At 74.1% G+C, this 57,671-nt stretch carries 42 protein-coding genes and 4 pseudogenes (1 of these 46 running past the window's edge); 26 read left to right on the top strand and 20 right to left on the bottom strand.

Going from position 1 to position 57,671, the window contains the following annotated elements; translation table 11 throughout:
* From HCK00_RS25570 to HCK00_RS25560, 3 genes are all read right to left on the bottom strand, one after another.
* Nucleotides 1-341, bottom strand: the start of a protein-coding gene (locus tag HCK00_RS25570) for an ECF subfamily RNA polymerase sigma factor, BldN family (protein ID WP_168104408.1). It extends 454 nt beyond the left edge of the window; the window shows 341 of its 795 coding nt (coding positions 1-341); the start codon lies at nt 339-341; its stop codon lies off the left edge, out of view.
* Nucleotides 342-681: 340 nt separating this feature from the next.
* Entirely contained in the window at nt 682-1,611 is a 930-nt protein-coding gene (locus HCK00_RS25565) for an HAD family hydrolase (protein WP_168104407.1), read from the bottom strand.
* 151 nt (nt 1,612-1,762) lie between these two features.
* The gene (locus HCK00_RS25560; protein WP_168104406.1) at nt 1,763-2,041 is read right to left on the bottom strand and encodes a glutaredoxin family protein; all 279 of its coding nucleotides are present in this window, start codon (nt 2,039-2,041) and stop codon (nt 1,763-1,765) included.
* Between the two features lie 575 nt (nt 2,042-2,616).
* On the opposite strand from HCK00_RS25560, the gene HCK00_RS25555 reads away from it, so the two are divergent.
* From HCK00_RS25555 to HCK00_RS25530, 6 genes are all read left to right on the top strand, one after another.
* Nucleotides 2,617-3,381 (top strand): redox-sensing transcriptional repressor Rex, encoded by a 765-nt coding sequence (locus HCK00_RS25555; RefSeq protein ID WP_168104405.1) that lies wholly within the window; start codon nt 2,617-2,619, stop codon nt 3,379-3,381.
* The gene (locus HCK00_RS25550; protein WP_168104404.1) at nt 3,378-4,847 is read left to right on the top strand and encodes a glutamyl-tRNA reductase; all 1,470 of its coding nucleotides are present in this window, start codon (nt 3,378-3,380) and stop codon (nt 4,845-4,847) included. Before HCK00_RS25555 ends, HCK00_RS25550 begins: the two co-directional genes overlap by 4 nt.
* Before the next feature lie 74 nt (nt 4,848-4,921).
* Entirely contained in the window at nt 4,922-5,962 is a 1,041-nt protein-coding gene (gene hemC / locus HCK00_RS25545; RefSeq protein WP_375782012.1) for a hydroxymethylbilane synthase, read from the top strand.
* A complete protein-coding gene (locus HCK00_RS25540; RefSeq protein WP_168104403.1) occupies nt 5,959-7,635 on the top strand; it encodes a bifunctional uroporphyrinogen-III C-methyltransferase/uroporphyrinogen-III synthase in 1,677 nt (558 codons plus the stop codon). Before hemC ends, HCK00_RS25540 begins: the two co-directional genes overlap by 4 nt.
* A 143-nt stretch (nt 7,636-7,778) precedes the next feature.
* A complete protein-coding gene (gene hemB, locus HCK00_RS25535; protein WP_375782011.1) occupies nt 7,779-8,774 on the top strand; it encodes a porphobilinogen synthase in 996 nt (331 codons plus the stop codon).
* A gap of 895 nt (nt 8,775-9,669) precedes the next feature.
* Nucleotides 9,670-10,140 carry a GNAT family N-acetyltransferase gene (locus HCK00_RS25530; RefSeq protein ID WP_168104401.1) on the top strand — a complete coding sequence of 157 codons (471 nt, stop codon included), beginning with the start codon at nt 9,670-9,672 and terminating at the stop codon, nt 10,138-10,140.
* A 689-nt stretch (nt 10,141-10,829) separates the two neighbouring features.
* Here HCK00_RS25530 and HCK00_RS25525 read toward each other — a convergent pair.
* Together HCK00_RS25525 and argS are read right to left on the bottom strand one after the other, a co-directional pair.
* Nucleotides 10,830-11,969: a pyridoxal-phosphate-dependent aminotransferase family protein gene (locus tag HCK00_RS25525; protein ID WP_168104400.1), complete on the bottom strand. Its 1,140-nt coding sequence runs from the start codon at nt 11,967-11,969 to the stop codon at nt 10,830-10,832.
* A gap of 392 nt (nt 11,970-12,361) precedes the next feature.
* Entirely contained in the window at nt 12,362-14,185 is a 1,824-nt protein-coding gene (argS, locus tag HCK00_RS25520; RefSeq protein WP_168104399.1) for an arginine--tRNA ligase, read from the bottom strand.
* Between the two features lie 401 nt (nt 14,186-14,586).
* Between argS and lysS the strand changes: the two genes are divergently transcribed.
* On the top strand, nt 14,587-16,386 hold the full coding sequence (gene lysS / locus HCK00_RS25515; RefSeq protein ID WP_168104422.1) for a lysine--tRNA ligase: 1,800 nt from the start codon (nt 14,587-14,589) through the stop codon (nt 16,384-16,386).
* Nucleotides 16,387-16,545: 159 nt separating this feature from the next.
* Here the strand turns inward: lysS and HCK00_RS25510 are convergent, their stop codons facing one another.
* The 4 genes from HCK00_RS25510 to HCK00_RS25495 form a co-directional block, all read right to left on the bottom strand.
* On the bottom strand, nt 16,546-17,904 hold the full coding sequence (locus HCK00_RS25510; protein ID WP_168104398.1) for a DUF2637 domain-containing protein: 1,359 nt from the start codon (nt 17,902-17,904) through the stop codon (nt 16,546-16,548).
* Nucleotides 17,905-18,343: 439 nt separating this feature from the next.
* The gene (locus HCK00_RS25505; RefSeq protein ID WP_168104397.1) at nt 18,344-19,057 is read right to left on the bottom strand and encodes a DUF3558 domain-containing protein; all 714 of its coding nucleotides are present in this window, start codon (nt 19,055-19,057) and stop codon (nt 18,344-18,346) included.
* Nucleotides 19,058-19,146: 89 nt separating this feature from the next.
* Entirely contained in the window at nt 19,147-20,181 is a 1,035-nt protein-coding gene (locus HCK00_RS25500) for a hypothetical protein (protein WP_168104396.1), read from the bottom strand.
* A gap of 225 nt (nt 20,182-20,406) precedes the next feature.
* Nucleotides 20,407-21,165, bottom strand: coding sequence for an SDR family NAD(P)-dependent oxidoreductase (locus HCK00_RS25495; protein ID WP_168104395.1), 759 nt, complete (start codon nt 21,163-21,165; stop codon nt 20,407-20,409).
* Nucleotides 21,166-21,560: 395 nt separating this feature from the next.
* Between HCK00_RS25495 and HCK00_RS25490 the strand changes: the two genes are divergently transcribed.
* Entirely contained in the window at nt 21,561-22,031 is a 471-nt protein-coding gene (locus HCK00_RS25490; protein ID WP_168104394.1) for a cation:proton antiporter regulatory subunit, read from the top strand.
* Between the two features lie 4 nt (nt 22,032-22,035).
* Nucleotides 22,036-23,211, top strand: a pseudogene (locus HCK00_RS25485) (cation:proton antiporter); the annotation flags it as partial.
* Between the two features lie 891 nt (nt 23,212-24,102).
* Here HCK00_RS25485 and HCK00_RS25480 read toward each other — a convergent pair.
* The gene (locus HCK00_RS25480; RefSeq protein ID WP_311765486.1) at nt 24,103-24,384 is read right to left on the bottom strand and encodes a CsbD family protein; all 282 of its coding nucleotides are present in this window, start codon (nt 24,382-24,384) and stop codon (nt 24,103-24,105) included.
* Between the two features lie 241 nt (nt 24,385-24,625).
* Entirely contained in the window at nt 24,626-25,207 is a 582-nt protein-coding gene (locus HCK00_RS25475) for a hypothetical protein (RefSeq protein ID WP_168104421.1), read from the bottom strand.
* 320 nt (nt 25,208-25,527) lie between these two features.
* On the opposite strand from HCK00_RS25475, the gene hemL reads away from it, so the two are divergent.
* The 6 genes and pseudogenes from hemL (at nt 25,528) to ccsB (ending at nt 32,699) form a co-directional block, all read left to right on the top strand.
* On the top strand, nt 25,528-26,847 hold the full coding sequence (gene hemL, locus HCK00_RS25470; protein ID WP_168104393.1) for a glutamate-1-semialdehyde 2,1-aminomutase: 1,320 nt from the start codon (nt 25,528-25,530) through the stop codon (nt 26,845-26,847).
* Nucleotides 26,848-27,158: 311 nt separating this feature from the next.
* Nucleotides 27,159-27,803: a histidine phosphatase family protein gene (locus HCK00_RS25465; RefSeq protein ID WP_168104392.1), complete on the top strand. Its 645-nt coding sequence runs from the start codon at nt 27,159-27,161 to the stop codon at nt 27,801-27,803.
* Between the two features lie 167 nt (nt 27,804-27,970).
* Complete coding sequence (locus tag HCK00_RS25460; RefSeq protein WP_168104391.1) at nt 27,971-28,588, top strand: TlpA family protein disulfide reductase; 618 nt, start codon at nt 27,971-27,973, stop codon at nt 28,586-28,588.
* A 5-nt stretch (nt 28,589-28,593) separates the two neighbouring features.
* Complete coding sequence (locus tag HCK00_RS25455; RefSeq protein WP_311765485.1) at nt 28,594-29,382, top strand: cytochrome c biogenesis CcdA family protein; 789 nt, start codon at nt 28,594-28,596, stop codon at nt 29,380-29,382.
* A 3-nt stretch (nt 29,383-29,385) separates the two neighbouring features.
* A pseudogene (resB, locus tag HCK00_RS25450) lies at nt 29,386-31,143 on the top strand (cytochrome c biogenesis protein ResB); the annotation flags it as partial.
* Nucleotides 31,144-31,580: 437 nt separating this feature from the next.
* Entirely contained in the window at nt 31,581-32,699 is a 1,119-nt protein-coding gene (ccsB, locus tag HCK00_RS25445) for a c-type cytochrome biogenesis protein CcsB (RefSeq protein WP_311765489.1), read from the top strand.
* A 604-nt stretch (nt 32,700-33,303) separates the two neighbouring features.
* Here the strand turns inward: ccsB and HCK00_RS28595 are convergent.
* Nucleotides 33,304-33,600: pseudogene (locus HCK00_RS28595) on the bottom strand (PLDc N-terminal domain-containing protein); the annotation flags it as partial.
* A gap of 89 nt (nt 33,601-33,689) precedes the next feature.
* On the opposite strand from HCK00_RS28595, the gene HCK00_RS25435 reads away from it, so the two are divergent.
* Both HCK00_RS25435 and mqnP read left to right on the top strand, forming a co-directional pair.
* The gene (locus HCK00_RS25435; RefSeq protein ID WP_168104389.1) at nt 33,690-35,141 is read left to right on the top strand and encodes a menaquinone biosynthesis decarboxylase; all 1,452 of its coding nucleotides are present in this window, start codon (nt 33,690-33,692) and stop codon (nt 35,139-35,141) included.
* A gap of 248 nt (nt 35,142-35,389) precedes the next feature.
* A complete protein-coding gene (mqnP, locus tag HCK00_RS25430; protein ID WP_311765488.1) occupies nt 35,390-36,253 on the top strand; it encodes a menaquinone biosynthesis prenyltransferase MqnP in 864 nt (287 codons plus the stop codon).
* 144 nt (nt 36,254-36,397) lie between these two features.
* Here mqnP and HCK00_RS25425 read toward each other — a convergent pair whose 3' ends face one another.
* A complete protein-coding gene (locus tag HCK00_RS25425; protein WP_168104388.1) occupies nt 36,398-37,042 on the bottom strand; it encodes a rhomboid family intramembrane serine protease in 645 nt (214 codons plus the stop codon).
* Nucleotides 37,043-37,433: 391 nt separating this feature from the next.
* On the opposite strand from HCK00_RS25425, the gene HCK00_RS25420 reads away from it, so the two are divergent.
* From HCK00_RS25420 to HCK00_RS25385, 8 genes are all read left to right on the top strand, one after another.
* Nucleotides 37,434-38,078, top strand: coding sequence for a UbiX family flavin prenyltransferase (locus HCK00_RS25420; protein WP_446459023.1), 645 nt, complete (start codon nt 37,434-37,436; stop codon nt 38,076-38,078).
* A 274-nt stretch (nt 38,079-38,352) separates the two neighbouring features.
* Complete coding sequence (locus HCK00_RS25415) at nt 38,353-38,805, top strand: Lrp/AsnC family transcriptional regulator (protein WP_168104417.1); 453 nt, start codon at nt 38,353-38,355, stop codon at nt 38,803-38,805.
* Nucleotides 38,806-38,966: 161 nt separating this feature from the next.
* Nucleotides 38,967-40,145 carry an aminofutalosine synthase MqnE gene (gene mqnE / locus HCK00_RS25410; RefSeq protein ID WP_168104386.1) on the top strand — a complete coding sequence of 393 codons (1,179 nt, stop codon included), beginning with the start codon at nt 38,967-38,969 and terminating at the stop codon, nt 40,143-40,145.
* Between the two features lie 299 nt (nt 40,146-40,444).
* Nucleotides 40,445-40,969: a GNAT family N-acetyltransferase gene (locus HCK00_RS25405; protein ID WP_168104385.1), complete on the top strand. Its 525-nt coding sequence runs from the start codon at nt 40,445-40,447 to the stop codon at nt 40,967-40,969.
* Between the two features lie 307 nt (nt 40,970-41,276).
* Complete coding sequence (locus HCK00_RS28045; protein ID WP_168104384.1) at nt 41,277-41,591, top strand: DUF4229 domain-containing protein; 315 nt, start codon at nt 41,277-41,279, stop codon at nt 41,589-41,591.
* Nucleotides 41,592-42,269: 678 nt separating this feature from the next.
* A complete protein-coding gene (locus HCK00_RS25395) occupies nt 42,270-43,724 on the top strand; it encodes a dicarboxylate/amino acid:cation symporter (RefSeq protein WP_168104383.1) in 1,455 nt (484 codons plus the stop codon).
* A 307-nt stretch (nt 43,725-44,031) separates the two neighbouring features.
* The gene (locus HCK00_RS25390; RefSeq protein ID WP_168104382.1) at nt 44,032-44,532 is read left to right on the top strand and encodes a P-loop nucleotide/nucleoside kinase family protein; all 501 of its coding nucleotides are present in this window, start codon (nt 44,032-44,034) and stop codon (nt 44,530-44,532) included.
* A 114-nt stretch (nt 44,533-44,646) separates the two neighbouring features.
* A complete protein-coding gene (locus HCK00_RS25385) occupies nt 44,647-45,408 on the top strand; it encodes a TetR/AcrR family transcriptional regulator (RefSeq protein ID WP_375782010.1) in 762 nt (253 codons plus the stop codon).
* Between the two features lie 410 nt (nt 45,409-45,818).
* Here the strand turns inward: HCK00_RS25385 and HCK00_RS25380 are convergent, their stop codons facing one another.
* The 7 genes from HCK00_RS25380 to HCK00_RS25350 all read right to left on the bottom strand — a co-directional run bounded on the left by HCK00_RS25380 (nt 45,819) and on the right by HCK00_RS25350 (nt 56,776).
* On the bottom strand, nt 45,819-46,775 hold the full coding sequence (locus HCK00_RS25380; RefSeq protein WP_168104381.1) for an ABC transporter substrate-binding protein: 957 nt from the start codon (nt 46,773-46,775) through the stop codon (nt 45,819-45,821).
* Nucleotides 46,776-46,919: 144 nt separating this feature from the next.
* On the bottom strand, nt 46,920-49,019 hold the full coding sequence (locus HCK00_RS25375) for an ABC transporter permease (RefSeq protein ID WP_168104380.1): 2,100 nt from the start codon (nt 49,017-49,019) through the stop codon (nt 46,920-46,922).
* A complete protein-coding gene (locus HCK00_RS25370) occupies nt 49,016-50,131 on the bottom strand; it encodes a quaternary amine ABC transporter ATP-binding protein (RefSeq protein WP_168104379.1) in 1,116 nt (371 codons plus the stop codon). Before HCK00_RS25370 ends, HCK00_RS25375 begins: the two co-directional genes overlap by 4 nt.
* A gap of 153 nt (nt 50,132-50,284) precedes the next feature.
* Nucleotides 50,285-51,874, bottom strand: a complete 1,590-nt coding sequence (locus HCK00_RS25365; protein WP_168104378.1) for a GMC family oxidoreductase — start codon at nt 51,872-51,874, stop codon at nt 50,285-50,287.
* Between the two features lie 163 nt (nt 51,875-52,037).
* Nucleotides 52,038-53,552 carry an aldehyde dehydrogenase family protein gene (locus HCK00_RS25360; protein WP_168104377.1) on the bottom strand — a complete coding sequence of 505 codons (1,515 nt, stop codon included), beginning with the start codon at nt 53,550-53,552 and terminating at the stop codon, nt 52,038-52,040.
* 626 nt (nt 53,553-54,178) lie between these two features.
* Nucleotides 54,179-55,015: a MaoC family dehydratase gene (locus HCK00_RS25355; protein WP_168104415.1), complete on the bottom strand. Its 837-nt coding sequence runs from the start codon at nt 55,013-55,015 to the stop codon at nt 54,179-54,181.
* Nucleotides 55,016-55,138: 123 nt separating this feature from the next.
* On the bottom strand, nt 55,139-56,776 hold the full coding sequence (locus HCK00_RS25350; RefSeq protein WP_168104414.1) for a 3-oxoacyl-ACP reductase: 1,638 nt from the start codon (nt 56,774-56,776) through the stop codon (nt 55,139-55,141).
* Between the two features lie 105 nt (nt 56,777-56,881).
* Between HCK00_RS25350 and HCK00_RS25345 the strand changes: the two are divergent.
* A pseudogene (locus HCK00_RS25345) lies at nt 56,882-57,347 on the top strand (acetyl-CoA C-acetyltransferase); the annotation flags it as partial.
* Nucleotides 57,348-57,671 lie beyond the last annotated feature (324 nt).

Genomic DNA, 57,671 nt, shown 5'->3' with positions numbered 1-57,671 from the left:
TACACGGTGTCGGCGTACTGGTCGTAGAGGCGCCCGAACGCCTCGGCCTCGCCGTCCTGGGCGCGCTCGACGAGGTCCATCATGCGGCGGCTGTCGCGGTCGGCGGCGGGACGGCGGGCGGTGGAGGCGCGGCTGCCGCCCGGGCCCGCCGAGCCGGAGGTGAGCGGGACCCTGCGGCTGACCGCGGCGGGGATGCCCGTGGCGGGAGCGGGTACGGCTGAGGCGGGGACGGCGAGGGCCGGCAGCAGACGGGGGGTGGGGACGAGGTCGCGCAGCTGGTCGAGAACCGCGGCGCGGAGCTTGGCCAGGCCCGAGGCGTCAACCCCGACATGTGGGTACACGGGACTCCCAGAGGCAGAGCTTCCATCACGTGCAGTGCGGAACCGTTCACCCGTCGCATGGGGCGTGGGGATCATGGGAACCGGTATGCGTCAGAGGAGAATAACGCTTCGTGCAGAGCGCGCTACGCCGAGTTGCCCAATTCGGCGATTAGTTCCCGTGCGTTATGGATTGCTGATCGGTCGGACGGTGAACGCGGTACGTAACCTGACCGTTTTGCCGCACCTTGTGTTCGCTTCCGGTCGGGGATGGGCCCGGCCGCCGGGCTCGGGAACGGGAATTCGAGCGCGGTGCGTGACCGCCGGGCCGTGGCGGGTGGCCCGTGGCGGTGGTGGCAGGTGGCTACCGGCGCCTGCGGTGCAGTGCCGCGGCCGCCGCCGCGCCCCCCGCCAGCGCCCCGACCCCCGCCGCGGCCGGGATGCCGACCTTCGCCGCCTTGCGCGCCGTACGGTAGTCGCGCAGGTGCCAGTCGCGCGAGCGGGCGTGCTTGCGCAGCTTGGTGTCCGGGTTGATGGCGTACGGGTGTCCGACGATCGACAGCATCGGGATGTCGTTGTGCGAGTCGCTGTACGCGGCGCAGCGGGTCAGATCCAGGTTCTCCGCCAGTGCCAGGGCCCGTACGGCCTCCGCCTTCGCGGGGCCGTGCAGGGGTTCGCCCACCAGCCGCCCGGTGTAGACACCGTCCACCGATTCGGCCACGGTGCCCAGGGCGCCCGTGAGTCCGAGCCGGCGCGCGATGATCGTCGCCGCCTCCACCGGGGCGGCCGTGACCAGCCACACCTTCTGGCCGGCGTCGAGGTGGGCCTGCGCCAGCGCGCGCGTGCCCGGCCAGATGCGGCCGGCCATGTACTCGTCGTAGATCTCCTCGCCCATCTCCATGAGTTCATGGACGTGGTGGCCCCGGACGATGGAGAGGGCGCTCTGCCGGGCGTCCTCCATGTGGGCCGGGTCCTCGACGCCGGCCAGCCGGAACCACGTCTGCTGCCAGGCGAAACGGGCCAGCTCCCGCTTGCTGAAGAACTTCCGCTTGTACAGCCCGCGGCCGAAGTGGAACAGGGCCGCGCCCTGCATGACCGTGTTGTCCAGGTCGAAGAACGCCGCCGCGCGCACGTCGCCGACGACGGGGAACTCCGGTTGCGCCGGGGGCGCCTCGGGGGCGGTCCCGATCTCCAGCGATGTCTTGCGGGCAGCCTCCGCCGACGCTTCGCCGGCGAGCACGCTGCGGGCCGTGGCGGAGCGTCTGCGGTGGTGGAGCCATCCCAGAGCGGCCATGGGCCCGAGCATAACCACTGATCAGTCCGCGCCGGAGACGGTCCGGTTGCGGCGGGTGAACACGGGCCGAAGGGTGAGGCGGCCCGGCGGTGGCGCCACGGCGGCAGGGGGAGCGCCGGGGCGCCGGGGTCCACCCCCCACCCGGCGCCCGTCAGCCGCCGAGCGCCTTGCGCAGACGGGCCGGGTCCACCCGCCAGAAGTCGTGCTGCGCGCCGTCGACCAGGACGACCGGGATCTGCTCCCGGTAGAGCCGGTGCAACTCCTCGTCCCGGGTGATGTCCTTCTCCTCCCAGGAGGAGCCGAGGTCCGCGCAGACGGTGCGGATCACTTCCCGGGCGTCGTCACAGAGGTGGCAGCCGGGCTTTCCGATCAGGGTCACGACGCGGTCGGCCGGGCCGGGGCGGGCGGAGCGGCGCAGGAGTGGGCTCATGGTGTGCATTGTGCAGCGCCACGCCGTCCCGGCGCAGAGGGGCGGGGGAGGGCGAGGGGGCCGAGGGGGCTAGGGAGGGGTGCGCGCGGCCTGGAACGCGTCCTGCGGCGGGCGGCGCGGGAGCCTCTCCCCGGTCGGCCGGCTCCGCCGGGTCTGCCGGGTCCGCCGGGACTGGGGAGCTCCCGGGCCCGGGAGCTCTGGAAGCTCTGGAAGCTCTGGAAGCTCTGGAAGGTGTGGGAGGAGGGGAGTCTTTCCCGGTGTGATGTCGGCGTCGGTGCGACGGCTGGGAACCAGCCATCGTCTCCACTACCATCGAGGGGCGTTCTGGTGCGCTCGGGGGCGGAGTGACGAGGAGTGGTGAGCCGGTGCCCCCGTGGCTGGTCAGAGGTCGCGCCGGGGCGATCCCGGCTTCCGGTTCCCTCGTGGCCGGAATTCATCGCGTGAGCCCGATCACTTTGCGCGGACAAATAGGACACCATCTTTGTGCACGCGTTCACAAAGACATAGCCTGCAAGGGACGGGGCGGTCCGCGGAGACGAGGCCGCCCACAGCCCCGCTCTACCCGCAGGAGCACCGTGGCAACTGGCCGAACGCACCGACCGGCGACCCGCAGCCGAGGGATTCCCGAGGCCACCGTCGCCCGGCTTCCGTTGTATCTGCGCGCCTTGACGGCTCTGTCGGAGCGTTCCGTCCCCACCGTCTCGTCCGAGGAACTCGCGGCCGCGGCCGGGGTGAACTCCGCCAAGCTCCGCAAGGACTTCTCCTACCTCGGCTCCTACGGCACCCGTGGGGTCGGCTACGACGTCGAGTACCTCGTCTACCAGATCTCCCGTGAGCTGGGGCTCACCCAGGACTGGCCGGTTGTGATCGTCGGTATCGGCAACCTCGGCGCCGCGCTCGCCAACTACGGCGGTTTCGCCTCCCGCGGCTTCCGCGTCGCCGCGCTGATCGACGCCGACCCGGCCATGGCGGGCAAGCCGGTGGCGGGGCTGCCGGTGAAGCACACCGACGAACTCGAGGCGATCATCGAGGAGAACGGGGTCTCGATCGGCGTCATCGCCACGCCCGCCGGCGCCGCCCAGCAGGTGTGCGACCGGCTCGTCGCCGCCGGTGTCACCTCGATCCTCAACTTCGCGCCCACCGTCCTCTCCGTCCCCGACGGGGTGGACGTGCGCAAGGTCGACCTCTCCATAGAGCTGCAGATCCTCGCCTTCCACGAGCAGCGCAAGGCGGGCGAGGAGTCACCGGCGGCGCCGGCGGCCCCCGCGCGGGCCGTGCGTGGCGGCTCCGGTGGAGGGAAGGGACCCGACGGGGACGTCCCCGCCGTGATGCCGGCATGAGTCTGCTCGTCGTCGGGTTGAGTCACCGCAGCGCGCCGGTCAGCGTGCTGGAGCGGGCCGCGCTGGCCCCGGAGGCGCGGGGCAAGCTGCTCCAGGACGCGCTCACCGCGGAGCCGGCCGCCGAGGCCGTGGTGCTCGCCACCTGCAACCGCCTGGAGCTCTACGCCGACGTGGACAAGTTCCACGCCGGGGTCGCCGAGCTGTCCACCCAGCTCGCCCTGCACAGCGGCGTCGGGCTGGAGGAGCTGACGCCCTACCTCTACGTCCACTACGAGGACCGCGCCGTCCACCACCTCTTCTCGGTGGCCTGCGGCCTGGACTCGATGGTGGTCGGCGAGGGGCAGATCCTCGGCCAGATCAAGGACGCGCTCGCCCTCGGCCAGGAACTGCACACCGCGGGGCGGCTGCTCAACGACCTCTTCCAGCAGGCCCTGCGGGTCGGCAAGCGCGCCCACAGCGAGACGGGCATCGACCGGGCCGGGCAGTCGCTGGTCACCTTCGGCCTCGGCCGGCTCGCCGCCGGTGAGGGGTTCGCCGAGGTCACCGAGTGGGCCGCCGGGAAGCGGGCGCTCGTCGTCGGCGCCGGGTCCATGTCCTCGCTGGCGGCGGCCACCCTGGCGCGGGCCGGGGTCCGCGAGATCGCGGTGGCCAACCGCACCCGGGAGCGGGCGGAGCGGCTCGCCCTCGCCCTGAGTGGCGAGCGGACGTCCCCGGACGGCGGCGGGCGGGACGCGGTGACCGGAGAAGGCGCCGGAGCCGGCGACGGCCCGGTGGCGCGCGCCGTCGCCATGGAGGACATCCCCTCCGAGCTGGCCCGGGCGGAGGTCGTCGTCTCCTGTACCGGCGCCACCGGTCTCGTCCTCACCGCCGGTGACCTGCGGTCCGCCCTCGACGCGCGCGTTGCCGCCGAGGCGACCGGCACCGCCACAGACGCCACCGCCACCGCCACCGCCACTGCCGCTGCCGGTCTGCGGCTGCTGGACCTGGCCATGCCCCGGGACGTCGATCCCGCCGCGCACCGGGTGCCGGGCGTACGGCTGGTGGACATCGAGACCCTCGCCGAGGCGGCCGCCGACGCGCCGATGGCCGCCGACGTCGACCGGGTGCGCGGCATCGTCTCCGAGGAGGTCGCCGCCTTCGGCGCCGCGCAGCGTGCCGCGCACATCACCCCGACCGTCGTGGCCCTGCGCACCATGGCCGCCGACGTGGTCGCCGGCGAGCTCGCCCGGCTCAACGGGCGGCTGCCCGACCTCGACGACAAGCAGCGCGCCGAGATCACCCAGACGGTGCGCCGCGTCGTCGACAAGCTGCTGCACGCGCCCACCGTGCGGGTGAAGCAGCTCGCGGGGGAGCCCGGCGGCGCGGGGTACGCCGACGCGCTGCGGGAACTGTTCGACCTGGACCCCGACGCGGTGGCCGCCGTCAGCAGAGCCGACGGCGGCGGCCCCGGAAGGGGGCGGACATGAACGACAGAGGCACCACCATGAGCACCACCGGAGCCACCCGTCCCGGACCGGGCGTCACCGCCCACCGCACGGGACTGCCCGCGGCACCGCCCGTCGGCGCCCCGGACGCCGCGGCCGGGCTCGCCGGACGCGGACCGCTCCGCCTCGGCACCCGGCGCAGCAAGCTCGCCATGGCGCAGTCCGGGAAGGTGGCGGACGCCGTGCGCGCCCTCACCGGCCGTCCCGTGGAACTGGTGGAGATCACCACCTACGGCGACATCTCCCGCGAGCACCTCGCGCGGATCGGCGGCACCGGCGTCTTCGTCTCCGCCCTCCGTGACGCGCTGCTCGCCGGTGAGATCGACCTCGCCGTCCACTCGCTCAAGGACCTGCCGACCACCCAGCCGGAGGGCCTGGTCATAGCGGCCGTGCCCGAACGCGAGGACCCGCGCGACGCGCTCGTCGCCCGCGACGGCCGGACCTTCGCGGAGCTCGCCGCCCTCGCGCCGGCCGGCCGTCCGGCCGCGCGGATCGGCACCGGCTCGCCGCGCCGCATGGCGCAGCTCAACGCCTGGGCCGCCGCGCTGGGCGGAGCGGTCGAGACCGTGCCGATCCGGGGCAACGTCGACACCCGCATCGGTTACGTACGCTCCGGCGAGCTCGACGCGGTCGTCCTCGCCGCCGCCGGCCTGCACCGGGTCGGCCGCATCGGCGAGGCGACGGAGAAGCTGCCCGTCGACGCCGTACTGCCCGCCCCCGGCCAGGGGGCACTGGCCGTCGAGTGTGTGGCCGCGCACCGTGTGCACGGCACCGCCCTCGCGGCCCGGCTCGCCGAACTCGACGACCCGCGCACGCGGGTCGCCGTGACCGCCGAGCGATCCCTGCTCGCCGCCCTGGAGGCCGGCTGCAGCGCACCCGTGGGAGCGCTGGCCGACCTGTTGGCCGACGGGCAGACTGTCACCGAGATGCGCCTGCGCGGCGTCGTCGGCACGACCGACGGCACCGCGCTGGTGCAGCTGTCCACCACCGGTCCCGTACCCTCGTCGCCCGACGGCGCGGCGGCCTTCGGCCGCGAACTCGCCGCCGAGATGCTCGCCAAGGGTGCGGCCGGTCTTATGGGGGAGCGAGCACTTTGAGCCCCACCGCAGTAAATCTCCGTTCCGCGCCGCAGCCGGCTGTCGGTCACGTCACCTTCCTCGGTGCCGGGCCCGGCGATCCGGGGCTGCTGACGCTGCGCGCCGTGGAGGCGCTCACCCAGGCGGATGTGCTGGTCGCAGACCCCCGGGTGCTCGACGTGGTGGTCACGCACACGCGCGCAGGGGTGGACATCCCACAGCTCGCGCCTGACGGCACGTCGGACCAAGGGGCCAACTCCCCTGCGGGGAAGGCCCTTCAGGATGCCGCCAATCTTGTCATGGCGGCCGCGCGGGGCGGCAAGCGGGTCGTCCGCGCGCTCTCCGGCGATCCGGGCCTGGACTGTGACGCCGCCGACGAGATGCTGGCGTGCGCCGCCGCGGGCATCGTCTTCGAGGTGGTGCCGGGGGTGGCGACCGCCGTGGGCGTGCCCGCCTACGCCGGGCTGCCGCTGCGGACCGCCGAAGGCACCGACGTCCGCTTCATCGACGCGGCCACGGCCTCCGAGCGCTCGTGGACGGAGGTCGGCTCCAGCGACGCCACCGCCGTCGTCTCCACCACTCTGGAGTCGGTCGCGGCCGCCGCGGCCGAGCTGATCTCCGGCGGGCGGAAGCCGGACACCCCGATGGCCGTCACGGTCGCCGGCACCACGACCCGGCAGCGCACCTGGACCGCCACCCTCGGCTCCATCGGCCAGGTGCTGAAGGCCGCCAAGGTGCTCCCGTCGGCGGACGGGGGCCAGCCGGTCATAGCGGTTGTCGGCGAGCACAGCACGGACGCGCGGCGCGGTCCCCTGTCCTGGTTCGAGTCCAAGCCGCTCTTCGGCTGGAAGGTGCTCGTGCCGCGGACCAAGGAGCAGGCCGCGTCCCTCTCGGACCAGCTCCGCTCCTACGGCGCGGTGCCCAGCGAGGTGCCGACCATCGCCGTCGAGCCGCCGCGCACCCCGCAGCAGATGGAGCGCGCGGTGAAGGGCCTGGTCACCGGCCGGTACGAGTGGATCGCCTTCACCTCCGTCAACGCCGTGAAGGCCGTCCGGGAGAAGTTCGAGGAGTACGGGCTCGACGCCCGCGCCTTCGCCGGGATCAAGGTCGCCGCCGTGGGCGAGCAGACCGCGAGAGCCCTGGTGGAGTTCGGGGTCAAGCCCGACCTGGTGCCCAGCGGCGAGCAGTCGGCCGCCGGCCTGCTGGAGGACTGGCCGCCCTACGACCCGGTGTTCGACCCGATCGACCGCGTCTTCCTGCCGCGCGCCGACATCGCCACCGAGACCCTGGTGGCCGGGCTGATCGAACTGGGCTGGGAGGTGGACGACGTCACGGCCTACCGGACCGTGCGCGCCTCGCCGCCGCCGGCCACGACCCGTGAGGCGATCAAGGGCGGCGGTTTCGACGCCGTCCTGTTCACCTCGTCCAGCACCGTGCGCAACCTCGTCGGTATCGCGGGCAAGCCGCACAACGTCACCGTCATCGCCTGTATCGGCCCGGCCACCGCCAAGACGGCGGAGGAGCACGGGCTGCGGGTGGACGTCCTCTCGCCCGAGCCGTCGGTGACCCGGCTCGCCGAGGCGCTGGCCGACTTCGGCGCCAAGCGCCGGACCGCGGCCGTCGAGGCGGGCGAGCCCGTCACCCGGCCGAGTGAACGCCGGCCCGGATCGCGCAGGAGGCGTGCCACGTCATGAGGTTCGGGAGGAAGAACGCGACCGGCGGTGCCGGGGCCGCGGCAAAGGCCGACGGCGGGAGCGGAGCGGCCGACGGTGCCGGCGGGGCCGGCGAGGACGCGCGGACGCCGTCCGGGCCGCGGGCTCCCGGCCGGCCGGGGGCCGTGCCGGCCCCGCCGAACGGTCCGGTGATCCGGCCGCGGCGGCTGCGGACCACCCCCGCGATGCGCCGCATGGTCGCCGAACACCGGCTGCACCCGGCGGACCTGATCCTCCCCGCCTTCGTGCGGGAGGGGATCACCGAACCGGTGCCGGTCTCCTCCATGCCGGGCGTCGTCCAGCACACCCGCGACACCCTGCGGAAGGCCGCCGCCGACGCGGCCGAGGCGGGTGTCGGCGGCATCATGCTGTTCGGGGTGCCGCTGGAGAAGGACGCCCGGGGGACGGCCGGAACGGACCCGGACGGCATCCTCCAGGTGGCCATCCGGGACGTGAAGGCCGAGGTCGGCGACGACCTGGTGGTCATGTCCGACCTCTGCCTGGACGAGTTCACGGACCACGGCCACTGCGGGGTCCTGGACGCCCGGGGCCGGGTCGACAACGACGCGACGCTGGAGCGCTACGCCGAGATGGCGCGCGTGCAGGCGGTGGCGGGCGTGGACGTCGTCGGGCCGAGCGGGATGATGGACGGCCAGGTCCGGGTGGTCCGGGACGCGCTGGACGGCGCCGGCCACCAGGACGTGTCGATCCTCGCCTACACGGCGAAGTACGCCTCGGCCTTCTTCGGTCCGTTCCGGGAGGCCGTGGACTCCTCGCTGAAGGGCGACCGGAAGACGTACCAGCAGGACCCGGCCAACGGCCGGGAGTCGCTGCGCGAGCTGGCGCTGGACCTCGCCGAGGGCGCGGACATGGTGATGGTCAAACCCGCGCTGCCGTATCTGGACGTGCTGCGCCAGGTGGCCGACGCGGTGGACGTCCCGGTCGCCGCGTACCAGGTGTCGGGCGAGTACGCGATGGTCGAGGCGGCGGCCGCCAACGGCTGGATCGAGCGGGACCGCACCATTCTGGAGACCCTGACCGGGGCCAAGCGGGCCGGGGCGAACCTGGTGCTGACGTACTGGGCGGACGAGGTCGCACGGCGACTGAACCGGGGGGAGTGAGGCCGGGGCGGGGGGGCCGGGTGCTCCCGTCTCGGTACCCACCTGGGTGTGACCGGCCGGAAGTGAGCCGCAGGGGCGGGAGCTCCTGCGGCTTTGCTGTGTCCGGGACTCGGGGGGCTGTGGTCGTGGGCGGGGGGCGTGGGTCGGCAGTCGTGGGTCGGTGGGTGGCCATGGGCGGGTGGTGGGTCGGCGTGTGGCGTTGGGCCGGCGGGTGGTCGTGGGTCGGTGGTCGTGATCTTTTGCCCGGGTTCGATGCCGGTGCCGGTGCCGGTGGCGGTAGCGGCCGGTGCCGGTCCGGTGCCGCTTTCCGGGAGGGCCGGGTGGGCGGCGCGGTGGTGGTTTCGGGTGCGTCGCGGGCCGCCCGGCCCTTTGGGAGCTGAGGTCACGGCGCCGGGGCCGGGGGTTCGCGGTGCTTTTCGCCACTCGGGGTCGGGCGTGCCCGGTGGGCGAGTTCGACAAGACGGAGTGGCCGGGGTGGGTGGGGGCGCGCGGGGCACACGCGTGCGTGGTCTTCTCCGGCTGTCCCGCCGTCGTGGCGGGCTGTCCGTGGTCGCGGTGACTGCGGGGAGTCGGATGGTGCACGATTGGACGCCTGCGGGCGGTTCATCGGCATGGCCGGATCGGGGGGTCGTGGTGGCGTGGTCGTACCCGTCCCGGTGCCGGGCGAGCCTTCGGGCGTGAGGGGGATCTTGTGGGTCGGGGCGTGGGGGGTCGTGGGCCAGGAGGCCGGGAGGCGGAGCTGAGGCGTCGCGGAGAATGCCGACCGGACGGCGCGTCCCACCCCGCGTCCGGCGTCAGGCGCCCACGGGGCACGGAGAGCGGCTCGGGTGGTGGGGGGCGTTCGGATCCCCGCGTCCGGTCGAGGGACGATGACGGTGACGATGTGCGCAGGTGCGTGCAGGTTCTCGGGGAAGTCCATCAATGTGACGGTTACCCGGTGAACTGGCCGGACCGGCCCGCTGAGTGGCTGTCGCGCGCTTCCGAGGTCGGGGCCTGGGTCGCTGAGCTGGACGGCGTTCTCGTCGGTCACGTCAGCTTGTCCCGCAACGGTGAACAAGATCGGGCGCCCGGTCTGTGGAGTGAGCGGAACGGGACGGACAAGGCGCTGGCCGCTGTGGTCAGCCGACTGTTCGTCGCCCCGTCGGCCAGGGGGCACGGCATCGGCGCACTGCTGATCGGCCGGGCCGTGGAGGAGGCACAACGCCGTGGTCTGCATCCGGTGCTGGACGTCGTGGCCTCCGACGCCGCCGCGGCAGCACTCTACGAGCGGCTGGGCTGGGAACTGCTGGCCACGGTCGAGCAACGGTGGGGTCCCTCTCAGCGCGTGACCCTTCGTTGTTATGCGGCGGCGGTCGTGACGGGTTGATGCCGCGTTCGACTGCCGTCGAGCCTGCGGTTGCCCCGGCTCGTACTGCGGCCCGGCCGCCGCCAGAGGCGCGCTGATTCCGCGGGATGCGTGCCCGGTCGGCCTCGTCCGGGATGGAGCGGCGAAGGCCGCGCCGCGGCAGGTACGACGGTTGGTTCGGGAAGCCTGTGGCATGTGCCCTGGAGGCCGTGCCTGCGTGACCCGCCGCGACTGGGCGCCGTCCCGCGCAGTCCTGCTGGGAGGCTGTCGTTCGCCCAGGCGGCGCACGGACAGAGGGAGGCGGTCCTGTTGCCGATGGCCATGGGGATGCGCCGCCGAGGGCCGGGAAATGTCTGTTCCTTGCCCGGCTTCTCGTTCGGGGGGTTCACCCGTTCGGCTCTGCCGTGCTCACGCAGTGTGAGGGAGATAACCCGGCAACCCGCGACCCACCCGCACCACCACCGCGCCGCCCACCCGGCATCACCCACGACCCCGCCCACCGGGCCCCTCGCCGGTGTCGTCGGCGGCTCACCTGCACCTGATCGTTGACGGCAGCACGGCAGCACGACACGAAGGCAGGGCCGAGGCTGTGGACCGGGCCCGCGCAGCGAGGGAGCAGGAGCATTCCTGGGCAGGCCGGGAGCGGCCTCTCCTGGTTCCGGGAGCGACTCCGGAGCGGCCTCGCCTGCTCTCGCAGCGGCCCGGGTCCGCTACTCCGCCGGTCCGGACCAGGCCGATTCGGCCGCCGTCGAGGCCGCGTCGAGGTCGGCGCGGACGCCTGCCGCGTTCAGCGCTTCGGCCAGGGCGGTGAGCACCCGGACGACGGTGCCCGGCGTGGCGTCCGGACCGTAGTGGTTGACCCGGATCATCTCGCGGCCCAGGGCTCCGCCGCCCGCCGCCAGCGGGAGGGCCCGGGAGTTGGGGGGAGCGGCGGCCAGGGCGGCCGTCACGAGCTCGCGGGCGTCGAGGGAGTCGGGGGCCCGGAGGGTGGTGGCGACGGGGGCCGCGTCGCGCGCGTCGGTGACGTACGGGCGCAGGCCCTCCCCGCCCTGCCCGGTCAGGGCCTCGGCGCCGGCGCGCATGGCCGCCGCGGTGGCGCGGTGGCGGGCGATGGAGCTGTCGAGCCCGCCGTTCTCCTCGATACGGCGGACGCACGCCTCCAGGGCGAGCATCTCCAACTGCGCCGGCGCGTGCGGCAGCGCGGTGCGACCGGTGTCGATCCAGCGCTCCTTCCAGTCCAGCAGGGAGAGGTAGGAGCGGCGGGGCGCGTTCGGGTTCGTCCGGATCCGCTCCCAGGCGCGTTCGCTCACCGAGACGGCGGAGACCCCGGCCGGGCCGCCCATGGCCTTCTGGGCGCCGATCACACAGAGATCCACCCCCCACCGGTCGGTCTCCAGTGGCTCGGCGGCGACGGAGGCCACGGCGTCCAGCATCAGCAGGGCCCCGTGCTCGCGGACGACGGCGCCGATGGGGCCCACGGGGTTGGTGTTGCCGGTGGCGGCCTCGGCGTGCACCAGGGAGACGAGTTCCGTCTCGGGGTGCTCCGCGAGCGCGCGCCGCACGGCCTCCGCGGAGGCGGAGGTGTGGTACGGAACCTCGATGTCGATCACGTTCGCACCGGAGTCGCGCAGCCAGCCGCCGAACGTCTGTCCGTAGGGTCCGGTGATCACGTTGAGAGCGGTCGAACCCGGGCGTGCCGCGCCGCGGATGCAGCCCTCCAGCGGCAGCAGCGCCTCCCCCTGCATGACGATCACGTCGGCGTCCGTCCGCAGGACGGCGCCGATCCGCCGTTCGATGGAGGCGAAGTGTTCGGCGGAGAGCGGTGCGAGGTCGAGGAGGGGGTGGGACATGAGGGCTCGCTCACTCTCTCGTTCGTGGCAGGTGGCAGGTGGCAGGTGGCAGGTGGCGGGCGGAAGGGCGGAGGGGCGCGGTGCCGGAAGCCGCCGGGAAGGCGGCCTCGTCCGTGAGCTCGAACGCCGCGCGGTGACGTGGCGTCGGCTCATGCGATCGGATGCACGCGGGTCGGTGGTGGGCTCGGTCTGCTCGGCGGGCTCGGCGGACGCGATACGGACCGGCGGGGCCGCGGCGGTAAGGGGAGCGTACCTCCGTGATCGGCCCCCGTCCGGGCAGTGCGGCCCGTGGCCCCGCGGCCCATGGTCTGCGGCTGGTCTGCGCCCATGGCCCGCGCCCATGGCCGCGGTGCGGGAGGACGGCCGTGCCGGCCCGGCCTCCCGCACCGGGCTCAGAGGCGTTCGGGGGTGCGGATGCCCAGCAGCGCCATGCCCTGGCCGAGGGTGCGGGCCGTCAGGTCGCAGAAGAACAGCCGGTTCTCGGTGACCTCCGCCGAGTTCCCGGGCTTCAGTACCGGGCACTGGTCGTAGAACGCCGTGTAGGCCGTGGCGAGCTGGTAGAGGTACGCGGCCAGCTTGTGCGGCTCGTGGGTCTCGGCGACCGAGGCCAGGGTCTCGGCGAAGGCGTCCAGGTGCAGGCCCAGCGTCCGCTCGGCGGCGGAGAGCGGCAGCTCCGCGTGGGGCCGGGGCACCGCCGAGCCCGCCTTGCGCAGGATGGACTGGATCCGGGCGTAGGCGTACTGGAGGTAGACGCTGGTGTCGCCGTTGAGGGAGACCATCCGGTCCAGGTCGAAGACGTAGTCCCGCGCCATGGAGTTGGAGAGGTCCGCGTACTTCACCGCCCCGATGCCGACCTGGGCGGCGCGCTCGGCGACCTCCTCCGCGGTCAGCTCGGGAGCCTTCTCGGTGACGACGGTGGCCGCCCGCTCCACGGCCTCGTCCAGCAGGTCCACCAGGCGCACCGTCTCACCCTCGCGGGTCTTGAACGGCTTGCCGTCCTTGCCGAGGACCGTGCCGAAGGCGAGCTGCCGGGCGGCGCCCTCGGGCAGCCAGCCGGCCCGCCGGGCGGTCTCGAACACCATCTTGAAGTGGAGCGCCTGCCGGGCGTCCACGACGTAGAGCAGGGTGTCGGCCTTGAGGGTGCCGACGCGGTCGCGGATGGCGGCGAGGTCGGTCGCCGCGTAGCCGAAACCACCGTTGGATTTCTGCACGATCAGCGGGACCGGCTTGCCCTCGGGCCCCTTCACGTCGTCGAAGAAGACGCAGAGCGCGCCCTCGGAGCGGACGGCCACGCCGGCCGCCTCCAGCTCCTCGCAGACCCGCCGGAGGTCGTCGTTGTAGGCGCTCTCGCCGACCACGTCCTCGTCGCGGATCTCCACGTCCAGCTTGGCGTAGACACCCTGGAAGTAGATCTTCGACTCGTCGACGATCTTGTGCCAGAGGGCCAGCGTCTCCTCGTCACCCGACTGGAGGTCGACCACGCGGCGCCGCGCCCGGTCCTTGAACTCCTCGTCCGAGTCGAACAGCGCCCGGGACGCCTTGTAGAGCCGGTTGAGCCGGGCCATGGCCGCCTCGCCCTCGGCTGTGGCGCCCTCGGTGGTGTCCCCGGTGGTGCCCCCGGTGGTGCCGGCGGTGTCCGAGGCGTGGTCCAGCTCCTGCGGGTGCTCGATGAGGTACTGGATCAGCATGCCGAACTGGGTGCCCCAGTCGCCGATGTGGTGGCGCCGGATCACCGTCTCACCGAGGTGGTCCAGAATCTTCACCACGGCGTCACCGATCACCGTGGAGCGGAGGTGACCGACGTGCATCTCCTTGGCGACGTTCGGCTGGGAGTAGTCGATGACGGTGGTGCCCGGGCGCTCCGCGAAGGGCACGCCGAGCCGCCCGTCGGCCGCGCGCAGCGCCAGCGTCGAAGTGATCGCGGAGTCGGCCACGGTGATGTTGAGGAAGCCGGGTCCGGAGACCTTGATCGCGCGGATCACCGGATCGGGGTCGGCGTCGCCGGAGGTGGGGATGTGGTCCGCCACCGACGCGGCCAGCTCACGCGGATTGCCCTTCAGCCGCTTGGCCAGCGCCAGCATGCCGTTGGCCTGGAAGTCCGCCCGGTCGCTCCGTCGCAGCAGCGGATCGGCGTCGCCGGCCTCCGGCAGGGCGGCGGCGAGGGCGTCCGCGAGACGCTGGTGGACGGTGGCGGAAAGGGAAGGGACCGGGGCCATGGGGAGCTCGCGCCTTCTTTCGCGGTGGGGTGCGGTGCCGTCCGCCGCGGTGCCGGGCGGACCGGGTGTCCGGTCAGTATCCCACGGCACCGTGGTGGGGGCCGGAGCGTTTCCGGGTCTGGGACAATGGCGGGGCCGCACCTCCGGACGGGAACGCGGTGCGGCCGCGGGCCGGGAAGAACGCGCGGGGCAGCGGTACGTGGCGGCGTGGCAGGAGGCGGCGCGGACCGACGTGCCCCGACGGCGCGGAGGACCGCCCCGCGGCGGGCGGCAGGAGAACACCGCGGGCCGACCGCGGAGTGACGTGGCCGGGCACCGCGCGGTGGCGCGGACGGAAGCAGAGGACAGCGCGCGGCAGCGCGAGGGAAACGCGCGGCAGCGCAGAAAGAGGGGACGTGCCGATCGTGGCTGAGAGCACCGAGGCCGACTGGGTCTCCCGTTTCGCGGACGAGGTCATCGCCGAGGCGGAGCGCCGTGCCCCCGGCAAACCGATCGTCTGCGCGTCCGGGCTGAGCCCGTCCGGCCCGATCCACCTGGGCAATCTGCGGGAGGTCATGACCCCGCACCTGGTCGCCGACGAGATCCGGCGGCGCGGGTACGACTGCGTGCACCTGCTCTCCTGGGACGACTACGACCGGTTCCGCAAGGTGCCGGCCGGGATCGACCCGTCCTGGTCGGAGCACATCGGCAAGCCGCTCACCAGCGTGCCCGCGCCGCCCGGCAGCGAGTACACCAGCTGGGCGGAGCACTTCAAGGCGCCGATGGTGGCCGCGCTGGAGCAGCTCGGCATCGAGGTGCACCCGGTCAGCCAGACGCTCCAGTACACCTCGGGTGCCTACCGCGAGCAGATCCTCTTCGCCATGCGCGAGCGTGCGCGGATCGACGCCGTACTGGGCCGTTACCGCACCAAGGGCAAGCCCGCGAAGGCCGCCGCGCAGCAGACGCAGGCCGAGCAGCAGCAGCTGGAACAGCAGAAGCAGCAGAAGCCGCAGAAGCAGCAGAAGGGGGCCAAGCCGGCGGACGCGGCCGATGTCGCGGCGGCCGAGGCGGCCGCCGAGGGCTCCGGCGCGGCGGGCGAGGACGACGGCTCGGGCGCGGGCGCCGGCTACTTCCCGTACAAGCCGTACTGCTCCTTCTGCGACCGGGACTTCACCACGGTCACGTCCTACGACGACGCGACCACGGAGCTGGCCTACCGCTGCGTGTGCGGCCACTCCGAGACGGTGCGCCTCTCCGAGCACAACCGGGGCAAGCTGGTCTGGAAGGTGGACTGGCCGATGCGCTGGGCGTACGAGGGCGTGGTGTTCGAGCCGTCCGGGGTGGACCACTCCACGCCGGGCTCCTCGTTCACCGTCGGCGGCCAGCTGGTGCGGGAGATCTTCGGGGCCGAGTCGCCCATCGGGCCGATGTACGCCTTCGTGGGCATCAGCGGGATGGCGAAGATGTCCAGCTCGAAGGGCGGGGTGCCGACGCCGGAGGACGCCCTGCAGATCATGGAGGCGCCGCTGCTGCGCTGGCTGTACGCGCGCCGCAAGCCGAACCAGTCCTTCAAGATCGCGTTCGACCAGGAGATCCAGCGGCTCTACGACGAGTGGGACGCCCTGGGGCGGCGGATCGCGGACGGTTCGGCACAGCCGGCGGACGCCGCCGCGTACCGGCGGGCCGTCTCCACCGCCGCCGCCGAGTTGCCGCGCACGCCGCGGCCGTTGCCGTACCGCACGCTGGCCTCGGTCGTCGACGTCACCACGGGGCACAGCGAGCAGACCCTGCGCATCCTGCGCGACCTGGACCCGGAGAACCCGATCCGCTCGCTGGACGAGGTGCGGCCCCGGCTGGACCGCGCCGAGTGCTGGATCCGCACGCAGGTCCCGGCGGAGCAGCGCACCCGGGTCCGGGAGGAGCCGGACGGCGAGCTGCTGGCCTCCCTCGGCGAGACCGAGCGCGAGTCGCTGCGGCTGCTGCTGGACGGGCTGGACGACCACTGGTCGCTGGACGGGCTGACGACGCTGGTCTACGGCGTGCCGAAGATCCAGGCGGGTCTGCCCGCGGACGCCAAGCCGACGCCGGAGCTGAAGACGGCACAGCGGACGTTCTTCGCCCTGCTGTACCGGCTGCTCGTGGGCGGTGACACCGGGCCCCGGCTGCCGACGCTGCTGCTGGCGGTGGGCGCGGACCGGGTGCGGAAGCTGCTGGCGGGCTGAGCGACCGGCCTCCGGCCGAGGGGGCGCCCCGCTCCGGGGCGCCCCCTCGGGCTTTCCGGGGGTGGGCCCGCGGGGCGCGCGCTCTGCCGGTGGGGCAGCCCTTCCGGGACGGTGGGCCCGCTCCGGGGGCCCGGCCGGCCTCGGGGTTCCCGGGGAGTTCTACGCGATGTGGTCCTCGAACAGCTCGGTTTCGAAGCGTGCCGTGAACCGCTTCATGTACTGGTCCACCTCGCGGCTGTCCAGGCGCAGCCCGTGGGCCGCCTCGACGTTCGCGGCGAAGGCGCGCGCCGTCGGCATGCCCTCGCCCGCTATCGAGCCGCGGAAGGTGTGGTACAGCTCGTCGTCGGTGGGCATGGCGTCCTGCACCCCCTGGCCCAGCGGCCGGGTGCCGCCGGCCCCGTTCGGCACCTGGAACCGGGAGGCGGGCTCCTGGCCCCCGGCCGGCGCGTCCGTCCCGCCCGGCACCGTCCCACCCGGCCCCGTCCCGCCCGGCACCGCGCCGGTGGGCACCGCCGGGGCCTGGCCCCCGGCCGGTGCCGGCCCGGGGCCGGCCGCGCGCTGCTGCGGCACGGGGGCCGGCTGGGGCTGCTCCTCCTGCCGGGAGCGGTGGGGCTGCGGGGGAAGCTGCGGGAGGATGTGCCCGGCCGGTTCCGTGGGGTACCCGGCCGCGTCGTGGGTGGGGCCGCCCTGCTCCTGGTGGGGCAGGGGCTCCTCCGCCGGGCGCTCGTGGCCCGGCTCCTGACCGGTGGCCGTGGCCGGTGCGCCGGGCCGGGCCGTCGTGGGACGGGCTGTGGCGGATTCCAGCTCCGGGGGCGCGGGGTCGGCCGGAAGCAGCCGGGGTTCGATGCCCGCGGCCGCCAGTCCGGCCGGGGCGGTCTCGGCCAGCGGGACGCCGTAGCGGGCGAGCCGGAGCGGCATCACGGCCTCGACGGGTGCCTTGCGGCGCCAGGCGCGGCCGTAGCGGGCGCGCAGCCTGGCCTGGTAGACGAGGCGGTCCTGTTCGAGGCGGATGACCTCGTCGTAGGAGCGCAGCTCCCACAGTTTCATCCGGCGCCACAGCCGGAAGGTGGAGGGGAAGGCCAGCAGCCAGCGGGAGAGGCGGACGCCCTCCATGTGCTTGTCGGCGGTGATGTCGGCGATCCGGCCGATCGCGTGACGGGCCGCCTCGACGGAGACCACGAAGAGGACCGGGATGACGGCGTGCATCCCCACGCCCAGCGGGTCCGGCCAGGCGGCGGCGCCGTTGAAGGCGATGGTGGCGGCGGTGAGCAGCCACGCGGTCTGCCGGAGCAGGGGGAAGGGGATGCGGATCCAGGTCAGCAGCAGGTCGAGGGCGAGCAGGACGACGATGCCCGCGTCGATCCCGATCGGGAAGACCACGGAGAACGCTCCGAAACCTTTCTGCTCCGCCAGGTCGCGCACCGCGGCGTAGGAACCGGCGAAGCCGATCGCCGCGATGAGGACGGCGCCGGCGACGACCACCCCGATCAAGATGCGGTGTGTGCGTGTCAGCTGCATGGCGGCCACCCGCGCTCCCCTTCCGGCTGCTGTGTCGTCGAGAACTGTGGTGCCGAGGACTCCGTCGTCGAGGACCGGGCCCGTCGGGAACGGGGCGCCGGCCGGGACCGGGGCACCGGCCCGGTGTCGCCGGCGTCTCCACCACCGGCGTCGCCTCGGCCGGCGGCACCGTGGGCGCGGCGACTTCGGAGGTCCGGTGGCTTCGGGTCGACAACTCGGGGGGACAGCCTGGCACATGTGTGCGAGCGGCGAGGAGCCCGGACCCGTCCTGGGCCCGGGCTCCGGGGTGGTGATCGGCCGTCGAGGAGGCGGCTGGGAGCGGCTGGGAGCGGCCCTGGGCCGCCGGCGGCAGGCACCGGGACGGCCGTACCCGGGCCGGCCGGCGCGGGCGGGACCACAGCCCGGGCGGGCCGTGGCCCCGGCGCCCGGGCCGTCGCCCTCAGCTCGCGTCGCTGCCGGCGCCGCCCTTTCCGCCGTTGGCCTCGGCGACGGCCGCGACCGCCTCCTTGGCGGCCTTCTCGGCGTCCTTGAGCAGGTCCTCCGCCTTGGGCGGCTTGGCATCCTCGTAGCCGGCGCCGTTGTAGTTGAGGGTGATGACGACGTTCTCCGTGCGGGTCACCACGGTCTGGTTGCGGTAGCCGTCACCGTCCTTGGTGACGGAGTACCGGACGGTGGCGGCCTGGTCGCCGATGCCCGAGGGGCCGGCGTCCTTCACGTCCTTGCCGCCCTTGACGGACTTCGCCTCGGAGACCTGCTTGGTGAAGTACTCCTGGGCGCGCGACTCGGCGTCGCCGAGCGTCGCGTCCGAGTCGAAGCGCTGGAGCGAGACGTCCAGCCAGCGGTACTGGAAGCCGTCGAGCCCGTGCCAGGAGCAGCTTCCGCGCGCCTCGACATCGCTCGACTTGCCGGCGGTGCCGGACTTGCTGTCCGCCTTGGGGACCAGGTCGCCGATGGTGTCCTTGCCGAGCACGGAGCAGGGCTTCGGCAGGCCGGAGAACTTCGCGGGCGCCACCGTCGGCGCCGCGCTGCTCTCCCCCGGCGCCGGGGACGCCTTCCCGTCGGCCTGGTCACCGGAGTCGGAGGAGCAGCCGGCCACGAACATCACGGGTATGACGGCTGCTGCGGCGAGAAGTCGCGTGGCTGTTCGGTACATGGTTCCTTCGCTCTGCTGTCATCCGGGGAGGCGCTGGTGCCACCCGTACGCCGCACCACCGTACGGGGTGACGGCGGACGGGTGGCGGTTCATGCGTCGAAGGTCTCGGAGAGCTCCCGGGCCAGCCGCTGGGCCCGGCTCTGCAACTCCTCGCTGCCGGGGATGTCCGAACGGATCGTGGACCACCGGTCGTAGACGATGGTCACCAGGACGTTCGACGCCCGGAAGACGATGGTGATGTCACGGTGGACGCCCGAGTCGGCCGTGACGAGGTGGTCGTCGATGTAAGCGACATCACCCAGCCCGTCGAGGGGACGGGGGGCGAGAAGGGGCTCGTCGGAGTCCTCGGGGGAGGGGGTGGAGCTCTCGGCCCCGTCGTCGCCCCCGCCCTCCTCGCCTGCTTCCTCGCTTCCCTTGCTGCTCTCGCCGTCCTCGGAGTCCTCGGCGTCCTTGCCGGTGCCACCCGGCTTCCCGGTCTCGCCGGTCTTGTCCCCGCCGGCGTCCCCCTTGCCGGCGTCCGGTTCGCTGCCGCCGGCCTTGCCGTCCGCGGAGTCCCGGTCGTTCTTGCCGTCGGCGTTCTCGGCGTTCTCGGCGTTCTCGGCGTTCTCCGCCTCGGACGCGGAGGCCGAGGCGGACGGTTTGCCGTCGTCCGGCTTCTCGTCGGCCGGGGCCGGGATCCCCGCGGCGGACGCCTTCTTGTCGTAGAGCTGCTGGGCGCGGTCGTCGTCGCTGAGGGCCCGGTCGTAGGAGACGACCCGTTCGAGGTCGATCTCCAGGTTGTGGGAGCCGTCGGGCAGTCCGGCGGTCCAGCGGCAGCCCGCGCGGCGGCCGGTGTCGAAGGTGACGGACGGGTGGCCTGCGTAGGCCGTCTCGCGTTTGCCGTCGTCCAGCGCCTCCAGGCCGGGCAGCAGGGCCCGGAGCGTGCCGCGGTCCACGACGCCGCAGGCCTCGGGGAGGGTGCGGTACTTGCCGGGCCGGGCCGTGGGGCCGGCGGTGGGCGCGTTCTCCTGGGCGTCGCCGCCACCCTCGTCGCCGGAGGAGCCGGTGCAGCCGGCGGCGCCGGCGACCAGGCCCATGAGCAGCGCGACCGCCGCGGCGTTCGTTCGGTACGCCCTTCGCTGCACGGTGCCCGGCTCCCTTCGGGGGGTGGATGCCGCCGTTCGGCGGACGGAAGACCATGTGTACCGCACGTGCCGCCGCACCGCCGGGTTGGTGCCGGTTGTGTGACGGATGTCCGGTGGTGTGGGTGTGGTGACGGCGCGGTGGGGGCGTCCGGCCGCGGGGGCGGTCCGCGAAGGCGGCCTGCGGGCGGGGCCGGCGGGGCGGTCCGGCGGCGTGGCCGGCCCGGCTCAGCGGGGCTCGCGGTGCACCTTGGTGTTGGACGCCTGGGCGCGGGGGCGGACGACGAGCAGGTCGATGTTGACGTGCGAGGGGCGGGTGACGGCCCAGGCGACGGTGTCCGCCACGTCCTCCGCCGTGAGCGGGTCGGCGACGCCCGCGTAGACGGCGTCCGCTCGCTCCTGGTCGCCGCGGAACCGGGTCAGCGAGAACTCGTCCGTGCGCACCATGCCGGGCGCCACCTCCACGACCCGGACGGGGGCGCCGCAGAGCTCCAGCCGCAGCGTCTCGGTGAGGGCGTGCGCGCCGTGCTTGGCGGCGACGTAGCCACCGCCGCCCTCGTAGGTGCCGAGGCCGGCGGTGGAGGAGAGCACGACGACCGTGCCGTCCCCCGATCCCTTGAGGGCGGGCAGCAGGGCCTGGGTCACGTGGAGCACCCCGAGGACGTTGACCTCGTACATCGCCCGCCAGTCGGCGGGGTCCCCCTCCGCGACGGGGTCGAGGCCGAAGGCCCCGCCCGCGTTGTTGACCAGCACGTCGCAGCGGTCCAGGGAGGCGGCGAAGGCGTCGACGGCCTGCCGGTCGGTGACGTCCAGCGGGTGCGCGACGGCCTCCCGGCCGGCCGCCGTCAGCTCGGCGGCGAGCGCCTCGACGCGCTCGGCCCGGCGCGCGGTGAGGACCACCCGGTAACCGGCCTCGGCCAGCTTCCGGGCGGTGGCCGCGCCGATTCCGCTGCTGGCGCCGGTGACGACGGCGGTGCGGGTGCTCATGGTGCCTCCGTTGCGGGCTGGTTGGCGTTACGCGCTCTGCGGGCCTCGCCGACCGCTGTGGGGGCCACCGGCCGGGCGTGATCGTCCGCTCGAAGGATATGCCCCCGCCGATCGGATCAGCGGAGGGTCCGACCGGGGGACCGGCGCCTGACATGTGCGGACATCGGCGGGCGGTGAGGGGAACGGAGCGGTCACCGCGGCGGCGGGGCCGGGGCACCGCCGTCCGGCGCGGTTCAGGGCCCCTCGCCGTGCGGTCCGGCCGGCGCGTGTATGGCAGGGTTTGATGGGGACACGGCAGGGTGCCGCGTCCGCCGCCAACGGCGGGAACAGCGCAGACAGCGACTCCGGGAGAGCCGCGACGTCAGAAGGAGGGGGTCGGCGTGGGGGCTCCACGGATGAGCACGACACCACTGCCCGGCATCGGTGTCCAGTACGAACTGACCACACGGGAGCGCCGGCGGCTGTCGGTCGTCGCGCACCGCGACGGCACGCGCAGCCTCAACGCGTACCGCTCCGACGACCCCGACGCCTGCGCGCTGTCCCTGCACCTCACCGGGGCGGAGGCGGCCCTGCTGGCCGACACGCTGACGCCGCACGACCACAACCCCAGCCTCCTCCACACCACGGACCTCGGCCTGGTCGCCGAGCGCGTCCCGCTGGGCGCCACCTCGCACTGGAACGGCCGGGTGCTGGGCGACACCTGCCTGCGCACGGAGACGGGCGCCTCGGTCGTCGCGGTGCTGCGCCGGGCCGAGGCGATCCCCTCGCCGAGCCCCGCCTTCCGGCTGGCCGGGGGCGACACGCTCATCGTCATCGGCACCCGCGAAGGCGTCGACGCCGCCGCCGCGATCCTCGAACGGGAATGACCGGATGCACGAAGCGATATTCCTGATCGAACTCGGCGGCATCGTCCTGGCCCTCGGCCTCCTCGGCCGCTTCGCCGGCCGCTACGGTTTCTCGCCGATCCCGCTCTACCTCCTCGCCGGGCTGGCCTTCGGCCAGGGCGGCCTGCTGCCGCTGGGCGCCAGCGAGGAGTTCGTCGCCCAGGCGTCGGAGATCGGCGTCGTCCTGCTGCTGCTGATGCTCGGGCTGGAGTACAGCGCCACCGACCTGGTGAGCAACCTCCGCAAGCAGTACCCGGCCGGGATCGTCGACTGCGCCCTCAACGCGCTGCCCGGGGCGGCCGCGGCGCTGCTGCTGGGCTGGGGGCCGGTCGCGGCGGTGGTGCTGGCCGGTGTCACCTGGATCTCGTCCTCCGGTGTCATCGCCAAGGTGCTGGGCGACCTGGGGCGGGTCGGCAACCGGGAGACGCCGGTGATCCTCTCCATCCTGGTGCTGGAGGACCTGGCGATGGCGGTGTACCTGCCCGTCCTCACGGCGCTGGTCGCCGGGCTCTCCATCGCCGCGGGCAGTGTGACGCTGGGCATCGCGCTCGGGGTGGCGGGGCTCGTGCTCTTCGTCGCCGTGCGCTACGGCCGCCACATCTCGCGGTTCGTCTCCACGGACGACCCGGAGAAGCTGCTGCTGGTCGTGCTGGGCCTGACGCTGCTGGTGGCGGGGATCGCCCAGCAACTGCAGGTCTCGGCGGCGGTCGGCGCGTTCCTGGTCGGCATCGCGCTCTCCGGGGAGGTGGCGGAGGGGGCGCACAACGTGCTGGTGCCGCTCCGGGACCTCTTCGCCGCGGTCTTCTTCGTCTTCTTCGGGCTGCACACCGACCCCTCGACCATACCGCCGGTGATCTTCCCGGCACTGGTGCTGGCGGTGGTCACCGCCCTCACCAAGATCGCGACGGGGTACTGGGCGGCGAAGCGGGCGCGCATCGGCGAGAAGGGCCGCTGGCGCGCCGGCGGTGCCCTGGTGGCACGCGGCGAGTTCTCCATCGTCATCGCCGGGCTGGCGATCGGCGCCGGTGTCGAACCGCAGCTCGGCGCGCTGGCCACGGCCTACGTGCTGCTGCTCGTCATCCTCGGCCCGCTGACCGCCCGCTACACCGAACCCGTCGCGATGCGGCTGCGCCACGTCCTCGCGCGCACGGCGCCGCCCCCGGCGGGGAGCGGCGGCCCGGGGACCGGCAGCGGCACCGGCACGGACGGCGGCCCGGCCGCCGGGACGGGCGGTGACACCGGGACGGGCAACGGGGCTCGCGGCGCCGGGACGGGCGACGGGGCCGGTACGGGCAGTGTCAGCGGTACGGGCAACGGGGCCCGCGGCGCCGGGACGGCCGGCGGTATCGGGACGAGCGGGGCCGGGACGAGCGGGGCCGGGAGTGCCGGTGCGGGCAACGGCGCCGGTAACGGGTCCGCTTCGGGGGCCGCCGGTGACGGTGGCGGTGGCGGTGGTGGCGGTGGTGATGCCGGAACGGACAGTTCGGCGGCCGCGCGCACCAACCCCGGAGCCTGACGCCCGGAGCCCGGAGCCCGGAGCCCGGAGCCCGGAGCCTGGCGCCCGGAGTCTGGCGCCCGGAGTCTGGCGCCCGGAGTCTGGCGCGCTGACGCGCGCCTCCGCCCCGGACCCACGGTCGGGTTCGGGGCGGAGGCGCGTCAGCGCTCGGAGGTCAGCGCGCGGAGCGGGTGGCCCGCGGTGGCCCGGCAGGTCGCACGGCTCACACCCCACGGTCCACACCACCCCGGCCTGGGGCCCGGGGCCGCCTCGGGCGGCCGGAGGTTCGGCCGGCCTTCCGTTGTCGCGGTCCCTGGCGTCCCGGGTCCTGGTTTCCGGACCACTCGGGACCCTTCCGGACCCCCCTCGGGATCCTTCCGGACCCCTTCGGCTTTGCCGGGCCGGCCCCCGCTCCTGGCACCGGCCGGGTCCGGGCCGACGGCCTCGCGGGCCGGCCGCAGCCGCCGGACGTCGTCCTCGGTGTCCGCCCCGGCTGCACGCACCGGAGGATCCGGGCCCCGGAAACGCACGGAAACGCACGGGAAGGTCCGTGGGGCGTCAGCCGGTCTCGTGCCCGGATCCGCCGTCGCCCCCGGACCGGCCCTCGCCCGCACCGCCGCCCCCACCGGCGCCCGGTCCCGAGCCCTTGCCCTTGTCCCGGTGGCGCAGGGAGTCCGCGACGCCCTTGGCGCGCTGCGTGGCGCTCTTCATGGCGTCCTCGCCCTTGCTCCGGAGCTGGTCGGTCCGGCCCTCGGCGGCCAGCCGCTCGTCGCCGGTCGCCTTCCCGGCCATCTCCTTCGCCTTGCCCTTGCCCTTGTTCAGCGAGCTCTCGCCGCCCATGGCGGTCCTCCCTCGGGTCTCGTATGTCCCTTTCGAACATACCCAGGGTGGACAATTCGGGCCATTCGGCCGTGCGTGTGGAGGTGCCGGCCGAGTCCCGGGGGTGATCCCGGGTGGGTGTCAGGGGCCTGTCAGGCGTACCGGGGCGGAGGGGTCGAGGGGCCGAACCCGAGGGCGGGACCCGTGGACCGCGCCTCCGCCGCCGGGCGCCGGGGCTCGCGCCCGGGTGACGCCGGAACGCTCAGGGCCACACCAGGCAGTAGGGCTGGTGCCCCGCGTGGTGGAGGCGCTCGGAGAAGTCCTGCCACTCGTGGAGGAGCTGGTAGACGGTGAAGGCGTCGCGCGGGCCGCCGCGGTCGGGGACCGTGGACCAGATGAAGGCCGCGGCGCCGACCGCCTCCTCGCCGATCCCGCGCAGCGGGTCGACGGCCGTGACCGGCAGTTTGACGACGGCGTAGTCGGGGTGGAGGACGACCAGCTCCAGCGGCGGGACCTTGTGCAGCGGCATGCCCTCGATGCCGGTGAGGACCATGGCGGCCATCGTCTCCGGCTTGATCTTCGTGAACATGCCCCCCATGCCCAGCTCGTCACCGCCGAGTTCCTCGGGGCGCATGGAGACGGGGACGCGGGCGGCGGTCGCACCGTCGGGCGCACCGAAGTATTTGTAGGTCACCCCCACCCGGCCACTCCTGATCCCCCTCGGTTTCTCCGGCACGCCCTCTCCCCGGTGCCGGCCCTTGCCCCGACGGGCCGCACGGGGGGAGCGGGCGCGCTCGGGGTCCAGGTCGTCGGTCCCCTCGCCCGGTCCGCCACCGCGATGCATAGTCTCCACCCGAACAGTCGCGGCCAGGGCCGCGCAACCCGATCATCGTCTCAGAGACCTCCCCCGGGACCGGCGGGTGAAACGCCCGGCTGTGCACGATCCTGCGGGGCTCTGAGACCATGGCTTGCGTGACTTAACTTCCAGCAGGTCCAGTCTCGCAGACGTACGGACGGCCGGTCTCCTCGTCTCAACGGTGGGAGGAACGGTCACCGCGCCCGGTCCCGGCGCGGGCGCCGGCGGCGTGCCCGCCGTGCCGCCGTACGGCCGCTCGTCCGGGCCCCCGCGCTGCCCCCGTTCCCTCCCCGCAGGTCAGGATCACAGTGTCTTTCCCGTATGAAGCCCCGCTCTCCCAGGCGCTCTTCGACCGTGCGGCCGCCGTGACCCCCGGTGGCGTGAACTCCCCGGTCCGCGCGTTCGGCGCCGTGGGTGGAACGCCCCGGTTCATGGTGTCCGGTACCGGCCCGTATCTCACCGACGCCGACGGCCGCGAGTACGTCGACCTCGTCTGCTCCTGGGGGCCGATGATCCTCGGCCATTCCCACCCGGCCGTCCTGGAGGCCGTCCGGGCGGCGGTGGAGCGCGGTACCTCCTTCGGCACGCCGGGCGAGGGCGAGGTCGAGCTGGCCGAGGAGATCGTGGCGCGTGTGGCGCCGGTGGAGCAGGTGCGGCTGGTCTCCTCCGGCACCGAGGCGACGATGTCGGCGATCCGGCTGGCGCGGGGCTTCACCGGGCGGGCCAAGGTGGTCAAGTTCGCCGGCTGCTACCACGGGCACGTGGACGCCCTGCTGGCCTCGGCCGGCTCCGGGGTGGCGACGTTCGGGCTGCCCGACACCCCCGGGGTCACGGGCGCCCAGGCCGGCGAGACGGTCGTGCTGCCGTACAACGACCTGGAGGCCGTCCGCGCCGCCTTCGCCGCCCACCCCGGTGAGATCGCCTGTGTGATCACCGAGGCCTCGCCGGGCAACATGGGCGTCGTCCCGCCGCTGCCCGGTTTCAACGAGGGGCTCGCCGCCCTCTGCCGGGAGCACGGCGCGCTCTACGTCTCCGACGAGGTCATGACCGGCTTCCGGGTCTCCCGGGCCGGCTGGTACGGGATCGACGGGGTGCGCCCGGACCTGATGACCTTCGGCAAGGTCATGGGCGGCGGCTTCCCGGCGGCGGCCTTCGGCGGCCGGGCCGACGTCATGGCGGCGCTCGCCCCGGCGGGCCCCGTCTACCAGGCGGGCACGCTCTCCGGGAACCCCGTCGCCACCGCGGCCGGCGTCGCCCAGCTCCGCCAGCTCGGCGCCGCCGCGTACGAGGCGGTGGACGCGGTCTCCGCCGAGGTGCGCGAGCTGGTCACCGAGGCGCTGGCGAAGGAGGGCGTGGCGCACCGGGTGCAGACGGCGGGCAACATGTTCTCCGTCTTCTTCACCGAGGCGCCGGTGACCGACTACGCGGGCGCGAAGGCCCAGGAGGCGTACCGCTTCACGGCCTTCTTCCACGCGATGCTGGAGCGGGGGGTCTACCTGCCGCCGTCCGCGTTCGAGTCGTGGTTCGTCTCCAGCGCCCACGATGCCGCGGCGGTGGAGCGGATCGCGGCGGCCCTGCCCGCGGCGGCCCAGGCGGCCGCCGCCGCGACCCCGGAGGCCGGGGCGTGACGGCCGGGGAGGGCGCGAGAGGACACGGTCCCGGCACGGGGGACGAGGGAGATCCGGGCCGCGGCAGCGGGGCGCGCGGGGCGAACGGCACGAACGGCGCGGGGGACGAGAGGACGGCGGGTATGGCGGCGGGCGGCACTGCGGCGGGCGGTCCGGCGGGTCCGGCGGGTCCGGGGGACGGTGAGGACCACGGCCCCGGGTGGGACGGTGGGTCCGGCGGGTCCGGCGGGTCCGGCGGGTCCGGCGGGTCCGGTGGGTCCGGCGGGTCCGGTGGATCCGGTGGGGACGACGCGATCACCGTCGTCCATCTGATGCGCCACGGCGAGGTGGAGAACCCCGGCGGCGTGCTCTACGGCCGCCGGGCCGGCTACCACCTCTCCGAACTCGGCCGGAAGATGGCCGACCGGGTCGCGGAGCACCTGGCGCACCGCGACCTCACCCATGTCGTCGCCTCCCCGCTGGAGCGGGCCCAGGAGACGGCGGCCCCCGTGGCGCGGTCGCACGCGCTGGAGGTCGCCACCGACGAGCGGCTGATCGAGGCCGCCAACGTCTTCGAGGGCAAGACCTTCGGGGTCGGCGACGGCGCGCTGCGCCGCCCCGGGAACTGGCGCCATCTGACCAACCCCTTCCGGCCGTCCTGGGGCGAGCCCTACGCCGAGCAGGTGGCCCGGATGCAGGCCGCGCTGTTCGCGGCCCGGGACGCCGCGCGCGGCCACGAGGCGCTGGCCGTCAGCCACCAGCTCCCCATCTGGGTCGTGCGCAGCTTCGTGGAGAAGCGGAGGCTGTGGCACGACCCGCGGAAGCGGCAGTGCACCCTGGCCAGCCTCACCACCTTCACCTTCCAGGGTGACCGGATCGTGTCGGTGGGCTACACCGAGCCGGCCCGGGACCTCGTGCCGCCGCATCTGCTCGCGGGCGCCAAGCCGGTCAAGGGCGCCAAGGGGTTCGGGGCCTGAGCGGCGCCTGATCACACGGCCGCCGGGCGGATCCCCGCGCGGGACCCGGCGGCCACCGGCCGGGCGCGGAGCCGTCCGCGCGCCCGGCCCGGCCGCGCCCAGGGCGGGGAAGGGGCCCGGGAGGGGGGCCGGGAAGATCCCCGAATCGGTCATGCGAAACTTTTCACATGAGTGGATGCGACACCCGCCGGGACCGCGCGCCCCGCCGCCGCGCCACCGCCCTCACGGCAGCCGTGGCCGCCGGACTGGTGCTGCTCTCGGGCTGCGGAGGCGGCGAGAGCACCGGCGGCTCGGGCAACACCGGCTTCGTGGCCGGGGACGGTGGCGTCGACCGGGCGGCGAAGGGCGACCGGCGGCCCGCGCCCGACCTCTCCGGCGAGACCGTGGACGGCGAGCGGGCCGCGCTCGCGGACTACGCGGGCAAGGTCGTCGTCGTCAACGTCTGGGGCTCCTGGTGCGCCCCCTGCCGGGCGGAGATGCCGCACCTGGTGAAGGTGGCGGACGACACCCGCGACCGGGGCGTGGAGTTCCTCGGGATCAACACCCGGGACCCGAACATCACCCCGGCACGGAAGTTCGAGAAGGAGTTCGAGGTGCCGTATCCGAGTCTCTACGACCCGGCCGGCAAGCTGATGCTCCGCTTCCCCAAGGGCAGCCTCAACCCCAAGGCCATCCCGTCCACGCTCGTCATCGACCGGGACGGGAAGATCGCCGCCCGCGCGCTGAAGCCGCTGGGTGAGGACGAGTTGCGCGAGATGATCGAACCGCTGATCGCGGAGAAGTGATCGCCGTGTTCCCTCCAGCCGATGTCGCCGAGGTCGCCGGTCTGGCCGCCGGGACGCTCGACCGGACCGTGCTGAGCGGGGCGCTGCTGCTCGCCCTGCCCATCGCCGTCCTCGCGGGGCTGGTCTCCTTCTTCTCGCCGTGCGTCCTCCCGCTGGTGCCGGGTTACCTCAGCTATGTCACCGGGGTCAGCGGCACCGACCTGGCGGAGGCGCGCCGGGGCCGCATGGCGGCCGGGGCCGCGCTCTTCGTCGCGGGCTTCACCGCCGTCTTCACCTCCTACGGCGCCCTCTTCGGCAACTTCGGCTTCGTCCTGGAGGAGCACCGGGAGACGATCACCAGGGTGCTGGGCGGGCTCACCATCGTGATGGGCCTGGCCTTCACCGGGATCCTCGGCGGCTTCACCCAGCGGGAGTTCCGCTTCCACCGCAGGCCCACGACCGGTCTGGCCGGGGCGCCGCTGCTGGGCGTCCTCTTCGGCATCGGCTGGACGCCCTGCATCGGCCCGACCCTCGCCGCCGTCAACGCCCTCGCCTTCAACGAGGCCAGCGCCGGCCGCGGCGCGCTGCTCACCGTCGCCTACTGCCTCGGCCTGGGACTGCCGTTCCTGCTGGCCGCCGTCGCGTTCCGGCGGATGCTCGGCGCCTTCGGCTGGGTCCGCCGCCACCATGTGTGGGTGATGCGGGCCGGCGGACTGATGCTGGTCGCGGTGGGCCTGCTGCTCGTCACCGGACTGTGGGACCGTCTCATCGGCGACCTCCAGGTCTGGTCCTCCACCTTCACCCCGGGAATCTGAACCATGGCCGAGACGACGGAACACGCCGAAGCCACCGAGACCGCCGGCGCGGCGGGCGGGGCCGCGGAACCCGGCCGGACGGCGGACGGGACCGGGCCCGGCGGCCCGGGCGAGCCCGGGCTGGGCGCGGCCGGCTCCCAGCTCTCCACCGCCCCGCAGGAGGGCGCGCCGCTGCCGGGCCTCGGGGTGACCGGCTGGGCCCGCTGGTTCTGGCGGCAGCTCACCTCGATGCGGGTCGCGCTGCTGCTGCTCTTCCTGCTGTCGCTGGGCGCCATCCCCGGCTCGCTGATCCCGCAGACCGGCGTCGACCCGATGAAGGTGGAGGAGTTCCGCGCCGGCAACGAGACACTGGCCCCCCTCTACGACAAGCTGGGGCTGTTCGACGTCTACAGCTCGGTGTGGTTCTCGGCGATCTACCTGCTGCTGTTCATCTCCCTGATCGGCTGCATCGTCCCGCGCACCTGGCAGTTCGCCGGCCAGCTCCGCGGCCGCCCGCCGGCCGGCCCCAGCCGGCTGACGCGGCTCCCCGCCCACACCACCTGGCGGACCTCCGCCGAACCGGACGAGGTGCTCGGCGCCGCCCACCGGATCCTGCGGGGGCGCCGCTTCCGGGCCCGGCTCGCGGGGGACACCGCCGCCGCCGAGAAGGGGTATCTGCGGGAGGCCGGCAACCTCGTCTTCCACGTCGCGCTGATCGTGATGCTGATCGCCTTCGCGGCGGGCAGCCTCTTCAAGGCCGAGGGCGGCAAGCTCGTCGTCAAGGGCGACGGCTTCGCCAACACCCTGCCGCAGTACGACGACTTCCGCGCCGCGAGCCTCTACGACACCGACGACCTCGACCCGTTCGGTTTCCGGCTGGACGACTTCGAGGCCACCTTCGAACGCTCCGGGCCGCAGAAGGGCACCCCGCGGACGTTCCGCGCCGACGTCTCCTACTGGGAAGGCGCGGACGGCGCCGAGCGGAAGCGGAGCATCGAGGTCAACCACCCGCTGGAGACGGGCGCCAGCAAGGTCTACCTGATCGGCTACGGCTACGCGCCCGTCGTCACCGTCCGGGACGGCCAGGGCGACGTCGCCTACCAGGGCCCGGTGCCGTTCCTGCCGCAGGACAACAACAACACCTCCGTCGGCGTCATCAAGGTGCCCGACGCCCGGGACAAGGACGGGAAGAAGACCCAGCTCGGTTTCCAGGGCCGCTTCCTGCCGACCTTCGCGCTGGACGAGGTGCGGGGCCCGCACTCCACCTTCCCGGCGCTCGACTACCCGGTGCTGTCGATCAACGCCTTCAAGGGCAGCCTGGGACTGGACTCCGGCATCCCGCAGAACGTCTACCAGCTCGACACCCGCAAGATGAAGCAGTTCACCGAGGACGGTGACCTCTTCCGCGAGTTCCTGCGGCCCGGCGAGACCGTCGACCTCCCCGGCGGCGAGGGCTCGCTGACCTTCGACCGGGTGGAGCAGTGGGCGAGCTTCCAGATCTCCAGCCAGCCCGGCAAGGGCTGGGCGCTCGCCGGTGCCACCGCCGCCCTGGTGGGTCTCGCCGCCTCCCTCTTCGTCCAGCGCCGCCGGATCTGGGTACGGGCCCGCCCGGCCGCGGACGGGACCACGGTCGTGGAGATGGCCGGCCTGGGCCGCAGCGAGTCGGCGCGCCTGCCGGAGGAGCTCGCCGATCTGGCGGTGGCCCTCCAGGACGAGGCGGCGCCGCCGCTGGAGGAGGACGGATCACCCCCGGAGGGCGGGTCTGCGGAGGGCGGTGCCGGTCGCCCGGGGGGCGGTCCGTCCGGTCCCTCCGGCACCTCCGGCACCAGCGGTCCGTCCGGCCCGTCCGGTCCGTCCCGCCCGGCCGGTTCCTCCGGAGCGCCCGGCGGGCCGGAGTCCGCGGGCGCCGCGGCGGAGGAAACGCCCGCCGAGGGGGCCGCCGCGCCCGGCACGGGCCCCGACGGCGCCGTTTCCACGGGCACCGCCCCTGGGGAGACCGCTCCCGTGGACACCGCTCCTGTGGACACCGCTCCTGATGGCGCCTCCGCGGGCTCCGCCGCCCCCTCCGGCTCCGCCGCCCCTACCGATTCCGCTGAGCCCGCCGACCCGGCCGATTCCGCCGCCCCCACCGATTCCGCTGAGCCCGCCGACCCGGCCGGTTCCGCCCGTCCCGCCGATCCCGCCGGTCCTGCCGAAGGAGCGCGTGCGTGAACACCCTCATCCCCCTGGCCGTCCCGGCCAACGAGAGCCTGGCCAACATCAGCAATGTGCTGATCTACTCCGCGATGGCCGTCTACACCCTGGCCTTCGGCGCCCACATCGCGGAGTGGGTGCTGGGCAGCCGCAGCAAGGTGGGCCGCACGGCCGCCGCGCTGACCGCCGGCCCCCGGCCGGCGGCCGCGAACGGTGGTGCCGCGGGCACCGCCGCCCCGGCCGTGAAGGTCACGGGGAAGGGCGGCACGGCGGTGCTGGAGCGGCGGCGCCCCGAGATCGTCACCCGTGGCGCGGCCGGCGCCCGGGACGTCCCGGACGGGCCCGGCGCGGCCGGTGGCGACGAGGGGGGTGACCTCTACGGCCGGGTCGCCGTGTCGCTCACCACCCTGGCGTTCCTGCTGCACGCGGGCGGGGTGCTGACCCGCGCGCTCTCCGTGGAGCGCGCGCCCTGGGGCAACATGTACGAGTTCTCCACGACGTTCTCGATGGTCGTGGCCGGCTCCTACCTGGTCCTGCTCGCCGCCGGGAAGCCGGTGCGCTGGCTCGGCCTGCCCCTGGTCACCACCGTGCTGCTCGACCTCGGTCTCGCGGTCTCCGTGCTCTACACCGAGAGCGACCAGCTCGTCCCCGCGCTGGACTCCTACTGGCTGTGGATCCACGTCTCGTGCGCGATCATCTCGGGCGGGGTGTTCTACCTCGGCGCGGTCGCCACGCTGCTCTACCTCTTCCGGGACCGCTACGAGACCCGGCTCGCCGACCCGGCGGGCAAGCAGCCCGGCGCCTTCGCCTCCTCGGTGCTCGGCCGGCTGCCGGCGGCGGCCACGCTCGACAAGTTCGCCTACCGGGTCAACGCGGTGGTCTTCCCGCTGTGGACCTTCACGATCATCGCGGGCGCCATCTGGGCCGAGGCGGCCTGGGGCCGTTACTGGGGCTGGGACCCCAAGGAGGTCTGGTCCTTCATCACCTGGGCCGCCTACGCCTCCTACCTGCACGCCCGGGCGACCGCGGGCTGGAAGGGCCGCAAGGCGGCGTACATCGCCCTGATCGCCTTCGCGTGCTTCCTCTTCAACTACTACGGGGTCAACATGTTCGTCAGCGGCCTGCACTCCTACGCCGGCGTCTGAGCTCCGCCACCCCGGGGCGCCCGTCCACCCGTGACGGGGGCGCCGCCCCCGGATGCGGGTGTCCTGGCCCGCCGGCCCTGATCCGGGGGCAGCGCAGGTCGGAGGGCAGCACAGGTCGGGGGGTGCGGGTCAGAGGGGCAGCGCAGGTCGGAGGCGCGCGGGTCAGAGAGGTGTGCAAGTCAGAGGCGCGCGCAGGTCACGGGCCGGTGGGACACGGCCCCGGCGGGGACACGCGCCCCGGGCGGCACACGGAAGCGGCCGTCGCGGTGAGAGTTCACCGCGACGGCCGCTTCCGTCAGAGGTCCGCTCCGCCCCGTCAGGCGCCGGGGCCCGTCTCGTCCGGGGCGCCGCCCTCGGGCCCCCGGTCCCGCTCCCGGTGGCCGCGGCCCAGGTGATCGCGGTTGTCCCGGCCGTCCCGGTTCTCCAGCCCGTCCCGCTTCGCCCGGTCCTCCAGGCTCTCCCGCTCCGGCCGGCTCTCCGGGGTCTCCTTCTTGTGCTCACTGGTGTTCCCGCGGTTCTCGCGGTCCTCAGGGCCCTGGCCGTTCTCCTCCGGGACGGTGCCCTTCCCGCCGGTTCCGCCGGGCTCCCCGGGCCGTCCGGTGCCCTTGCGGCCCTCGTTCAGCGAGCGGAGGAACTCCGGGTTGTCGTCCGGGGCGACCCAGCCGCCGCCGGCCGGGCCGCGAGGGCTCCAGCCGCCACCGCCCGTCCGTTCCGTCCGCCGCGGCCGACCGGCCAGCAGCCAGGCCAGGGAGCCGAAGAGGACGTAGCCGAAGAGGGTCACGATGAGCACCCAGACCGGTTTGGGCAGCTTGCGGACCTGGTCCTCCGGGGTGTTGAGGCAGTCGATGAACGCGTAGATCCACAGCGCCAGGATCAGCAGGAACGGCAGATACCTCAGCATGTCGGAGCGAGCCCCCTGGAGTGCGGTGGCGGTGTCCGGGACAACCCCGGTGACACGTCCAGCGTACGTGGTGCCCGATACTGGTCCGCATGGCTTACGAGGATCTGCGGTCCCTGCTGCGGGCGCTGGAGCGCGACGGTGATCTGAAGCGTGTCAAGGCGGAGGTCGATCCTTACCTCGAAGTGGGGGAGATCACCGACCGGGTGAACAAGTCCGGCGGCCCCGCGCTGCTCTTCGAGAACGTCAAGGGCGCGGCGATGCCGCTGGCGATGAACGTCTTCGGCACCGACCGCCGGATGCTCAAGTCCCTCGGCCTCTCCTCCTACGCGGAGATCGGCGAACGCATCGGCGGGCTGCTCAAGCCGGAGCTGCCGCAGGGCTTCGTCGGGATGCGCGAGGCGTTCGGCAAGCTCGCGGGGATGACGCACGTCCCGCCGAAGAAGGTCAAGGACGCGCCCGTCCAGGAGGTGGTCCTCACCGGTGACGACGTGGACCTCGACCAGCTCCCGGCGCTCTTCACCTGGCCCGAGGACGGCGGCTCCTTCTTCAACCTCGGCCTCACCCACACCAAGGACCCCGTCAGCGGCGTGCGGAATCTGGGCCTGTACCGGCTCCAGCGCCACGACCCGCGCACCATCGGGATGCACTGGCAGATCCACAAGGACAGCCGCAACCACTACCAGACGGCCGCCCGGCGCGGTGAGCGGCTGCCGGTGGCCATCGCCTTCGGCTGCCCGCCCGCGGTGACGTACGCGTCCACCGCGCCGCTCCCCGGGGACATCGACGAGTACCTCTTCGCCGGGTTCCTCCAGGGCCGGCGCGTGGAGATGGTCGACTGCAAGACCGTGCCGCTACAGGTCCCGGCGCGCGCCGAGGTGGTCCTGGAGGGCTGGCTGGAGCCGGGCCGGATGCTGCCCGAGGGGCCGTTCGGCGACCACACCGGCTTCTACACCCCGCAGGAGCCGTTCCCGGCGCTCACCATCGACTGCGTGACGATGCGGGAGCGGCCGCTGCTCCAGTCGATCGTGGTCGGCCGGCCGCCCACGGAGGACGGTCCGCTGGGCCGGGCCACGGAGCGGTTCTTCCTCCCGCTGCTGAAGATCATCGTGCCGGACATCGTGGACTACCACCTGCCGGAGGCGGGCGGTTTCCACAACTGCGCGATCATCTCCATCGACAAGAAGTACCCCAAGCACGCGCAGAAGGTCATGCACGCGATCTGGGGTGCCCACATGATGTCGCTGACCAAGCTGATCATCGTGGTGGACTCCGACTGCGACGTGCACGATCTGCACGAGGTGGCCTGGCGGGCGCTGGGCAACACCGACTACTCCCGTGACCTCACCGTGGTCGAGGGCCCCGTGGACCATCTGGACCACGCCTCCTACCAGCAGTTCTGGGGCGGCAAGGCGGGCATCGACGCCACCGAGAAGCTCCCGGAGGAGGGATACACCCGCGACGGCGGCTGGCCCCGGATGGTGCTGTCCGACCCGGAGACGGCCGAGCGCGTCACCCGCCGCTGGTCGGAGTACGGGCTGTGACGGCCGGGGCCCCGGTACCGGGCCGCGGCGGCGCGGCGCGCGGGTCCGGCCCCGGCGCCGACCCGGGTGCCGGCCCGGACGCGGTGGACGGCGGGGCCCCGGCCCCCGGGGCAGCGGGTCCCGCGGATGCCCCGGGCTCCGGCTCCGGGCCCGTGGCCGGATCCGTCCCCGGCCCCGACCCCGTCTCCGATCCCGCCCCCGGTCCCGCTCCCGATCCCGACTCCGCTCCGGAGCCCGGCAAAGGCGGTGTGCGGGGCTTTCTGCGGGTGGTGATGATCGAGCACTCGGTCTTCGCGCTGCCCTTCGCCTACATCGCCGCGCTCACCGCGATGCACCTGACGGACGCCACCGTCCACTGGTGGCAGCTCTTCCTCGTCACGGTGGCGATGGTCGGTCTGCGGACCTTCGCCATGGCGGCCAACCGGATCATCGACCGGGAGATCGACGCCCGCAACCCGCGGACGGCGGGCCGGGAACTGGTCACCGGCGCCGTCTCGGTCCGTACGGCCTGGACCGGCGCGCTGATCGCCCTCGCCGCGTTCCTCGGCGCGGCGGCCCTGCTCAACCCGCTCTGCCTGGCGCTGGCACCGGTCGCGGTGATCCCGATGGTCGTCTATCCCTACGGCAAGCGGTTCACCGACTTCCCGCACGCCATCCTGGGGCTCGCGCAGGCCATCGGGCCGGTCGGGGCCTGGATCGCGGTCACCGGCGACTGGTCCTGGGACGCGGCGGTGCTCGGGCTCGCCGTCGGCGTCTGGATCGGGGGCTTCGACCTGATCTTCGGCAGCCAGGACGTGGCGGCGGACCGCGCCGAAGGCGTCCGCTCCGTCCCCGCCCGCTTCGGGGTGCCCGCCGCGCTGCACGGGGCCCGGGCGGCGCACGTCGTCACCACGGGCCTGCTGGTCTGGTACGGGCTGCTGACCGGGGCGGGCGCGTTCTTCTGGGGGGGACTGGCGATCGTCGCGGTGGCCTTCGTCTACGAGCACACCATCGTCCGGCCGCATGACCTCTCCCGGCTGAACCGGGCGTTCTTCACGGTCAACGGTGTGATCGGCATGGTGCTGTTCGTGTTCACGCTGCTCGACCTGGTGGCGCGCGGACTGCGGCCCTGACGGGCGCGGGCCGCCGGACCGTGGCGCGCTGTTCTTCCGGCGGGTCGCGGACGCGGGACGGTGGGTCGTGGGCCCCCGGGTCGCGGGCTGACGGCGGCGCGGGCGGGCACGGTCACCGGCGCGCCCGCCCGCCCGGGTGAGGGCTCAGCCGATGATGGTCTCGCGGCGGCCCGGGCCGGGCCTGCGGCGGAACATCACCGCGGCGAGCACCCCGCCGATCAGCCCGAAGAGATGCCCCTGCCAGCTCACGGAGCCCGCGGTGGGCAGCACGCCCCAGATGATCGAGCCGTAGAGCACCGCGATCACCAGGCCGACGATGATGTCCGTGACCACGCGGTCGATGAAGCCGCGTACCAGCAGATAGCCGAAGAGGCCGAAGACGACGATCGACGCGCCCGCGGTGACGGACCCGGCGGGCGCGGTCAGCCAGACGCCCAGCCCGCCGGTCACCACGATCACGGCGACCACCGCGAGGAACCGCCGTATCCCGCGCAGCGCAGCGAGGAACCCGAAGAGGGCCAGCGGCACCGTGTTGGCGGCCACGTGGTCGAAACCGAAGTGCAGGAAGGACGCGGGCACGATGTCGCGCAGCTCGGCGGGGTCCCGCGGGGACACGCCGTAGGTGTCCAGGGAGTTCCCCGTGGCCACGTCGTAGAACTCCAGCGCCCAGAGCAGCGCGATCCAGCAGGCCATCAGCGCCGCCGCGGCCTTCACCCGGTGCCCGCCGCTCCGCTCGGGCCGCCGGGCCGTGCGGCCGGGCGGTGGCCAGCCGGCCGTTCCGTAACTCATGGTGCCCCCTCGATCTGCCCGTGGTCGTGCTGCGTGGTGCCGCGTCGTGCCGCCTGTTCCCCTGCCGTACCGGGACCGCGCGCCCCGTGTGGCAGTGACCGTGCCGGTGGTGCCGGCGGTTGTGGTGGTGGGATGTGGCGGTGGACGCGGTGGTGACGTGCGGCCGTTCCTCTCCCTCCTTCCCAGGAGAACGGCCGGGGCACCGTCTCCTGTTCCGGCCGGTGCCGCCCGATAGGCTCGAAGCGTGGAGCCGCCGCACACCGAACAGCACGCGCCGACCGGCCCCCCGCCGCACCGGGAGGGCGCCGGCGGGGCCGGGGCGGCCGGGGGCACGCGCCGCCCCTGGGTCGTCGGGGTCTCCGGCGCGTCCGGGACCCCGTACGCCGCCGCGGTGCTGCGCGCGCTGCTGCACGCGGGGGAGGCGGTGGACCTGGTGGTCAGCCGCGCCTCCCGGCTCACGCTGCTGGACGAGACGGGCCTCCCCTTCCGCGACGCCCACTGGCGGGAGGACCTCCGCCGCTGGCTGGCGCAGGGCGCGGACGGCACACCGGACCGGTTCGAGGCGACCCTGCCCGACCTGTCGACGGTGCGCCACTGGCCGGCGGGCGACCTGGCGGCCGGGCCGTCCTCCGGCTCGTACCCGTCGAAGGGCATGCTGATCGTCCCGGCGAGCACGGCGTCCGTGGCCGGGGTGGCGCTGGGACTCTCCAAGGACCTGCTGCAACGGGCGGCGAGCGTGACGCTGAAGGAGCGCCGGCCGCTGGTGGTCGCCGTGCGGGAGACCCCGCTGAACGGGCAGACGCTGCGCCATCTGGTGACGCTGGACGAGGCGGGCGCCGTGGTGCTGCCCGCGTCCCCGGCGTTCTACGCGGGGGCGGCGGACCTTCAGGACCTGGTCGACTTCGTCGCGGGCCGCGCGCTCGACGCGGTGGGCGTGCCGCACAAGCTGTACCGGCGGTGGTCGGGCGCGCTCGGCGGCTCGGGGCGCCGGCCTGGCGGGCCGGGCCGCGCGGCGGCGGGTGGCGGCGGCGGATGACGGTGAGGGATGACGCCGGGGCCGGCGGCGGAGGGCGGGAGGCCGTGCCCGGCACCTGGGAACGCTGTGCCTGGTCCGGCACCGGGCAAGGGGGTGCCTGGTCCGGCACCGGAGGACACAGTGCCCGTCCCGGCACCGGAGGACACGGTGCCGCTCGGGCACCGGGATACGCGGTGCCGGGCCCGGCACCCCGACGATGACGCGGTGCCCCGGTCGGCACCCCGACGATGCGATGTTCGCGACAGTGCTGGCAGCACGGGAAGGCTTCAACGTCATGGACGCGGTGGACAGGCAGCTCATCCAGGCCCTGCGGGAGAACGGCCGGGCCTCCTACGCGGAGCTGGGCCGGCTGGTCGGGCTCTCCGGGCCGAGCGTCACCGACCGCATCAACCGCCTGGAGTCGGCGGGCGTGATCACCGGTTACCGGGCGACCGTCGACTCCGCGTCGCTGGGACTCGGCGTCACCGCGCTCATCGGCATCTCGCTCTCCGACGCCACCGACCACCAGGACGTGGCGGACCGGATGCGTTCCCTGACGGAGATCGAGGACTGCTGGTTCATCGCCGGTGACGACTCCTACATGCTCAAGGTCCGCGCCAACGACGTGGACGGCCTGGAGTCGATCATCCGCCGCCTCTCCGCCCTCCAGGGGATCTCCCGGACCCGCACCACGATCGTGCTCTCCACCAAGTGGGAGGACCGGGTGGGGGCGCTGCCCGGCGAATGACCCGGGCCGCCCGGGGCCGCCCGCGCCCTCGCGGGGAGCGCCGGGGGAACCGTGGCGAGCGCCGCCCGGAGGCGCCCGGCGGGCGGTCGCGGAAGGCGAAGGCGTAGGCTCGGCGGAGTCAGACCGACGGGTACGGGGAGTTAGGCAAGGGGAGGCGGCGCATGACTGCATCCGCTCAGGACGCGGGGTACAAGCGCGAGCTGGAGCAGAAGGTGCTCGCCGGCGAGCGGCTGTCCCGCGAGGACGGCATCGCCCTCTACGAGAGCGACGATCTGGCCTGGCTGGGCGGCCTCGCCCACGAGGTGCGCACCCGCAAGAACGGCGACGTGGTGCACTTCAACGTCAACCGGCACCTCAACATGACGAACGTGTGCACGGCCTCCTGCGCCTACTGCTCGTTCCAGCGGAAGCCGGGCGAGAAGGACGCCTACACCATGCGGATCGAGGAGGCCGTCCGCCTCGCCACGGCGATGGAGGGGGAGAACCTCACCGAGCTGCACATCGTCAACGGCCTCCACCCCACCCTGCCCTGGCGCTACTACCCGCGTTCGCTGCGGGAGCTGAAGAAGGCGCTGCCGCAGGTCTCGCTGAAGGCGTTCACCGCCACCGAGATCCACCACTTCGAGACCATCTCCGGGATGTCCGCCTCGGAGATCCTCGACGAGCTGATCGACGCCGGCCTGGAGTCGCTGACCGGTGGCGGCGCCGAGATCTTCGACTGGGAGGTGCGGCAGCACATCGTCGACCACCGCACCCACTGGGAGGACTGGTCGCGCATCCACCGCCTCGCCCACGAGAAGGGCCTCAAGACGCCCTGCACCATGCTCTACGGGCACATCGAGGAGCCCCGGCACCGCGTGGACCACGTGCTGCGGCTGCGGGAGCTCCAGGACGAGACCGGCGGTTTCCAGGTCTTCATCCCGCTCCGCTACCAGCACGACTTCGTGGACATGAAGGACGGCAAGATCCGCAACAAGCTCCAGGCGCGGACCACCATGGCGACCGGCGCCGAGGCGCTGAAGACCTTCGCCGTGTCCCGGCTGCTGTTCGACAACGTGCCGCATGTGAAGGTCTTCTGGGTGATGCACGGGGTGCAGACGGCCCAGCTCGCGCTCCAGCACGGGGCGGACGACATGGACGGCTCGGTCGTCGAGTACAAGATCACGCATGACGCGGACAACTACGGCACGCCGGACAAGCTGACCCGGGAGGACCTGCTGGACCTGATCCGGGACGCGGGCTTCCGGCCGGTCGAGCGGAACACCCGCTACGAGATCATCCGCGAGTACCCGGGCCCCGACCCGGAGCGGCGTGAGACCCCGCAGGCGATGCGGGTCTGAGACCGGCCTCCCGGAACACCCCGGCTTCCCGGAACACCCCGGCTTCCCGGGTCACCCCGGCCGCCCGGGCTCCGGCCCACAGGTCACCAGGCCCTTGGGCCCCGGGCCCCCGTGGCACACCGTCCGCCCCCGGCGCCCGAGCGGCCGGGGGCGGTGGCGTACCTGCCCGCACCGCGTGGAGCGCCCCGGGGCGCTGCCGCCCGCCGGCCCGGCCCGGACGGGCGAGGGCTCCCGTGCGGTCCGTCCCACGTCGTGGAAGGCGCTCGTGCGCGACCCGTGGTAATGGCTAGGCTGGCTTCGTGCCGCTTACCTTCACCCTCGACCCCCCGATGACGCCCGGACTCCGCGCGGGCCTCTGCTCCCTGTGGGCCGAGGTCACCAACGCGGGCGGCGCCGTCGGCTTCGTCCCCCCGGTGACGGAGGACGACGTGCGGCCGGAACTGCTCCGGCACCTGGTGGCGATGGACGAGGGGCGTGCCCGTCTGCTCGTCGGCGCCGACGGGACCGGCCGGCCGATGGCGGCGGCCTGGCTCACCCTCAACACCCACGGGCTGATGCGCCACTGGCTCTGGCTCTACACCGTCATGGTGCACCCCTCCCTCCAGGGGCGGGGCGTGGGGCGGGAGTTGATGCGGGCCGCGGCGGTGGCGGCGCGCGGGATGGACGGCATCCGCGCCATCCGGCTCACCTGCCGGGGCGGCACCGGGGCTGACCGCTTCTACGCGGCGTGCGGCTACAAGGAGGTCGGCCGGGTCCCGGACGCGATCAGGGTCGCGGAGGACGACTACCGGGACGACATCACCATGTGGCTCCCGCTGGACTGACGGGCCCCCGCCCGCGCGCGGACCCGCCGGGGCGCGGAACCGCCGGGGCGTGAGCGGCCCTCCCGGCCCTCCCGCGCGGTCGGCGGCGCTGCCACGTCGCGGCCCGGCCGGGCCGCTCCCCGGGGGTTCGTGCCCGTGCCCGGCCGTGGGCGGCGGTGACGTCCGGCCCGTCCCGTGGCCACCTCCCCCGGAGGGCTTTTCCCAGGTCCCGGCCCCTCGTCCTCCCGTCGGAGGCGCTGTGTTTCACTGGAAGGAAGCCGCAGTAGCCAGACCGGCCGACCGGCCGCCCAGCGAAGAGGTTCCCTCCGTGAGCAGCAGCCCCACCCACGCCGCGATCCGCTACACCGCGTACCGCTTCGGCCTGTTCCTCGCCTGTTTCCTGCTGGCCTGGGGCCTCAGTTTCCTGGGCTGGGTGCCCGCCGGGCTCGGGGACTCGCACTTCCTGTGGGTGGTCATCCTCGGGCTGGTCCTCTCCGCCCCGCTGAGCTGGGTGCTGCTGCGCAAGCAGCGGGAGGCGATGTCCGAGCAGGTCGCCGGCGGCGTGGACCGCGCCCGGCAGCGGCTCGCCGACAACCGCGGCCGGGAGGACGAGGCCGACGACACCGCCCGCGCCCAGGGCTGAGCCGCGGTGCACCCGGCGCTCCGGGGAGGCGCGCCCGAGGCGGGCCGAGGCGCCCCCGGAGGCGTGCCGGGAGCGGAGGCATCACCACCCACCGTGGCTCATTTCCTCGCCTGAGGCCGGCGACGGTGACGTGCCCGCCCCTCCGATCGCAAGGGCGGCCGCCCGTCCGCCTTGGAACAGAAGCAAGATCGCGTAGTTTGCTTGGGTTTTCAAGGAGTGCGGTGGTAGCGTGTCCGCCATGACGAATCCAGCGCGCCACCTCGCACCGGGCATCCCGCTCGTGGCACGCCTGGACGTCGACCTCTGCCGCCGTATCTCGGCGGCCTGTCGCCGCTGACGCGACCGGGCAGCCGGCCGGCCTCCCACCCCGACCGGGGGCGTGAGGCGCGCAGGCCCCTCCCGCTCCGGGCCGTCCGGCACACGTGTGCCCCGGTTCCGCTCCGGTGAGGCCACGTCCGCTGCCCCCGGAGAGCCCGACGCCTTGTGCGGGATCCGGTCCGGTGCCGTTCCCCTGAGCGGTGAGCCCTCACGGCCGTGCCGTTCGCGCGGCGGGTCCGGGTGCCTGGTTCCCCGTGTGCCGTGGTCTTGCCGTGGGCACTTCTCCCGCTGTCCCCTTGGTGCCGTCCCCCTCCTTCTCCCCCTTCTCTTTCTCCCCTTTCTCACCGACGGAGTGTGTCCGTGTCCTCGTCGTCCTCCTCGCCATCCTCGCCATCCTCATCGTCCCCGGCGGCCCCGTCGGCCACGTCCCCGGACGGGCCCGGCGCCACCGCCGGCAGCGGCCCGGCGACCCGGTGGCCGAAGGTGCCCCGGGTGCCCTTCTGGGCACAGATCCTGCTGGGCCTGGTCCTCGGCGTCCTGCTCGGCTGGGCCGCCCGCACCTGGGACGTGGCCTGGCTGGCCACCACCCTGGAGCGGGTGGGCGGCCTCTTCGTGCAGCTGCTGAAGCTGGCGGTGGGCCCCCTGGTCTTCTTCGCGATCCTGGTGTCGATCACCAATCTGCGGAAGGTCAACAACGCGGCCCGGCTGGCCTCCCGGACCCTGCTCTGGTTCATGGCGACCTCGCTGATAGCCGTCGCCGTCGGCCTGGGCATCGGCCTGCTCACCAACCCCGGCGCCGGTACGGGGCTCAGCCCCGAGGACGGCGCCCGTCCCGAGTCGGCCGGCTCCTGGCTGGACTTCCTGACCGGCCTGATCCCCACGGACGTCATCACGCCCTTCACCGAGCTGAAGGTGCTCCAGATCGTCTTCATGGCCGCCGTCGCCGGCATCGCCGCACTGAAGATCGGTGAGCGGGCCCGCCCGGTGCTGGAGTTCAGCGAGTCGGTGCTGGCCGTGCTCCAGAAGGCGCTGTGGTGGGTCATCCGGCTCGCCCCGCTCGGCACCCTGGGCCTCATCGGCAACGCCATCGCCACCTACGGCTGGGAACTGCTCGGCCGGTACGCCACCTTCACCATCGACGTCTACGTCGGCTGCCTCCTGGTGATGTTCGGCGTCTACCCGCTGCTGCTGGCGGTCCTCGGCAAGGTCAGCCCGGTGCAGTTCTTCCGCGGCGCCTGGCCCGCGATCCAGCTCGCCTTCGTCTCCCGCTCCTCGGTCGGGACGATGCCGCTGACCCAGCGGGTCACCGAGCGGCTGGGCGTGCCCAAGGAGTACACCTCCTTCGCGGTGCCCTTCGGTGCCACGACGAAGATGGACGGCTGCGCGGCGATCTACCCGGCGCTCGCCGCGATCTTCATCGCCGAGATCTTCGGCGTGCAGCTCGGGATCGGCGACTACCTGCTGATCGTCTTCGTCTCCGTCATCGGTTCGGCGGCCACCGCCGGACTCACCGGTGCCACCGTGATGCTGACCCTCACCCTCTCCACGCTGGGCCTGCCGCTGGAGGGCGTCGGTCTGCTCCTCGCCATCGACCCCGTGCTGGACATGATCCGGACGGCGACCAACGTGGCCGGCCAGTCGGCCGTGCCCGTCCTCGTCGCCGCCCGGGAGGGCATCCTCGACCGCGAGGCGTACGACACCGCCACCTCCTCGCCCCTGGACGCGGCGGACGAGCCCGGCACCGCCGCCGACGGCTCCGGCGCGGAGCGGGAGCCCGGCCGCGAGCCCGTGGGCGCCGCCCCGGCGCGCGCGTAACCCCGCGCGGGGTACCGGCGCCGGGCCACCGGCCGGTACCCCGGCGCGCGTGACGCGCGGGCGGCTCGCCGGGCGGGCCCACCCGGTGCGTTCGGCGCCGCGCCGGACAGCGGCCCGGTGCCGTACCCCGCACACCGGGGGGCGGCGCCGGGCCGCCGCCGTGTCCGGGCCGGCGCGGGCCCATGTCCGGGCCGTGCGCGGGCCCGGAGCGGGCGGGCAGCCGATGGCGCGAGAGCGCTTTCCGGGCGGGCGCCGGGCGGAACGCGGGCCCTGGGCGCGGTGGGCGCCGGGCGGTACGGTGCCCGCCATGGCAGCGACGCTCCACCTCACCTGTGGTCTCCCGTGCGCCGGCAAGACGACGCTCGCCAGGGAACTGGAACGGCGCCACCGCGCCCTCCGCCTCACCAGCGACGAGTGGATCCGCCGGCTGTGGCCGGACGGCTCCGACGCGGAGTTCGACGCCGCCCGCCTCCCGGTGGAAGGGGTGCAGTGGGACGTCGCGCTGCGGACGCTGGAACTCGGCTGTGACGTGGTCCTGGACTGGGGTGTGTGGACCCGGGCCGAGCGCACCCGCTGCCGGGAGGGGGCACGGCGCGTGGGCGCCCGCGTGGAGCTGCACTTCCTCGACCTGCCGGTGGACGAGCTGTGGCTCCGGCTGCGGCGCCGGAACACCGAGGCTCCGCCGGGGACGTTCCGCTTCGGCCGGGACCTCCTCGACCGCTATGCCCTGCGGTTCGAGCGTCCCAGCCCCGGCGAGCTGGCCTCCTTCGATCCGCCGCGGGAGGACCGCCCGGCCGCCCGGGGGTGACGGGCCGCCGGGGCGCAGGACTCCTCCCGTCCCGTGGCATTACCGTTCGGCATATGCGCGCGAAGGGGTGCACGTAAGCTGACCTGGGCGGCAGGCGGTGCGGAGGGCGGACACGTGGCGGGGAGCAGAGGCAAGCGGATGCCGCGCGCGGTGCGCGAGCAGCAGATGCTCGACGCGGCCGTGGCGATCTTCGCCCGGCGCGGCTACCGGGCCGCGTCCATGGACGAGATCGCCGAACTGGCGGGTGTCTCCAAGCCGCTGGTCTATCTGTATCTGAACTCCAAGGAAGACCTCTTCACCGCCTGCATCCGGCGGGAGGCCGAGGCGCTGGTCGCCGCGGTGCGGGCGGCCGTCGAACCGCGCGACGCCCCCGCCGACCAGCAGCTCTGGAGCGGACTGCGCGGATTCTTCGCCCACACCGCCGAGCGGCCGGACGGCTGGGCCGTCCTCCACAACCAGTCCCGCAGCCAGGGTGAGCCCTTCCTGGGGGAGTTCACCGCGATGCGCGAGGAACTCGTCACCCTGGTGTCACAGTTGATCGCCGCGGCGGCGCGCGAGGAGGAGTGCGTCCCGGACCTCGCGGAGCGCGAGGTGGCCGGGCTGGCCCAGGCCCTCGTCGGGGCCGCCGAGTCGCTGGCGGCCTGGGCCAACGGGCCCGCCGGGGACGGACCGGCGGGCGCGGGCGGCGCCGGTGCTGAGGGCGGTGCCGGTGCAGAGGGCGGTGCCGGCCGTGCGGGCGGTGCGGCGGGTGACGGGCGTCCGCCGGCCAAGGAGACCGCCGCGCTGCTGATGAACTTCGCCTGGGCGGGGCTCGGCAACCTCATGGAGGGCCGCCCCTGGCACCCGCGCACGGGATCGGCCACCCGGCGGGGCTGACGGCGCCGGCCACGACGCGGGGCCGGGGCTCCGGCCCCGCTCCCGCCTGATTCCCGCCTGACCCCCGCCCCGCCATGGCGCGGGGGAGGACGACGCGGGCCCGGCGCCCGCCGGCCCCGCCCGTCGTGCCCGCCCCGCCCCGCCGGCCCCGCGCCGGCCGGGAACCGGGGCCGGGAGCCCAGGTGCCACGGCCGCGCCCGGCGCCGGACGGGGACTCCCGGGCGCCGGGCCGGGTCAGGGACCTTGCCCGCGTCAGGGCCCTGCCCGGGGCCCCGGCCGGGGGCCCCGGATGCACGGCCGGCTCCGGGACCCCGGAGTTCCACGGCCACGGAGTTCCACGGCCACGGAACTCCACGGCCACGGAGCTCTCCACGACCCCTGTGCCGGGGCCCGTGCTCAGGGCCCCGGTGTCACTTCTTCGGGAGCCACTTCTCCCAGGTGGACTTGTTGTCCTTGATCCACGCGGCGGCGGCGTCCTCCGGCTTCATCTTCTTGCCGGCGATCATCTGGGCCACCTCGTTCTGGTCGTCGGTGGTCCACTCGAAGTTCTTCAGGAACTCGGCCGCCTCGCCGCCGTTCTCCGCGAAGTCGGCGTTCATGAACTTCTTCAGCATCAGGGTGTCGTAACCGCACGTCGCCTTCTCGACGGGCTCCAGGCACCCCTCCTTGTACGGCGGGAGCTTCACCTCGACCATCTCGATCTCGGCGTTCATCCACTGCGGCTCCCACCAGTAGCCGATGAACGGCTTCTTGGCGTCGTACAGCCGCTTGATCTCCTTGAGCTCGGCGGCCTCGCTGCCGGTGGGGACGATCTTGAAGTTGAGGTCGTGGTTCTTGATCAGGTGCTCGTCGTGCGTGGTGTACGAGGGGGCGGCGCCGAGGAACTGGCCCTTGTCACCGGACTCGGAGGTCTGGAAGTCCTTCCAGTACTTGTTGAGGTTCTTGTAATCGGTGACGTCCGGGTGCTTGTCCGCGTAGTACTTCGGGACGAACCAGCCGATGTGGCCCTCGACGCCGAGATCGCCGCCGTCGACGACCGTCTTCTTCTTGTCGACGTACAGGTGCTCCTTCTCCTTGACGCCGCCCCAGTCCTCCATGAGGGCCTGGGCCTTGCCACTGTGCAGCGCGTCGAAGGCGGCCGGCTCGTCGAGCTGCGTGACGTTCACGTCCACGTCCAGCTCGTCCTCCAGCAACTTCGCCGCGACGGCGACGTTGGCCTGCGCGCCGACCCAGGAGGGCTGGGCCAGGGTGACCTTGTCGCCGCCGGCCGCGGTGTCCGTCTCGGCGGCACAGCCGCTCATGGCGAGCACGCCGGCCACACCGGTGGCCGCGATCAGGGTGGTGCGTATCCGCTTGTTCTTGCTCATCGGAGAGATGCCTCTTCTTCTCTTGTGCGTGCTGTTCCGGTCATGGTGGTCGGTGGTCATGGGCCGCCCCGGTGGGGATCGCCGCGGGGAGACCCGGGGGAGACCGCGCGGAGCCCGGGGGCACCGGCGGGACGCGGCGCGGGTTCAGTGCCCCCGGGCCGCCGCCCGGTTCATGGGCTGGGTGACGCGGTCCAGCAGGATGCCGAGGCAGACGATGGCCAGGCCGGCCGGCAGCCCGCGTCCCAGGTCGCCCTTGGCGAGGCCGGTGACGACGTCGATGCCCAGGGCGCCGCCGCCGACCATGCCGCCGATGACGACCATGGAGAGCACCAGGACGACACCCTGGTTCGTGGCGACCAGCAGCGCCCTGCGGGCCAGCGGCAACTGCACCTGGAGGAGCTGCTGCCGGCCGGTCGCGCCGAGTGAGCGGGCGGCCTCCATCGCGACCGGGTCGACGGAGCGGAGGCCCTGGGCGGTGATACGGACCACGGCGGGCAGCGCGTAGATCACGGCCGCCGCGATACCGGGCGCGCGGCCCAGGCCGAACGCCGCGATCACCGGGATCAGATAGACGAACTGCGGCATCGTCTGCATGGTGTCGAGCACCGGCCGCAGCAGCCGCTCCACCCGCCCCACGCGGGCCGTGAGCACGCCCAGGACGAAGCCGAGCAGCAGCGTCAGCGCCAGCCCGGCGAGCACCTGGGAAAGGGTGTCGAGCGAACGGCCCCACAGGCCCATCACGCCGATCAGGACGAGCGAGACGGCCCCGGCGAGCGCGGCCCGCCAGCGGCCGACGAACCAGGCGAGGGTGACGGCGAGCAGCAGCACCGCCCACCACGGCGTCGCGAGCAGCGCGGTCCGCAGCGGGTTCAGCAGATGGGTGGTGAAGCCGTCGGCCCAGGTGAGGGTGCCGCCGAGCAGCGGTATCCCGGAACCCACGTGGTCGAGGAACCAGTCGACGGCGGTGTTCACCGGCTCCGCGATGTCGATCGTCCACGCGCCGGGCCACTCCCGGTCCCAGATCCGGCCGCCGACGGCCGCGAGCACGGCGGTGAGCACGGCGATGCCGGCCCACAGCGGCCCGCCGCGCAGCCGGTCCAGCGGGCTCGGGTCCGCCGGGGCGTGCGCGTCGAGCCGTTCCCCGGCGGCGGCGGTCGTCCGGTCCAGCAGGACGGCCAGCAGCACGATGGCGACACCGGCGGCGAGCGCGGCGCCCACGTCGATGGAGCCCAGCGCCTGGTAGATCTCCTCGCCGAGACCGCCGGCCCCGATCAGGGAGGCGAGCACGACCATCGACAGACACATCATGATCGTCTGGTTGAGGCCCAGCATCATCTCCTTGCGCGCCAGCGGCAGCCGCGCGGTGCGCAGCCGCTGCCAGGAACTCGCGCCGAGCGAGGCGGAGGCCTCCATCGCCACCGGGTCGGCGCCGCGCAGACCCAGGGAGGTGAGCCGCGCCATCGGCGGGGCGGCGTAGATGACGGTGGCCACGGCCGCCGACGGGATGCCGATGCCGAAGATCAGCAGGAAGGGGATGAGGTAGGCGAACGCCGGCATCACCTGCATGGCGTCGAACACCGGGCGCAGCAGGCGCTCGCAGCGGTCGGAGAGGCCGGCGGCCAGCCCCAGCAGCAGACCGAGGACGGCGGCGGCGAAGACGGAGACCGTCATCAGGGCCAGCGTCTGCATGGTGCGGTCCCACATGTCCAGCAGGCCGACCACGGCGAACACGCCGAGCGCGGTCCCGGCCGTGCGGAGCGCCCGGCGGCCGAGGCCGGCGCCGCCCGCCGCCCAGGCGACGAGGGTGCCGACGACGGTGACGCCGATCCAGCCGAGCGCCTCGAACAGCCCTTCCATCAGGTCCACGGCGGAGGTGGCGGTGTTGCTGATGTGCAGCAGGAAGTAGAGGAACAGCCAGTGCGAGTTCCGGTTGTCGACGAGCCAGTCGTCGATCTCGTTCAGCGGCCCTTCGAGGTCCACCGTCCAGCCCTGCGGCCAGCCGACGTCACCGACGAGCAGCGCGCCCGTGACGGCCACCAGCACGGCCGCGAGCAGGGCGGAGAGCCGGGGGTTGCCGAGCAGGCGGGCCAGCGGGCCCGGCGGGCTGCCGTTCTCGTTCTTGCCGTCCGGTTGCCTCGGCGGGGGAGCGGTGGTGGCAGGTTCCCCGCTGCCCCTCCGCCCGGTTCCGCCCGTCGCACCGGGGTTCTCGCGTTCGCTCCGCTCGTCGACGGTCGAGGTGCTCATACGCCCGCCACCTCCCGGGCCCCGTCACGGCCCTCCCCGGGGCCGTCGAGGCGGGCCACCACGGAGAGCAGTTCCTGGTAGCCGACGACGCCGAGCAGCTCGGCGCCGTCCATGACGCGGACCGGCTCCCCGGTGCGCGCGACCGCGTCGATGGCCTCGGTGAGCACCGCGTCGGGCGCGACGGACGTACCCGTGCCGGCCTCGTCGCCGCGCGCGGGCCGCATCGCGCGGCGGACGGTGACGACCTGCTCGCGCGGCACGTCCCGGACGAAGTCCCGGACGTAGTCGTCGGCGGGGGTCGAGACGATCTCCTCGGGGGTGCCGAGCTGCACGATCTCGCCGTCCCGCATCAGTGCGATGCGGTCGCCGAGGCGCAGCGCCTCGGAGAGGTCGTGGGTGATGAAGACCATGGTCCGGCCCTCCTCGCGGTGGAGCCGGACGACCTCCTCCTGCATGTCGCGGCGGATCAGCGGGTCGAGGGCGCTGAACGGCTCGTCGAAGAGGAGCACCTCGGGGTCGACGGCGAGGGCGCGGGCCAGGCCGACGCGCTGCTGCTGGCCGCCGGAGAGCTGGACGGGGCGGCGCTCGCCCAGCCCGTCCAGGCCCACCTTGGAGACCATCTCGGCGGCCCTGGCCCGGCGCTCGGCCCGGCCCATGCCCTGGATCTCCAGGCCGTAGGCGACGTTGTCGAGGACGGTGCGGTGCGGGAGGAGGCCGAAGTTCTGGAAGACCATCGCCGCCCGGTGCCGGCGCAGCTCCCGCAGGCGGGCCCGGTCCATGGCGCGGACGTCCTCGCCGTCCATGACGAGTTCCCCCGCGGTGGGCTCGATCAGCCGGGTCAGGCAGCGCACCAGGGTGGACTTGCCGGACCCGGAGAGGCCCATGACGACGAAGACCTCGCCCTGGTGGACGTCGAAGGAGACGTCCCGGACGGCGGCGGTGCAGCCGGTGCGGGCGCGCAGCTCGTCGGCGTCCAGGCCGGTCAGCGACGGGTCGCCGGGGACCTTCGCCGCCTTGGGGCCGAAGACCTTCCACAGGTTGCGGACGGAGAACACCGGTCCGGTCCGGGCCGCGGCCTCGTCGGTGGCCGTGGCCTCAGCGGTTGTGGACATCACACAACACCTCCCGGTGTGTTGGTCGTGTCGGTCGTGCCGGTCGTGCCGGTCGTGCGGGTCGTGCGGGTGGTGCGGGTGATGCGGGGGCGGTGCGCCGGCCCGCGGTGGGGGTCACGCCGTCCGGAGCGGCCCGGCCGGCCGGGCCGCGGGTCATCCGTCGCCACCGTCGCCGCCCCGCTCGCCGTGGCCGTGGCGGATCAGGTCGGCGGCCTTCTCGCCGACCATCAGGACGCCGATCATCGGGTTGACCGCGGGGATCGTCGGGAAGACCGAGGCGTCGGCGACCCGGACGCCGCGCAGTCCGCGGACGCGCAGCTCGGGGTCGACGACGGCGAGCGCGTCGTCGGCGGCGCCCATCCGGCAGGTGCCGGCGGGGTGGTAGACGGTGTGCGCGACCTTCCGCGCGTACCGGCTGAGCTCCTCGTCCGAGGTGATCTCCGGGCCGGGGCACACCTCCCGCTTCAGCCAGCCGGCCAGCGGCGCGGTCCGGGCCACCTCGCGGGCCAGCTTGATGCCGTCCACGAGGGTGCGGGCGTCGTGGTCGTCCTCGTCGGTGAAGTAGCGGAAGTCCAGGGCCGGCTTGACGGCCGGGTCGGCGGAGGTGAGGAAGAGCCGGCCCCGGCTGCGCGGCTTGGGGATGTTGGGGGTCATCGACACGCCGTGCGCGGGCTTCTCGTAGCCCAGCCGCTCGGGGTTGTCGGTGAACGGGATCTGGTAGAAGTGGAACATCAGGTCGGGCCCGGGCGACGCGGGGTCGCGGCGGACGAAGAGGCCCGCGTCCGAGTCCATCGCCGAGTTCTCCGGGATGGGCCCGTCCGTCTCCCAGACGATCACCGACTCGGGGTGGTCCAGCAGGTTCTCGCCGACGCCCGGCAGGTCGTGCCGGACCTCGATGCCCAGCGCGGCCAGATCCTCCGCCGGGCCGATGCCGGAGTGCAGCAGCAGCCGCGGGGTGTCGACGGCCCCGGCGCAGACCAGCACCTCGCGGGAGGCGCGCACCAGCCGCTCGGTGCCGTCCGCGGCGCGGACACGCACCCCGGTGACCCGGTCGCCGTCCAGCTCCAGCCGGTACGCCCAGGTCTCCAGGTAGATCTCCAGGTTCGGCCGGTCACCGGCCTCGATGTGCGGGTGGAGATAGGCGACGGAGGCGGAGGAGCGCTTGTTGGTCTCCGGGTGGTAGGCGAGGTCGAAGAACCCGGCGCCCTCGTGGAACGGCTTGTCGTTGAAGCCCTCGACGCGCGGTACCCCCAGCGCGGCGGTCGCGGCCTCGACGAAGTCCCGCGCGATGGCGTTACGGTCCTCCTCGCCGACGGGGACGATGTTGTTCTTCAGCTTCCCGAAGTACGGGTCCATCGCACCCGCGTTCCAGCCGGCGGCCCCGGCCCGCTCCCACTCGTCCCAGTCGGAGGGAAGCGGCTTGAAGGAGATCAGCGTGTTGTGCGAGGAACAGCCGCCGAGCACCCGGGCCCGGCTGTGCCGGATGTGGGAGTTCCCGCGTGGCTGCTCGGTGGTGGGGTAGTCGTAGTCGAGTTCGCCGCCGAGCAGGCCGAGCCAGCGGCGCAGCGTGAGCACCTCGGGCCGGTCGATGTCCGAGGGGCCGCCCTCGATCACCGCGACCCGCACCTCCGGGTCCTCGGTGAGCCGGGAGGCGATGACCGAGCCGGCCGTGCCGCCGCCGACCACCACGTAGTCGAAGACCGGATCACCGGTGGGTTCCTGGCTGGGGTCATGGGTGGGCATAGGGGGTTCTGCTCCTTGGTGGTTCCTGGGACCGGTGAACCGGCCGGCGGGAAAGGGCGAAGGAAGAAGAAGACCGCCGGACGGCCCGGGCAGGGGTGAGTAGGGAGAGGGGGGGCGGCGCGGGCGACGCCGTTGTCGGCCCGCGGTCCTCAGCCCCGTGGGGTCAGCCCGCGAACCAGCGCACCGGCTCCGGCCGCAGGTTCTCGTACACGTGCTTGGTCTCCTGGTACTCGGCGAGACCGTGCGGGCCGAGTTCGCGGCCCGTTCCGGAGCGGCCGAAGCCGCCCCACTCCGCCTGGGGGAGGTAGGGGTGGTAGTCGTTGATCCAGACCGTGCCGTGGCGCAGCCGGGAGGCGACCCGGCGGGCGCGGGCGGTGTCGGCGGAGAAGACGCCGCCGGCCAGGCCGTACTCGGTGTCGTTGGCCAGCGCCACGGCCGCGTCCTCGTCCCCGTCGGGGAAGGTCTCGACGGTGAGCAGCGGGCCGAAGGTCTCCTCGCGGACGACCCGCATGTCCCGGTGGCAGCGGTCCAGCACGGTCGGGGAGTAGAACCAGCCGCCGGCCGGACGGACCGCGGACGGCTCGGGGCGCTCACCGCCGCAGCGCAGTACGGCACCCTCGGCCAGCGCCGAGGCCACGTACGCCTCGACCTTGGCGAGCTGCTCCGCGGAGACCAGCGGGCCGCACTCGACCCCCTTCTCCGTGCCGCGGCCCAGGCGGATCCGCCGGGCCCGGTCCGCCAGCTCCGTGACGAACCGCTCGCGGACGGACTCCTCGACGATCAGCCGGGCGCCGGCGGAGCAGACCTGGCCGCTGTGGATGAAGGCCGCGTTGAGCGCCTGGTCCACCGCGAGGTCGAAGCCCTCCTCGGTGGCGCAGGCGTCGGCGAAGACCACGTTCGGGTTCTTGCCGCCGAGTTCGAGCGCCACCTTCTTCACGGTGACCGCCGCGGCCTGGGCGACCTTGACGCCCGAGAGCAGACCGCCCGTGAAGGACACCAGGTCGACGTCCGGGTGCTCGGAGAGCCGGGCTCCGACGGGGTCGCCCGCGCCGGTCACCAGGTTGGCCACCCCGGCCGGCAGCCCGGCCTCCGCCAGCAGCCCCAGCAGGCGGACGGTGGACATCGGGGTGATCTCGCTGGGCTTGATCACGAAGGTGTTGCCCGCCGCGAGCGCCGGGGCGACCTTCCAGCTCGCCTGGAGCAGGGGGTAGTTCCAGGGCGTGATCATGGCGCAGACGCCGACCGGTTCGTGCACCACGACGCTGTGCACGTCCGGACTGCCCGCGTCGACGACCCGGCCGGTGGTGCCGGTGACGAGGTCGGCGAAGTAGCGGAAGGCGGCGGTGACGTCGTCCACGTCCACCCGCCCCTCCTCCAGGGTCTTGCCGGTGTCGCGGGACTCCAGCAGGGCGATCTCCTCGCGGTCCCGCTGGAGCAGCTCCGCCACCCGGCGGAGCAGCGCCGCCCGCTCGGCCACCGGGGTGCGGGGCCAGGGGCCGGTGTCGAAGGCCCGGCGGGCGGCGGCCACGGCGGCGTCCGCGTCGGCGGCGCCTCCCTCGGCGACCACGGCGAGCACGGTGGCGTCGGCGGGGTCGAGGATGTCCCTCGTCCCGCCGGCCGCGGCGGTACGCCACTCACCGTCGATGTGAATGGTCTCGGTTATGGCGTTATCGGCCACCTTGTGCTCGCCCTCCGTGTGCGCAATATTTCAGCCAGCCGCCGAGGTGGCTGGGCAACTTCAACCCCTGCCCCATTCGGCGCAGGTCATGTCAGGTGACCGGGTGAGAAGTGACCTTCTTCACTTCCTGCCCGAGGTTGCTCTTGGATAAATCGGGAAGGCACGGGCGGCGGGAGGCCTGGTGGGACTGCCCTATCGGGCTTTCACGGGTGGGGAAGGAGTGCCAGAAGTGGCTACTTCTTTTCGGTTTCTTTTCGGTCTCGCGGCGGTCTCATAGCGGCGGGGGAGGAATTCCCCGGCGCGTGAGGGCGGCGCGGAGTGGCCGAAGCGACCGCCGGCCCGGTGGGGAACCCCGGCGGTACGGGACGCGCGGGCACGGATCCGGGCCGGGGCGGGATTCGGGCGGCGCGGGATTCGCGCGGTGCGGGGCTCGGGTGGTGGGGGATTCGGGCGGCGCGGGACGCGGGATTCGGGCGGTGCGGGACGCAACGTTCAGGCGGTGCGGGATTCAGGCGGTGCGGGATTCAGGCGGTGCGGGATTCAGGCGGTGCGGGGCTCAGGCGGCGCGGGATTCAGGCGGCGCCCGCCGGCGGCCCGGCGGGGCCCGGTGGCAGGGGAGCCGTCGCTCAGATGGTGTGTCCGGTGGTGACCTTGCCCGTGAGGTGCAGCCGCTCGCCGTCCCGCCCGCCGCGCAGTTCGAACGCGGAACCGAGCCGGGCGTAGGTGACGGCCGACGGCAGCGGCACCGGCGCCTTGAACTCCGCGCACACGGTGACCTCCTCCGCGCCGGACGCGCCCGTCTCCGCGGCGCAGCGCGCGAAGGTCCACATGCCGTGCGCGATGGCCCGGGGGAAACCCAGGGGGCGGGCCGTCAGGGGGTGGAGGTGGATCGGGTTCCAGTCGCCGGAGACGGCGGCGTGGCGGCGGCCCAGCCCGGCGTCGAGCGGCCACTCGGCGGCCCGGGGCAGGGGATCCGCGGAGGCCGGGGTGGTGCCGGGTGGGGCGGCGGACGGGCCCGGGGCGGAGGTGCGGTGGCGGGCCAGATAGGTGGAGCGGTCCCGCCAGACCGTCTCACCGCCGATCCGGGCCTCGGTGATCACCTCGGCCTCGGTGCCCCGGCGGTGGGGGAGGAGCCGGGGGACGCGCACGCGCAGTTCGGGACGGTCCCGTGGGCCGAGCGGGCGGCGCTGGGTGATCTCGATGCCGGTGTGCACCAGCCCGAGCAGGGGGAGCGGGAAGTCCCGGTCGCCCAGCAACCGCGCGGCGAGCGGGAAGCCGAGGATGTGCGGATAGGTGATCGGCAGCGGGTCCGTCTCCCGGAAGCCGCAGACCCGGGCGTACCGCAGCACGCGGGAGGGCTCGATCCGGGCTTCGGGCAGGACCAGGGCGGTGCCCGGCAGAGGCGCGCCGGCGGCGGGCCGCTTGCCGATGCCGGTCAGCACGCCCCGTCCGAGCGCGTACATGAGGTTCGGGGAGCGCGTGAGGCGGTGCGGGGCCAAGGTGAACTCCGTGGCTCGTGAGGGACTGTGTGCGCGTGCTCGTGGGGGAACGGGACGCGGCGGGTCGCCGGCGGAGGCCGGGAGCGGTCACGCGCCGAGCAGGCTCTGCCCGCACACGCGCACGATCTGCCCGTTCACACCGCCGGAGCCGTCCTGGGCCAGCCAGGCCGTCGTCTCCGCGACGTCCACCGGAAGGCCGCCCTGGGCCAGGGAGTTCATCCGCCGTCCCGCCTCGCGGATGGCGAACGGCACCGCGGCCGTCATCGCCGTCTCGATGAACCCGGGGGCCACGGCGTTGACCGTCACCCCGTACTCCGCGGCGGCGCGAGGCGCCAGGGCGCGGACGAAACCGATGATCCCGGCCTTGCTCGCGGCGTAGTTGGTCTGGCCGGTGTTGCCCGCGATCCCGGCGATGGAGGCGGTGGCGACGATCCGGCCGCCGCGCCGCAGGACGCCGTCCTCCAGGAGCCGGTCCGTCACCCGCAGCACGGAGCTGAGGTTGATGTCGAGGACCTGGTCCCAGCGGCCGGCGGACATGTTGGCCAGCCGGCGGTCCCGGGTGATGCCCGCGTTGTGGACCAGGATGTCGAGGCCGCCGGAGCGGGCGGTCACCGCCGCCGCGATGCGCTCCGCGGCGTCCGGGGCGGTGATGTCCAGCGGCAGCGCGGTGCCGCCGAGCCGGCCGGCCAGCGCCGACGCCTGGGCCTCCGCCGCGGGGACGTCGAGGCAGATCACGTGCGCCCCGTCGCGGGCCAGGGTCTCGGCGACGGAGGCGCCGATGCCGCCCGCCGCTCCGGTGACGAGCGCCGTCCGGCCGGCCAGGGGCCCGGACGGGGACACGGTGGCGGTGGACACGGTGGCGGTGGCGGCGGCATCCGCGTCACCCGTGGCCCTCGCACCGGCGGGGCTCCCGGGGTTCCCGGTGCCGGTGGGGCTCCCGGAGTCCGTGGCCGTGGTGTGGCGGCCCGGTCCGACCGTCACCGTCTGCCCGCTCACATAGGCCGACTTGGGCGAGAGCAGGAACCGCAGGGTGGACTCGGCGGCCCCGGCCGCCTCGGCGAGACCGCCGGGCGCCGGACCCGGGTCCAGACGGAGCAGGTTCACCGTGCGGCCCCCGCCGATCTCCTTGCCGAGGGAACGGACGAAGCCGTCCAGCGCCTGCTGGGCGGCGGCCTGGTGGTGGTCGTCCGGGTCCGGGACGGTGCCGGCGACGATCACCCGGCCGCCGGTGGCCACGGTGCGCACCACGGGGTGCAGCGCGGCGTGGACGGCCCGCAACTCCTCCGGCTCCCGTATCCCCGTGGCGTCCACGACGACGGCGGCATACGCGACGGACACGGCGGGCGCCGTCGCCGCGGGGGCCGCCGAGCCGGGCGGAGGTGTGGCTTCCGCGCCGGTGCCTGACGCAGGCGCCCCGTGGGACACGGCCGTCACGCGCGCCGTCCCGCCGGCCTCCGCCGCGGCCCCCGCCGGCGCCCCGGGCGGAGGCGCCGCGCCCGCCGTCCCGGGGCCGGTCCGCGGTTCGAGCCCGGTGCGGGCGAGGACGGCGGCGAGGCCGGGGCAGGGGGCGGCCGCCGTCAGACGGAGCAACGGGCCGTCCAGCTCCGGGTGGACCGGCGACCAGCGGCGCAGGGGCTCCGGGCGGGGCAGGCCGAGCCGCCGGGTGAGGAAGCGGCCGGGAGCGGTCCGGGTGAAACGCAGGTAGCGATCGGCCGTGGAGACCATGGGATTGGCCAACTCCTCACCGTGGCGTAAATTTACTTCGAAGTAAGGTTACTCTCGGGTCAGGAGCTGGTCGAGATGGGCACCCGCAACCCCCGCAACCTGCTGCTCGCCACCGTGCTCCTCGCCGGCGAGGACTGGGCGGCCGAGCGCGGGCCGCACCCGCTGGCCTATCTGACGGCGCACGAGACGGGCGCGGTGGATTACCTGGGCGGCCCGGACGACGAGGAGGGGCTGCTGATGGCCCCCGCCCACGCCGTGCCGCGCATGCTGGACCGGGCCGGTCCGGGGCTGGACGACTTCGACCTGCTGGAGATCCACGAGGCGTTCGCCTCCCAGGTGCCGGCCACCCTCGCCGCGTGGCGGAAACAGGGGCTGCCCGAGGTGGACCCGGAGCGCGTCAACGTCGCCGGCTCCTCGCTCGCCACCGGTCATCCCTTCGCCGCCACCGGAGCCCGGATCGTCGCCACGCCCGCCGCCCTGCTCGCCGAGCGGGACGCCCCCGGCCCGCGGTCTCATCTCCGTCTGCGCCGCGGGCGGGCAGGGGGTGACGGCGATCCTCGAACGCCCCTGAACCGGCGGGCACCCGCCACCACCCGCTCCTCACCCCCTCCCGGACGAACGTCCGCCGCCCGCCGGCGGTAACCTGCGCGACTCACCGGTTCACCAGGCCGGCAGCACACCCCTGCGGCGAGTGGCACCGCGAGCGTCCCGGAACCCCACCCATGTTCCCGGGCGCGGCAGTTGAGAGCCGCCGGCCGCCGGCACGAGAGCGGCGGCCCGCGGGCCGGCGGTTCGCGGGCGCGCCCCCCCCCCCCCCCCCCCCCCCCCCACCCCCCCCCCCCCCCCCCGCCGGCCGCCCGGGGCCGCGCGGCCCCCTCGCGCGGGCCCCGGGCGC

This window comes from Streptomyces zingiberis, assembly GCF_012034935.1.
In the GTDB taxonomy this organism is placed as follows: Bacteria; Actinomycetota; Actinomycetes; order Streptomycetales; family Streptomycetaceae; genus Streptomyces; species Streptomyces zingiberis.
The sequence above is the reverse complement of the archived record's forward strand: the minus strand, read 5'-3'. Positions and strand labels throughout refer to the sequence as shown.

Bases quoted from the DNA above. Each gene is read 5' to 3' on its own strand.
- HCK00_RS25350 (WP_168104414.1), bottom strand. From the start codon at position 56,776: ATGGTCTCCACGGCCGATCGCTACCTGCGTTTCACCCGGACCGCTCCC.
- HCK00_RS25375 (WP_168104380.1), bottom strand. From the start codon at position 49,019: ATGAGCACCTCGACCGTCGACGAGCGGAGCGAACGCGAGAACCCCGGT.
- HCK00_RS25475 (WP_168104421.1), bottom strand. From the start codon at position 25,207: ATGCATCGCGGTGGCGGACCGGGCGAGGGGACCGACGACCTGGACCCC.
- HCK00_RS25490 (WP_168104394.1), top strand. From the start codon at position 21,561: ATGAGCACGACACCACTGCCCGGCATCGGTGTCCAGTACGAACTGACC.
- HCK00_RS25465 (WP_168104392.1), top strand. From the start codon at position 27,159: ATGCGCCACGGCGAGGTGGAGAACCCCGGCGGCGTGCTCTACGGCCGC.
- mqnE (WP_168104386.1), top strand. From the start codon at position 38,967: ATGACTGCATCCGCTCAGGACGCGGGGTACAAGCGCGAGCTGGAGCAG.
- HCK00_RS25560 (WP_168104406.1), bottom strand. From the start codon at position 2,041: ATGAGCCCACTCCTGCGCCGCTCCGCCCGCCCCGGCCCGGCCGACCGC.
- HCK00_RS25380 (WP_168104381.1), bottom strand. From the start codon at position 46,775: ATGAGCAAGAACAAGCGGATACGCACCACCCTGATCGCGGCCACCGGT.
- HCK00_RS25365 (WP_168104378.1), bottom strand. From the start codon at position 51,874: ATGCCCACCCATGACCCCAGCCAGGAACCCACCGGTGATCCGGTCTTC.
- HCK00_RS25355 (WP_168104415.1), bottom strand. From the start codon at position 55,015: ATGTACGCGCTCGGACGGGGCGTGCTGACCGGCATCGGCAAGCGGCCC.
- HCK00_RS25425 (WP_168104388.1), bottom strand. From the start codon at position 37,042: ATGAGTTACGGAACGGCCGGCTGGCCACCGCCCGGCCGCACGGCCCGG.
- HCK00_RS25565 (WP_168104407.1), bottom strand. From the start codon at position 1,611: ATGGCCGCTCTGGGATGGCTCCACCACCGCAGACGCTCCGCCACGGCC.
- HCK00_RS25525 (WP_168104400.1), bottom strand. From the start codon at position 11,969: ATGTCCCACCCCCTCCTCGACCTCGCACCGCTCTCCGCCGAACACTTC.
- HCK00_RS25370 (WP_168104379.1), bottom strand. From the start codon at position 50,131: ATGTCCACAACCGCTGAGGCCACGGCCACCGACGAGGCCGCGGCCCGG.
- HCK00_RS25510 (WP_168104398.1), bottom strand. From the start codon at position 17,904: ATGCAGCTGACACGCACACACCGCATCTTGATCGGGGTGGTCGTCGCC.
- HCK00_RS25415 (WP_168104417.1), top strand. From the start codon at position 38,353: ATGGACGCGGTGGACAGGCAGCTCATCCAGGCCCTGCGGGAGAACGGC.
- HCK00_RS25480 (WP_311765486.1), bottom strand. From the start codon at position 24,384: ATGGGCGGCGAGAGCTCGCTGAACAAGGGCAAGGGCAAGGCGAAGGAG.
- HCK00_RS25495 (WP_168104395.1), bottom strand. From the start codon at position 21,165: ATGAGCACCCGCACCGCCGTCGTCACCGGCGCCAGCAGCGGAATCGGC.
- HCK00_RS25550 (WP_168104404.1), top strand. From the start codon at position 3,378: ATGAGTCTGCTCGTCGTCGGGTTGAGTCACCGCAGCGCGCCGGTCAGC.
- HCK00_RS25435 (WP_168104389.1), top strand. From the start codon at position 33,690: ATGGCTTACGAGGATCTGCGGTCCCTGCTGCGGGCGCTGGAGCGCGAC.
- argS (WP_168104399.1), bottom strand. From the start codon at position 14,185: ATGGCCCCGGTCCCTTCCCTTTCCGCCACCGTCCACCAGCGTCTCGCG.
- HCK00_RS25390 (WP_168104382.1), top strand. From the start codon at position 44,032: ATGGCAGCGACGCTCCACCTCACCTGTGGTCTCCCGTGCGCCGGCAAG.
- HCK00_RS25505 (WP_168104397.1), bottom strand. From the start codon at position 19,057: ATGTACCGAACAGCCACGCGACTTCTCGCCGCAGCAGCCGTCATACCC.
- HCK00_RS25460 (WP_168104391.1), top strand. From the start codon at position 27,971: ATGAGTGGATGCGACACCCGCCGGGACCGCGCGCCCCGCCGCCGCGCC.